This is a genomic window from Catenulispora sp. MAP12-49, assembly GCF_041262705.1.
Taxonomy (GTDB): domain Bacteria; phylum Actinomycetota; class Actinomycetes; order Streptomycetales; family Catenulisporaceae; genus Catenulispora.
Genome location: NZ_JBGCCP010000014.1, coordinates 56,439 through 112,326 on the forward strand (window position 1 = coordinate 56,439; position 55,888 = coordinate 112,326).

At 71.2% G+C, this 55,888-nt stretch carries 54 protein-coding genes (2 of these 54 only partly in view); 29 read left to right on the forward strand and 25 right to left on the reverse strand.

The window, feature by feature from the left end:
- Nucleotides 1-769, reverse strand: partial view of a non-homologous end-joining DNA ligase gene (gene ligD / locus ABIA35_RS24475; protein ID WP_370342875.1) — the 5' portion only. Its footprint begins 254 nt before the window's first position; the window shows 769 of its 1,023 coding nt (coding positions 1-769); its start codon is at nt 767-769; its stop codon lies beyond the left edge, outside the window.
- Nucleotides 766-1,911, reverse strand: coding sequence for an ATP-dependent DNA ligase (locus ABIA35_RS24480; RefSeq protein WP_370359456.1), 1,146 nt, complete (start codon nt 1,909-1,911; stop codon nt 766-768). Before ABIA35_RS24480 ends, ligD begins: the two co-directional genes overlap by 4 nt.
- Before the next feature lie 158 nt (nt 1,912-2,069).
- Here ABIA35_RS24480 and ABIA35_RS24485 point away from each other — a divergent pair, with 158 nt between their 5' ends.
- Nucleotides 2,070-2,543 carry a hypothetical protein gene (locus ABIA35_RS24485; protein WP_370359457.1) on the forward strand — a complete coding sequence of 158 codons (474 nt, stop codon included), beginning with the start codon at nt 2,070-2,072 and terminating at the stop codon, nt 2,541-2,543.
- 96 nt (nt 2,544-2,639) lie between these two features.
- Here ABIA35_RS24485 and ABIA35_RS24490 read toward each other — a convergent pair whose 3' ends face one another.
- Nucleotides 2,640-3,263, reverse strand: a complete 624-nt coding sequence (locus tag ABIA35_RS24490; protein WP_370359458.1) for an RraA family protein — start codon at nt 3,261-3,263, stop codon at nt 2,640-2,642.
- A 53-nt stretch (nt 3,264-3,316) separates the two neighbouring features.
- Entirely contained in the window at nt 3,317-3,490 is a 174-nt protein-coding gene (locus ABIA35_RS24495; protein WP_370359460.1) for a hypothetical protein, read from the reverse strand.
- A 208-nt stretch (nt 3,491-3,698) separates the two neighbouring features.
- Between ABIA35_RS24495 and ABIA35_RS24500 the strand changes: the two genes are divergently transcribed.
- The 4 genes from ABIA35_RS24500 to ABIA35_RS24515 all read left to right on the forward strand — a co-directional run bounded on the left by ABIA35_RS24500 (nt 3,699) and on the right by ABIA35_RS24515 (nt 9,234).
- Nucleotides 3,699-4,085, forward strand: coding sequence for an ArsR/SmtB family transcription factor (locus ABIA35_RS24500; protein WP_370342883.1), 387 nt, complete (start codon nt 3,699-3,701; stop codon nt 4,083-4,085).
- 52 nt (nt 4,086-4,137) lie between these two features.
- Nucleotides 4,138-7,050: a magnesium-translocating P-type ATPase gene (mgtA, locus tag ABIA35_RS24505; RefSeq protein WP_370359461.1), complete on the forward strand. Its 2,913-nt coding sequence runs from the start codon at nt 4,138-4,140 to the stop codon at nt 7,048-7,050.
- A 63-nt stretch (nt 7,051-7,113) separates the two neighbouring features.
- Nucleotides 7,114-7,746 carry a GPP34 family phosphoprotein gene (locus tag ABIA35_RS24510; RefSeq protein ID WP_370342887.1) on the forward strand — a complete coding sequence of 211 codons (633 nt, stop codon included), beginning with the start codon at nt 7,114-7,116 and terminating at the stop codon, nt 7,744-7,746.
- A gap of 63 nt (nt 7,747-7,809) precedes the next feature.
- Nucleotides 7,810-9,234: an FAD-dependent monooxygenase gene (locus ABIA35_RS24515; RefSeq protein WP_370359462.1), complete on the forward strand. Its 1,425-nt coding sequence runs from the start codon at nt 7,810-7,812 to the stop codon at nt 9,232-9,234.
- A 61-nt stretch (nt 9,235-9,295) separates the two neighbouring features.
- On the opposite strand, the gene ABIA35_RS24520 is transcribed toward ABIA35_RS24515, so the two are convergent.
- Nucleotides 9,296-9,910 (reverse strand): helix-turn-helix domain-containing protein, encoded by a 615-nt coding sequence (locus ABIA35_RS24520; RefSeq protein WP_370359463.1) that lies wholly within the window; start codon nt 9,908-9,910, stop codon nt 9,296-9,298.
- Nucleotides 9,911-9,957: 47 nt separating this feature from the next.
- Between ABIA35_RS24520 and ABIA35_RS24525 the strand changes: the two genes are divergently transcribed.
- Both ABIA35_RS24525 and ABIA35_RS24530 read left to right on the forward strand, forming a co-directional pair.
- On the forward strand, nt 9,958-10,863 hold the full coding sequence (locus tag ABIA35_RS24525; RefSeq protein WP_370359464.1) for a methyltransferase domain-containing protein: 906 nt from the start codon (nt 9,958-9,960) through the stop codon (nt 10,861-10,863).
- Nucleotides 10,864-10,903: 40 nt separating this feature from the next.
- Nucleotides 10,904-11,701 carry a thymidylate synthase gene (locus ABIA35_RS24530; protein WP_370342895.1) on the forward strand — a complete coding sequence of 266 codons (798 nt, stop codon included), beginning with the start codon at nt 10,904-10,906 and terminating at the stop codon, nt 11,699-11,701.
- Between the two features lie 75 nt (nt 11,702-11,776).
- Here the strand turns inward: ABIA35_RS24530 and ABIA35_RS24535 are convergent, their stop codons facing one another.
- A complete protein-coding gene (locus ABIA35_RS24535; RefSeq protein ID WP_370342897.1) occupies nt 11,777-12,382 on the reverse strand; it encodes a TetR/AcrR family transcriptional regulator in 606 nt (201 codons plus the stop codon).
- 93 nt (nt 12,383-12,475) lie between these two features.
- Between ABIA35_RS24535 and ABIA35_RS24540 the strand changes: the two genes are divergently transcribed.
- On the forward strand, nt 12,476-13,474 hold the full coding sequence (locus ABIA35_RS24540) for an NADP-dependent oxidoreductase (RefSeq protein ID WP_370359465.1): 999 nt from the start codon (nt 12,476-12,478) through the stop codon (nt 13,472-13,474).
- A 47-nt stretch (nt 13,475-13,521) separates the two neighbouring features.
- On the opposite strand, the gene ABIA35_RS24545 is transcribed toward ABIA35_RS24540, so the two are convergent.
- The 3 genes from ABIA35_RS24545 to ABIA35_RS24555 form a co-directional block, all read right to left on the reverse strand.
- Nucleotides 13,522-13,977 (reverse strand): hypothetical protein, encoded by a 456-nt coding sequence (locus ABIA35_RS24545; protein WP_370359466.1) that lies wholly within the window; start codon nt 13,975-13,977, stop codon nt 13,522-13,524.
- A 96-nt stretch (nt 13,978-14,073) separates the two neighbouring features.
- The gene (locus tag ABIA35_RS24550; protein WP_370359467.1) at nt 14,074-14,382 is read right to left on the reverse strand and encodes a hypothetical protein; all 309 of its coding nucleotides are present in this window, start codon (nt 14,380-14,382) and stop codon (nt 14,074-14,076) included.
- Between the two features lie 9 nt (nt 14,383-14,391).
- On the reverse strand, nt 14,392-15,237 hold the full coding sequence (locus ABIA35_RS24555; protein WP_370359468.1) for an alpha/beta fold hydrolase: 846 nt from the start codon (nt 15,235-15,237) through the stop codon (nt 14,392-14,394).
- Between the two features lie 61 nt (nt 15,238-15,298).
- Between ABIA35_RS24555 and ABIA35_RS24560 the strand changes: the two genes are divergently transcribed.
- From ABIA35_RS24560 to ABIA35_RS24575, 4 genes are all read left to right on the forward strand, one after another.
- Complete coding sequence (locus tag ABIA35_RS24560; RefSeq protein ID WP_370359469.1) at nt 15,299-16,045, forward strand: helix-turn-helix domain-containing protein; 747 nt, start codon at nt 15,299-15,301, stop codon at nt 16,043-16,045.
- 81 nt (nt 16,046-16,126) lie between these two features.
- On the forward strand, nt 16,127-16,432 hold the full coding sequence (locus ABIA35_RS24565) for a hypothetical protein (protein WP_370359470.1): 306 nt from the start codon (nt 16,127-16,129) through the stop codon (nt 16,430-16,432).
- A 194-nt stretch (nt 16,433-16,626) separates the two neighbouring features.
- On the forward strand, nt 16,627-19,617 hold the full coding sequence (locus tag ABIA35_RS24570; protein ID WP_370359471.1) for a cell wall-binding repeat-containing protein: 2,991 nt from the start codon (nt 16,627-16,629) through the stop codon (nt 19,615-19,617).
- A gap of 365 nt (nt 19,618-19,982) precedes the next feature.
- Nucleotides 19,983-21,800, forward strand: coding sequence for a chloride channel protein (locus tag ABIA35_RS24575; protein WP_370359540.1), 1,818 nt, complete (start codon nt 19,983-19,985; stop codon nt 21,798-21,800).
- Nucleotides 21,801-21,818: 18 nt separating this feature from the next.
- Here the strand turns inward: ABIA35_RS24575 and ABIA35_RS24580 are convergent, their stop codons facing one another.
- Complete coding sequence (locus ABIA35_RS24580) at nt 21,819-22,730, reverse strand: tellurite resistance/C4-dicarboxylate transporter family protein (protein ID WP_370359472.1); 912 nt, start codon at nt 22,728-22,730, stop codon at nt 21,819-21,821.
- Between ABIA35_RS24580 and ABIA35_RS24585 the strand changes: the two genes are divergently transcribed.
- A complete protein-coding gene (locus ABIA35_RS24585; protein WP_370359473.1) occupies nt 22,729-23,046 on the forward strand; it encodes a hypothetical protein in 318 nt (105 codons plus the stop codon). The genes ABIA35_RS24580 and ABIA35_RS24585 overlap by 2 nt on opposite strands.
- Before the next feature lie 44 nt (nt 23,047-23,090).
- Here ABIA35_RS24585 and ABIA35_RS24590 read toward each other — a convergent pair whose 3' ends face one another.
- On the reverse strand, nt 23,091-23,492 hold the full coding sequence (locus ABIA35_RS24590; RefSeq protein ID WP_370342919.1) for a nuclear transport factor 2 family protein: 402 nt from the start codon (nt 23,490-23,492) through the stop codon (nt 23,091-23,093).
- A 52-nt stretch (nt 23,493-23,544) separates the two neighbouring features.
- Between ABIA35_RS24590 and ABIA35_RS24595 the strand changes: the two genes are divergently transcribed.
- Nucleotides 23,545-24,093, forward strand: a complete 549-nt coding sequence (locus ABIA35_RS24595) for a TetR/AcrR family transcriptional regulator (RefSeq protein ID WP_370342921.1) — start codon at nt 23,545-23,547, stop codon at nt 24,091-24,093.
- A 134-nt stretch (nt 24,094-24,227) separates the two neighbouring features.
- Here the strand turns inward: ABIA35_RS24595 and ABIA35_RS24600 are convergent, their stop codons facing one another.
- The 4 genes from ABIA35_RS24600 to ABIA35_RS24615 form a co-directional block, all read right to left on the reverse strand.
- Nucleotides 24,228-25,445 carry a thioester domain-containing protein gene (locus tag ABIA35_RS24600; protein ID WP_370359474.1) on the reverse strand — a complete coding sequence of 406 codons (1,218 nt, stop codon included), beginning with the start codon at nt 25,443-25,445 and terminating at the stop codon, nt 24,228-24,230.
- 98 nt (nt 25,446-25,543) lie between these two features.
- A complete protein-coding gene (locus ABIA35_RS24605; protein WP_370359475.1) occupies nt 25,544-26,983 on the reverse strand; it encodes a S41 family peptidase in 1,440 nt (479 codons plus the stop codon).
- A gap of 56 nt (nt 26,984-27,039) precedes the next feature.
- Nucleotides 27,040-27,813, reverse strand: a complete 774-nt coding sequence (locus ABIA35_RS24610; RefSeq protein WP_370359476.1) for a class I SAM-dependent methyltransferase — start codon at nt 27,811-27,813, stop codon at nt 27,040-27,042.
- A gap of 20 nt (nt 27,814-27,833) precedes the next feature.
- On the reverse strand, nt 27,834-28,613 hold the full coding sequence (locus ABIA35_RS24615) for an IclR family transcriptional regulator (protein WP_370359477.1): 780 nt from the start codon (nt 28,611-28,613) through the stop codon (nt 27,834-27,836).
- A gap of 68 nt (nt 28,614-28,681) precedes the next feature.
- Between ABIA35_RS24615 and ABIA35_RS24620 the strand changes: the two genes are divergently transcribed.
- The 6 genes from ABIA35_RS24620 (at nt 28,682) to ABIA35_RS24645 (ending at nt 34,754) form a co-directional block, all read left to right on the forward strand.
- A complete protein-coding gene (locus tag ABIA35_RS24620) occupies nt 28,682-30,109 on the forward strand; it encodes an MmgE/PrpD family protein (protein ID WP_370359478.1) in 1,428 nt (475 codons plus the stop codon).
- Nucleotides 30,110-30,158: 49 nt separating this feature from the next.
- A complete protein-coding gene (locus ABIA35_RS24625; RefSeq protein WP_370342933.1) occupies nt 30,159-31,055 on the forward strand; it encodes an oxaloacetate decarboxylase in 897 nt (298 codons plus the stop codon).
- A gap of 1 nt (nt 31,056) precedes the next feature.
- On the forward strand, nt 31,057-32,340 hold the full coding sequence (locus ABIA35_RS24630) for an aconitase/3-isopropylmalate dehydratase large subunit family protein (RefSeq protein WP_370359480.1): 1,284 nt from the start codon (nt 31,057-31,059) through the stop codon (nt 32,338-32,340).
- Nucleotides 32,337-32,903, forward strand: a complete 567-nt coding sequence (locus ABIA35_RS24635; RefSeq protein ID WP_370359481.1) for a 3-isopropylmalate dehydratase — start codon at nt 32,337-32,339, stop codon at nt 32,901-32,903. The genes ABIA35_RS24630 and ABIA35_RS24635 overlap by 4 nt, the downstream gene beginning before the upstream one ends.
- A complete protein-coding gene (locus ABIA35_RS24640; protein WP_370342939.1) occupies nt 32,900-33,577 on the forward strand; it encodes an MBL fold metallo-hydrolase in 678 nt (225 codons plus the stop codon). Before ABIA35_RS24635 ends, ABIA35_RS24640 begins: the two co-directional genes overlap by 4 nt.
- Nucleotides 33,578-33,647: 70 nt before the next feature.
- A complete protein-coding gene (locus ABIA35_RS24645; protein ID WP_370359482.1) occupies nt 33,648-34,754 on the forward strand; it encodes a lipid II:glycine glycyltransferase FemX in 1,107 nt (368 codons plus the stop codon).
- Nucleotides 34,755-34,769: 15 nt separating this feature from the next.
- Here ABIA35_RS24645 and murF read toward each other — a convergent pair whose 3' ends face one another.
- On the reverse strand, nt 34,770-36,113 hold the full coding sequence (murF, locus tag ABIA35_RS24650; RefSeq protein ID WP_370359483.1) for a UDP-N-acetylmuramoyl-tripeptide--D-alanyl-D-alanine ligase: 1,344 nt from the start codon (nt 36,111-36,113) through the stop codon (nt 34,770-34,772).
- A gap of 111 nt (nt 36,114-36,224) precedes the next feature.
- Here murF and ABIA35_RS24655 point away from each other — a divergent pair, with 111 nt between their 5' ends.
- Genes ABIA35_RS24655 through vanX form a run of 3 tightly spaced genes read left to right on the forward strand, consistent with a single transcriptional unit; the run spans nt 36,225 to nt 38,819 of the window.
- Nucleotides 36,225-37,184, forward strand: coding sequence for a D-isomer specific 2-hydroxyacid dehydrogenase family protein (locus ABIA35_RS24655; protein ID WP_370342946.1), 960 nt, complete (start codon nt 36,225-36,227; stop codon nt 37,182-37,184).
- The gene (gene vanA, locus ABIA35_RS24660) at nt 37,177-38,214 is read left to right on the forward strand and encodes a D-alanine--(R)-lactate ligase (protein ID WP_370342948.1); all 1,038 of its coding nucleotides are present in this window, start codon (nt 37,177-37,179) and stop codon (nt 38,212-38,214) included. The genes ABIA35_RS24655 and vanA overlap by 8 nt, the downstream gene beginning before the upstream one ends.
- A complete protein-coding gene (gene vanX / locus ABIA35_RS24665) occupies nt 38,211-38,819 on the forward strand; it encodes a D-Ala-D-Ala dipeptidase VanX (RefSeq protein ID WP_370342950.1) in 609 nt (202 codons plus the stop codon). The genes vanA and vanX overlap by 4 nt, the downstream gene beginning before the upstream one ends.
- On the opposite strand, the gene ABIA35_RS24670 is transcribed toward vanX, so the two are convergent.
- Genes ABIA35_RS24670 through ABIA35_RS24680 form a run of 3 tightly spaced genes read right to left on the reverse strand, consistent with a single transcriptional unit; the run spans nt 38,812 to nt 41,719 of the window.
- Nucleotides 38,812-40,014 carry a sensor histidine kinase gene (locus ABIA35_RS24670; protein WP_370342951.1) on the reverse strand — a complete coding sequence of 401 codons (1,203 nt, stop codon included), beginning with the start codon at nt 40,012-40,014 and terminating at the stop codon, nt 38,812-38,814. The genes vanX and ABIA35_RS24670 overlap by 8 nt on opposite strands.
- Nucleotides 40,011-40,697, reverse strand: coding sequence for a response regulator transcription factor (locus ABIA35_RS24675; protein WP_370342952.1), 687 nt, complete (start codon nt 40,695-40,697; stop codon nt 40,011-40,013). The genes ABIA35_RS24670 and ABIA35_RS24675 overlap by 4 nt, the downstream gene beginning before the upstream one ends.
- 53 nt (nt 40,698-40,750) lie before the next feature.
- Entirely contained in the window at nt 40,751-41,719 is a 969-nt protein-coding gene (locus tag ABIA35_RS24680) for a D-alanyl-D-alanine carboxypeptidase family protein (RefSeq protein ID WP_370342953.1), read from the reverse strand.
- Nucleotides 41,720-41,898: 179 nt separating this feature from the next.
- Here ABIA35_RS24680 and ABIA35_RS24685 point away from each other — a divergent pair, with 179 nt between their 5' ends.
- The 5 genes from ABIA35_RS24685 (at nt 41,899) to ABIA35_RS24705 (ending at nt 48,321) form a co-directional block, all read left to right on the forward strand.
- Nucleotides 41,899-43,827 carry an alkaline phosphatase family protein gene (locus ABIA35_RS24685; RefSeq protein ID WP_370342954.1) on the forward strand — a complete coding sequence of 643 codons (1,929 nt, stop codon included), beginning with the start codon at nt 41,899-41,901 and terminating at the stop codon, nt 43,825-43,827.
- Between the two features lie 49 nt (nt 43,828-43,876).
- Entirely contained in the window at nt 43,877-46,735 is a 2,859-nt protein-coding gene (locus ABIA35_RS24690) for a hypothetical protein (protein ID WP_370359484.1), read from the forward strand.
- A 30-nt stretch (nt 46,736-46,765) separates the two neighbouring features.
- Nucleotides 46,766-47,422 carry a muconolactone Delta-isomerase family protein gene (locus tag ABIA35_RS24695; RefSeq protein WP_370342956.1) on the forward strand — a complete coding sequence of 219 codons (657 nt, stop codon included), beginning with the start codon at nt 46,766-46,768 and terminating at the stop codon, nt 47,420-47,422.
- 11 nt (nt 47,423-47,433) lie between these two features.
- Nucleotides 47,434-47,886: a hypothetical protein gene (locus ABIA35_RS24700; RefSeq protein WP_370342957.1), complete on the forward strand. Its 453-nt coding sequence runs from the start codon at nt 47,434-47,436 to the stop codon at nt 47,884-47,886.
- 213 nt (nt 47,887-48,099) lie between these two features.
- Nucleotides 48,100-48,321 carry an EF-hand domain-containing protein gene (locus ABIA35_RS24705; protein ID WP_370342959.1) on the forward strand — a complete coding sequence of 74 codons (222 nt, stop codon included), beginning with the start codon at nt 48,100-48,102 and terminating at the stop codon, nt 48,319-48,321.
- 97 nt (nt 48,322-48,418) lie between these two features.
- Here ABIA35_RS24705 and ABIA35_RS24710 read toward each other — a convergent pair whose 3' ends face one another.
- Nucleotides 48,419-49,879 carry a DUF4082 domain-containing protein gene (locus ABIA35_RS24710; RefSeq protein WP_370342960.1) on the reverse strand — a complete coding sequence of 487 codons (1,461 nt, stop codon included), beginning with the start codon at nt 49,877-49,879 and terminating at the stop codon, nt 48,419-48,421.
- A 307-nt stretch (nt 49,880-50,186) separates the two neighbouring features.
- On the opposite strand from ABIA35_RS24710, the gene ABIA35_RS24715 reads away from it, so the two are divergent.
- Entirely contained in the window at nt 50,187-50,768 is a 582-nt protein-coding gene (locus ABIA35_RS24715; protein ID WP_370342961.1) for a YsnF/AvaK domain-containing protein, read from the forward strand.
- 69 nt (nt 50,769-50,837) lie between these two features.
- On the opposite strand, the gene ABIA35_RS24720 is transcribed toward ABIA35_RS24715, so the two are convergent.
- The 5 genes from ABIA35_RS24720 to ABIA35_RS24740 form a co-directional block, all read right to left on the reverse strand.
- On the reverse strand, nt 50,838-51,896 hold the full coding sequence (locus ABIA35_RS24720; RefSeq protein ID WP_370342962.1) for a hemolysin family protein: 1,059 nt from the start codon (nt 51,894-51,896) through the stop codon (nt 50,838-50,840).
- Entirely contained in the window at nt 51,893-53,344 is a 1,452-nt protein-coding gene (locus ABIA35_RS24725; RefSeq protein ID WP_370342963.1) for a hemolysin family protein, read from the reverse strand. The genes ABIA35_RS24720 and ABIA35_RS24725 overlap by 4 nt, the downstream gene beginning before the upstream one ends.
- 149 nt (nt 53,345-53,493) lie before the next feature.
- Entirely contained in the window at nt 53,494-54,585 is a 1,092-nt protein-coding gene (locus ABIA35_RS24730) for a hypothetical protein (RefSeq protein ID WP_370342964.1), read from the reverse strand.
- Between the two features lie 90 nt (nt 54,586-54,675).
- Nucleotides 54,676-55,638 (reverse strand): purine nucleoside permease, encoded by a 963-nt coding sequence (locus ABIA35_RS24735; protein ID WP_370342966.1) that lies wholly within the window; start codon nt 55,636-55,638, stop codon nt 54,676-54,678.
- 43 nt (nt 55,639-55,681) lie between these two features.
- A protein-coding gene (locus ABIA35_RS24740; RefSeq protein WP_370342967.1) for a DUF4349 domain-containing protein crosses the window boundary here: on the reverse strand, nt 55,682-55,888 show its 3' end. The gene runs 741 nt beyond the window's last position; only the last 207 of its 948 coding nucleotides appear in the window; the start codon falls outside the window, past its right edge — the gene reads right to left on this strand; it ends in the stop codon at nt 55,682-55,684.

Below are 55,888 nucleotides of genomic sequence, written 5' to 3' on the forward strand. Positions count from 1 at the left end.
CGTCCCAGAAGATCGGTGTCGACACCTGCGCGCCCACCCGCGGCCGGACGCACCACGCGCCGAACACCGTCTTGTGCGGCGCGTTCTGGTTGAAGTCCACGAACACCCGAGCACCCCGTTCCTCCTTCCACCACTGCGCGGTGATCTGCTCCGGATACCGGCGTTCCATTTCCCGGGCCAGCGCGACGGCGGCCGCGCGGACCTCGTAGCCGTCCCAGCGGTGCTGGAGGCTGACGTAGATGTGCAGCCCGCGCGATCCCGAGGTCTTCACGTACGCCTCGATGCCCAGCTCGGCCAGCAGTTGCCGGGTGAGCACGGCGGCGTGCCGGACCTCGGGGTAGCCGACCCCGGGGGAGGGGTCCAGGTCGATGCGCAGCTCGTCGGTGATCTCCGGCTCCGAGGCGCGGATCGGCCAGACGTGGAAGCCCAGGCAGCCCAGGTTCACGCCCCAGATGATGTGCGCCATGTCGGCCGCGACCAGCGCGTCGCTGGTGGTGCCGTTGGGCGTGGAGACCTCCATGGTGGTCAGCCACGGCGGCGCGGTCTTCGGGACCCGCTTCTGGAACCACGACTTGCCGCCGGCGCCGTCCGGATAGCGCTCCAGCAGCAGCGGCCGGTCCTTCAGGGTGTTCATGATGGGCCCGGAGACCGCGAGGTAGTACCGGACGAGGTCCATCTTGGTCTCGCCGCGCTTGCTGAAGTAGACCTTCTCCGGGTGGGACACCGCGACCTCGGTGTCGTCGATGTCGAGGATGGTCTCCTTGCTCATGCGCCACCGCCCTTCGCGCCGTCCGTCGCGCCGTCCGTCGCGCTGTCCGTCGCGCCGCCCTGCGCCGCCGGGCCGAACACCTTGGCCAGCTCGGCCGGCGCCACCTGCTCCAGCTGCGCGTACGTGCACGACTCCGGCGTCCGGTCCGGCCGGAAGCGGACCAGGCGGCCGCCGTGCCGGAAACGGCCGGACAGCAGGTGCTCGTACCGGACCTCCGCGACCAGCTCCGGCCGCAGCGGCTCCCAGGCCAGGTCCTTGTCGGCGGACCAGCGGCTGCGGGCGCCGGGCATGCGGTGGCCGTCGGCGCGCTCCTGGGCCTCGGCCTCGGCCCAGCCGCGCCAGGGATGGCCGTCCAGGGCGTTCTCGCGCAACGGTTCCAGCTCCCCGACCAGCTCCCGGCGCCGTGCGGCGGTGAAGCTGCTGGCCACGCCGACGTGGTGCAGGACGCCCTCGTCGTCGAACAGGCCGAGCAGCAGCGAGCCGACGCCTTCGCCGTCCTTGTGCCAGCGGAAGCCCGCCACGACGCAGTCGGCGGTGCGCTCGTGCTTCACCTTGAGCATGACCCGCTTGTTCTGCTCGTACGGCAGGTCCAGGGGCTTGGCCATGACCCCGTCGAAGCCCGCGCCCTCGAAGCGGGTGAACCAGTCCTGCGCGACGTCCGCGTCCTGGGTCAGCGGCGTCAGGATCACCCGGCCGTTCCCCGCCGGCAGCGCTTCGGCCAGCGCCCGGCGGCGCTCGTGGAACGGCTCGCCGCTCAGGTCCCGGTCCCCGAGCGCCAGCAGGTCGAAGGCGACGAAGCTGGCCGGCGTCTCGGCCGCGAGCTTGCGGACCCGGGAGGCGGCCGGGTGCAGGCGGTTCTGGAGCGTGTCGAAGTCCAGGCCGTCGCCGGTGACCACGACGATCTCCCCGTCCACCACGCAGCGCTCCGGCAGCGCGTCCGCCAGCAGCTCGACGAGCTCGGGGAAGTACCGGGTCAACGGCCGGTCGTTGCGCGAACCCAGCTCCACCTCGGCCCCGTCCCGGAACACGACGCACCGGAACCCGTCCCACTTCGGCTCGTAGGCCAGCCCCGGCGAGCGGGGCACCTCGCGCACGGCGGTGGCCAGCATCGGCCGCACCGGCGGCATGACCGGGAGATCCACTTCTCGACCGTAAGACGGCGGCCCGCCCTCGGCACTCTGGCAGCGGCGAACGGGCGTCGGCGATCAGGAAGTGGCGAACAGGAAGTGGCGATCAGGAAGTGGCGAACAGGAAGTGGCGACAAGGTGGTGGCCAACAGGCGGCGGCATACCATCGGGCCATGGACGCCGAACAGCTGCGCGACTTCTACGCCCGGAGCGTACGCGGCCGGGAGACCGCCGACCGCGAGTTCGCCGAGCGCACGCACGGCTGGCACTTCGAGCTGCTCCCGGAAGCGGCGCAGTGGGCTGACGAGCACGCCGCGGGGGAGCGCTGGTCCTCGGGCGGGACCGCGGTGGTCGAACTCGCGGACGCGGCGGGCGTGATCGGCAAGCCGGAACCGGGCCGCATCGGCAGCGCCTACTCGCACCGCGACCCGATGACCGAGCAGACCACGGCGACCGGCTTCGGCTTCTGGCCGCGGGCCGCCGATGCGCTCGTCGTGCACGCGGGGCGTGCGGTCCCTGTGGAGGCCCTGGAAGCGCCGGCGGAGCGGGGCGACGGGGCCGCGGTGCTGGCGATGCTGCGGCTGGTGGTCGAGTCGTTCGCGACGGTGCGCGCCTTCAGCGATCCGCCGGGGACGCCGCGATCGTGACGACGGATCGGTGCGGGCGGAGCTGATCGGGGTTCAGGCGGAGCTGATCGGTTCGGGCGGAGCTGATCGACTCGGCCGGATCCCCGAAGACCGGTCTCAGCCCTCGAATCCGCCGTCGGCGAGCAGCTTGTCGATCCGCGTCCGGTGCGCCGCCTCCCACTCGTCCAGCGTCTCGGCCTCGTCCTTGGCCAGCTTCGCGCGCGCCGCCGCGAACACCTCGTCGCGGCGGGCCACGGGCACCACCACGATGCCCTCCTCGTCGGCGACCACGATGTCGCCGGCGTGCACGTTCACGCCGCCGCAGTGCACTGTCACGTTGTGCGGCTTGATGACGGCCTTCGCTCCCGGGATCGGGATCACGCCGCGGGCGAACACCGGGAAGCCGGCTTCGCGGGCCTCGGCCAGGTCGCGGATCACGCCGTCGATCACGAAGCCGGCGATGCCCCGGCGCTGCGCCACCGCCATCACGTTGCCGCCGGCCACCGCGTAGTCCAGGTCGCCGCCGGTGTCCACGACGATGACCGAGCCCGGTTCGGCGCGGTAGATCGCCGCGTGGACCATGAGGTTGTCCCCGGGCGGGCAGCGGACGGTGAACGCCGGGCCGGCCAGGCGCGCGGCCGCGCTCGTCACGGTCAGCGCGCGGATGCCGGTGTCCATGACGTTCTCGCGGGTGAGGACGTCGGCCAGGGTGGTGGTGGGTACGTCGGCGAAGGTGTCCATGGTGTTGTGATCGTAGGCGACACGGCCGGTCGGCGAGTGGTTCAGCGGGTGGTTCAGCGGCGTGGCGGGCGGCGCCGGTTCCGGCCCCGGTTCTGGTCCCCGCCCCGGCTGGAGCCGCGGTGAGCGGCGACCACCGAGAAGCCGACGAGCGCCATGATGATCACGAGGTATATTACGGCGCCGAGGGCCGGATGCCCGGCAGCCGTCGGGGGCAAAGCGGCGGGCATCAGCGTCCTCTTCGTCGGTGGCCTGATATGCCGATAGCCGGTCGGGATCGGAGTACGCGCCGATCCGGGTCTCGGTTTTCGGAACCCTGCGTGATCGACCGGTTGCGCAAACGTTTGAGTGGACCTTCCACAGTCGGGCACAATGGATCGAGAAACCCAGGCAGGCAGGAACCCGGGCCGCGGCCCGGACGAGATGCGAGGAGGTGACATGCGCCGCAGACAAGAGTCCCGCAGCGGGGACGACGCCGTTTCCGACGACGGGGCCCCCAGCCCACGCCTCCTCCAGGACGCGGCCGCCACCTTCGGCATGCTGGCGGCCACCACGCGGCTGCACATCGTGTGGCTGCTGGCCCGGGCGGAGCAGGACGTGACCGCGCTGGCCGAGGCCACCGGAAGCAACGTCGCCGCGGTGAGCCAGCACCTGGCCAAGCTGAAGCTGGCCGGCCTGGTCAGTGCGCGCCGCGAGGGCCGCCGCCAGGTCTACGTGGTCGACGACCCGCACGTGGTCGCCATCGTCCGGCAGATGCTGGACCACCACGCCGAGATGGCCGACGGCAAGGCCTCCGCGACCGGAAGGCCCGCCCAGACGGCCTAGCCATCGAGCGGCTCGCCGCCGTATGACGCTGCACGACGGGGAACGAACCGCCATGACCCTGCTGACGGACCGCACCGCCGAGCTGGCCGCGCGCGGCGAGCAGCCCGTGCTGCAGGTCCTGCGCGGCCTGGACAGCGGACTGCGCGGCCTCACCGAGGCCGAGGCCGCCGCGCGCCTGGAGCGCGACGGCGAGAACCAGATCGCCCGGCTCCGCGACGGACCGCCCGGGCGCGGCCTGGCCACCGCCTTCCGGGCCCCGTTCCTGCTGGTCCTGATGGTCCTGGACGTGGTCCTGGCGATCAGCGCGGACATCGGCGGCGTCCTGGCCATCACCGGCATGATCGCGATCGCGACGGTGATGCGCTTCTGGCAGGAACGGCGCTCGCACCGCACGGTCGAGGCACTGCGCGCGCTGGTCCTGACCACCGCCACGGTGGTGCGGCGCGCCGACGAGGACAGCGGGCCGCTGGCGCGCGAGCTGCCCGTGGACCAGCTGGTGGTCGGCGACGTGGTCCGGCTGGCGGCCGGGGACTTGATACCGGCGGATCTGCGCCTGCTGCGCGCCAAGGACCTGTTCCTGGACCAGAGCCTGCTGTCCGGGGAGTCGATGCCGGTCGGGAAGCACGCCGAGCTGTCCGGGACGGCCGGTGTTGGTGGCGGCGCGCGCGTTCTCGGGTTCCCGCCACGGCAGCGGCAGCCGGAGACGGACTGGGCTGCCGCCAGACCGGCGGCCGACCAGCCGGCGACGCGCTCGGCCAGCACGCAGGCGCTCGGTCAGCCGCCGCCATCCGCCGCCGCGGCCTCGATCGCAAACCAGCCGCAGCGATCCGGTGTGGCCGCCTCGATCGCCGGCCGGCCGCCGCCGCGCTCGGCAGCCCCACCCGCCTTCGGCTCGCCCCCGCACCCCTGCGACCACCCCGCGCTCTGCCTGGCCGGCACCCACGTCCTGTCCGGCACCGCCACCGCCGTCGTCATCGCCACCGGTCCCCGCACCTACCTGGCGGGCCTGGGCCGCGAGCTCGACGGTGGACGCCGGCCGGCCACCGCCTTCGACCGGGGCGTCTCCGCGGTCAGTTGGATGCTGCTGCGTTTCATGCTCGTGCTGGCGCCGCTGGTGTTCGCGGTCAGCGGGCTGGCCACCGGCAGCTGGCACCGGGCCTTCCTGTTCTCCGTCGCGGTCGCCGTCGGCATCACGCCGGAGATGCTGCCGGTCGTCGTCACCACGACGCTGGCGCGCGGGGCCGTGACGATGGCGCGGCGCCGGGTGATCGTCAAGCGGCTGCCGGCGATCCAGGATCTCGGTGCGATGGACGTGCTCTGCGTCGACAAGACCGGCACCCTCACCGAGGGCATGCCCGTCCTGGCCCGCCACATCGATGCCCGGGGGCGTCCCGACGAGACCGTCCTGGACTACGCCGCCGTCAACAGCCTCCTGCAGGCCGGCTGGCGCAATTCGCTGGACGAGGCCGTCGTCGCGCACGCCGAGGCGCTCGGGCCGGCCGGTCCGGCCTGGGAGAAGGTCGACGAGGTCCCCTTCGACTTCAGCCGCCGCCGGATGAGCGTGATCGTCGCGGCGCCGGACGGCGCTCTGGCACCCGACCACGTCATCGTCACCAAGGGCTCCGTCGAGGAAGTCGTCCAGTGCTGCACCTCGGTGCTCGACGACGGCCTCGCCGTCCCGCTGGATCCCGGCCTTCGCGCCCGCATCGACGACGTCGCCGCCGCCGAGCGCGCCGAAGGCCTGCGGCTGCTGGCCGTGGCGATCCGCACCGTCCCCGGCGCCGCGCGCCCCGGCCGCCCCCACTCCTACAGTCTCGCCGACGAATCCGACCTCACCCTCGTCGGCTTCCTCGGCTTCACCGACCCCGCCAAGGACTCCGCCGTCGCGGCGCTCGCCGAACTCGCCGCGCGGGGCGTGGCGGTCAAGGTGATCACCGGCGACGAGCCCGCGGCGGCGGCCCGCGTCTGCCGCGACGTCGGCATCGACCCCGGCGCGGTGGTCGACGGCCGAACTCTGTCAGCCCTCGACGACACCGCCCTGGCCGCCCTGGCCGACCGCACCACCGTCTTCGCCAAGACCGACCCGCTGGCCAAGGCCCGCATCGTCCACGCCCTGCGCCGGGCCGGCCGCACCGTCGGCTACCTCGGCGACGGCGTCAACGACGCCCCGGCCCTGCACGCCGCCGACGTCGGCCTCACCGTCCCGGAGGCCACCGACCTGGCCCGCGAGACCGCCGACGTGATCCTGCTGGACAAGGACCTCACCGTCCTGGTCGCCGGCGTCGAGGAGGGCCGGCGCACCTTCGCCAACTCCCAGAAGTACATCCGCGCCGCGACCAGCTCGAACTTCGGCAACGTGCTGTCGGTGACGGCCGCCGCGGCGTTCCTGCCCTTCCTGCCGATGGCCCCGATCCAGTTGCTGGTCCAGAACCTGCTCTACGACCTGTCCCAGCTCGCGCTGCCCTGGGACGCCGTCGACGAGGACCAGATCGCCGGGCCGCGCCGCTGGGACAGCAGGGGCCTGCGACGCTTCGTGCTGCTCGCCGGCCCGCTCAGCTCGCTGTTCGACCTGGCGACCTGGAGCGTGCTCCGGTGGGTGCTGGGGGCCGGCGGCTCCCATGTGTCGCTGTTCCAGACCGGGTGGTTCGTCGAGGGCTTACTCTCCCAGCTGCTCGCCGTCCACATCATCAGGACCCGCGGGCTCCCGTTCTTCTCCTCGCGCGCGGCCCTTCCGGTGCTGCTGGCCACGGGCCTGGCGATGGCCGTGGGGCTGGCGCTGCCGTTCAGCATGGCGGTGCGCGGCATGGGGATGACCGCGTTGCCGGTCCTGTACTTCGGACTTCTGGCGCTGATCCTACTCGCCTACTGTGCGCTGTTGCAGACGGTGAAGCTCAGGTTCAGCCCTCGCGATGACGGGGTAGGGGCCTCGGTGCGGGGTGCGGACCAGGCTTCCTTCGAACTCTGATGTAAGGGTTCACGGTTGAGGGTGTCTTCCACGCTCAGAGTAAGCACCCTTATCCTCGAGCCTGTGACAATCGGGGACGATCTACTCCTACTCGCGATCAACCCGCGCGACGGACGCGTGCAAGCCGCCGAGTTCATGGGAACGGCGCTGCGCGGCGCCGAGGCGCTGGACCTGAGTCTGGCCCGCCGCGTCGCGGTGGCCGACGGCCGGATCGCGGTCGCCGACCCGCGGCCGATCGGCCATCCGCTGGTGGACCGCGCACTGGCCACGCTTCATGCCGAGGGCTCCGCGCCCCGGCTGCAGGCGTGGTTCGCCGAGCGCCCCACGGAGCCGGCGGTGCTGCACCAGTACGTGGGGCTGCTGGCCGACCGGGGGGTGATCCGGGTCGAGCGTCGGGGGGACGGCGGCCGGACCCGCACCCGGCTGGTCCTGGTGGACATGGAGCGCAGCGCCTACGTGCACACCCGGATCGAGAACGTCGCCTCGAACGGCGACCGCGCGCTGGGCAGCATCGTGCACGCCTGCGGCCTGGACGAGTACCTCTATCCAGGCCTGCGCGGCCGCTCGGCCCGGCGCCGGCTGGCCCGCATCACCGAGGAGGACGGCCTGGCCCCCGGGGTGCGCGACGCGATCGACGCGGTGGCCGGGGCGGTGTCGCAGATGGTGAACCGTGACCAGTCCGGCGGCGCGTATTGAGGCGCGCCGGCCGGCTGATCGCGATATACATCGAGCGCTGAAGACTCCAACGATGGGTGGCTCATGCTCGATGTGATCATCGCCGGATGCGGGCCGGCCGGCGCGGTGCTGGCCGCCGAACTGCGGCTGCACGGCGTGGACGTCCTCGTCCTGGAGCGTGAAGCCGAGCCCACGACCCAGTTCCGAGTGCTCAGCCTGCACGTCCGCACTCTCGAACTGCTGGCGATGCGCGGGCTGCTGGAGCGCTTCCGGGAACGAGGACGGCGTCGCCTGGTCGGCGACGTCTTCGCCGGTGTCCCCTCGTCCCCGCCGGAGAACCTGGATTCCCTGTACGCCTACATCCTCGGCCTGCGGCGGCAGGACATCGAGCACCTGCTTGAGGAGCACGCGAGCCGACTCGGCGCGCGGGTTAGGCGTGGCTGCGAGGTGACCGGCTTCGACCAGGACGAGCAGGGAGTCAGCGTCGAGCTGGCCGGCGGGGAACGGCTGCGGGCGCGCTACCTCGTGGGCTGCGATGGCGCGCACAGCACGGTGCGCAGGCTGCTCGGCGTCGGCTTCCCCGGCGAGCCCGCGCGGACCGAGACGCTGACCGGCGAGATGGAGATCGGCGTGCCGCCGGAGGAGGTCTACGACAAGGTTCCCAAGATCCGGGAAACCACGCCGCGGTTCGGCTTCCGCCCCCTGGCCGAGGGAATCCACACCATCTCGATCCCCACAGCGGGAGTCACCGATCGCGCCGAGCCGCCCACCCTCGAGGAGTTCCGGCAGCGGCTGACCGAGGTCGCCGGAACCGACTTCGGCGTGCACTCCCCGCGCTGGCTGTCCCGCTTCGGCGACGCCACGAGGCTGGCCGAGCACTACCGCGTGGGCCGGGTGCTGCTGGCCGGCGACGCGGCGCACATCCATCCGCCGACCGGCGGCCAAGGGCTCAACGTCGGTGTCCAGGACGCTTTCAACCTCGGCTGGAAACTGGCCGCGCAGATCCGCGGCTGGGCGCCCGAGGGACTGCTGGACACCTACGAGGCCGAACGCCGCCCGGTCGCCGAGGACGTGCTGAGCAACACCCGCGCCCAGATGGAGCTGACGTCCCCCGGAGCCGGCCCGCAGGCCTTGCGCCGGCTGCTTGCCCAGCTGATGGAGTTCGACGAGGTGAACCGGTTCCTCACGGAGAAGATCACGGCCCTGTCGGTCCGCTACGACTTCGGCGACCGCCACGACGCGGTCGGCCGGCGCGTGCCGGACATCGAGCTGGACGGCGATCTTCTCTACGACCGGATGCACCAGGGCCGTGGACTGCTTCTGGACCGCACCGGCCAGCTCACCGTCGACGGCTGGTCCGACCGGGTCGAGCTCGTCGCCGATTCCCGGGCCGCTGTCGAGGTTCCGGCCGTGCTGGTCCGTCCGGACGGACACATCGCCTGGATCGGCCAGGACCAGCAGGGCCTGAACGAGCACCTGTCGCGCTGGTTCGGAAGGGCGGCCGGCTGACTTCGGCGGCGGGCCGATTTCGACGGCCGGCTGACTTCGGACGCCGGCTGACTTCGAACGCTTACCGTCCCTCCGTGTCGTGCCGGTGGGCGCGCTCGCCGTCGTGGTCCAGGATCGTCAGGATCTCCACGGCCGGGCCGTGCGCGGCGATCAGGTGCGGGGTCATGGTGCTGAACTCCGCGGCGTGCCCCTCGTGGACCAGGATGACGCGCTCGCCCAGGTGGAGTTCGGCGGTGCCGGACAGGACGGTGAACCAGTCCCGGCCGGGATGGACCCGCAGCTGATCCGGGCCGGTGCGGCGCTCGGAGGTGATGCGCAGCTTGGCGACGGTGGCGCCGTTGGGGGGGCGCTCGTTGGACAGCAGCCAGCTGGTCATGCCCGGGGTGTGGACCGGCTCGGGGCGGATCACCACCCCGGCCTCGTCGCCGGGCTCGACCAGCTGGTCCAGCGTCGTGCCCAGGGCGCGCGCGATCGGTACCAGCTGGTCCAGGGCGATGCGGCGCCGGCCGGTCTCGATGCGGCTGAGGTTCGACGGGCTCAGATCGCAGCGGGCGGCCAGCGAGTCCAGGGTCCAGCCCCGGGCCAGGCGCAGGCTGCGGATGCGCCGACGGACCAGGGCGTCGGTGTCGGTGTCGGTGCTATCGGTGTCGGTGTGGGAGCCCGGTTCTTGCGCCATAGGCAAGATGATATGCCTCAGACGCAGATGGCGCCTACGCTGGCGGTATGGATCACCAGCGCGCGCACCACTACTCCGACCACGCCTCTCATCACTCGGGCCATGCCTCCGACCACGCTTCTCACCACTCGGGCCATCACTCCGGCAATGCCTCCGACCATGCCTCCGACACCTCTGTCGCCGACATCCTCGACCTCGACGCCGAAGTGCTCGGCCCCTACCTGGAGGAGCTGACCGGCTGGGCCCGCAGCCACACCAAGGCCGCGCCCCACACCATCGTCGACGTCGGCGCGGGCACCGGAACCGGCACCCTGGCCCTGGCCCGCCGCTTCGAGGCGGCCGAGGTGATCGCGATCGACCAGTCGCCGACCATGCTCGAACGCCTCCGGGCCGCGGCCGCCGCGCACGGCATCGCCGGCCGTCTGCGCGCCGTCCAGGCCGACCTCGACGCCGGCTGGCCGCCGGTCGGCACCGCCGACCTGGCCTGGGCCTCCTCCTCGCTGCACCACGTCGCCGACCCCGACCGGGTCCTGGCCGACGTCCGCGCCGCGCTGAACCCCGGCGGCCTGCTGGTGGTCGTCGAGATGGACGCCATGCCGCGCTTCCTGCCCGAGGACGTCCATCCCGGCCTGGAAGAACGCTGCCGCGCCGCCGGAGCCCGCAACGGCTGGAACGCCTGGCCGGACTGGACCGGCCATCTGGAACGCGCCGGATTCACCGTCGCCGAGCAGCGCGTCTTCGACATCGATGTCCGTCCGGCGCCGCCGGCCGCCAATCGCTACGCGCACCGCGTCATGAGCGGCATGCGCAATCGCTTGGCCGAGCAGTTGTCGGCCGACGACGTGGCCGCACTGGACCGGCTGCTCGATCCCGACGACACGGAGTTCGTGCTGCGGCGCCGTGACCTGGTGGTCCGCGGCGCGCGCACGGCCTGGGCGGCGCATCGCGCGTAGCGTGCGCGGCCCGGGCCTTCTGAGGCGATACCGTGCCATCATGCCCGACACCCAGTACGAAGACCTGCTGCACCGCGTCCTGACCTCGGGGACGGCGAAATCCGACCGGACCGGTGTCGGGACGCGGTCGCTGTTCGGACATCAGCTCCGCTACCCCCTGCAGGACGGCTTCCCGCTCATCACGACGAAGAAGGTCCACTTCAAGTCGGTCGCCTACGAGCTGCTGTGGTTCCTGCGCGGCGAGGGCAACGTGCGCTGGCTGCAGGAGCACGGGGTCTCGATCTGGGACGAGTGGGCCGCCGAGGACGGCGACCTGGGACCGGTGTACGGCGTGCAGTGGCGGTCCTGGCCCACGCCCGACGGCCGGCACATCGACCAGATCGCCGAGGTGCTGCGGCTGCTGCGCGCGAACCCGGACTCGCGGCGCATCATCGTGTCCGCCTGGAACGTCGCGGAACTGGAGAACATGGCGCTGCCGCCGTGCCACGCCTTCTTCCAGTTCTACGTGGCCGACGGCCGCCTGTCCTGCCAGCTCTACCAGCGCAGCGCGGACATGTTCCTGGGCGTGCCGTTCAACATCGCCTCCTACGCGCTGCTCACCCACATGATCGCGGCGCAGACCGGCCTCGAGGTCGGCGACCTGGTGTGGACCGGCGGCGACATCCACATCTACGACAACCACGTCGAGCAGGCGGAGCTGCTGCTCACCCGCGAGGCGCGGCCGTTCCCGACGCTGGAGCTCAAGCCCGCGGACTCGCTGTTCGACTACACCTACGCGGACATCGCAGTGCTCGGATACGACCCGCATCCGGCGATCAAGGCGCCGGTGGCGGTGTGAACGGTGTACGCGGTGTGAGCGGTGTGAGGGCCGTGAGCACTGTGAATGGTTCGAGGCCGGCCGCAGGCTTCTGATTCAGAGCTGTGGAGCGGGCTGCGGCAGGGCGTGCGCGCCCTCCGGCCGCAGCCCGTCGAAGATGATCGCCAGGTAGCGCCGCCACAGATCCGGCGACGCGTCCGGCACGTAGCCGCTGACGTAGTTCGGCGCGCACATCAGCAGGAAGACGTCGGTGCCGGTGACGTCGGCCCGGACCGCGCCGTGTTCCCGGGCCCGGGCGACCAGGTCCTCTATTGCTTGGAACAGCGCCGATTGGGCTTGCTGCACCTCGGGTTTCAGCTCCCCGGCGGCCATCAGGAACGACAGGTCGCGCTGCTGTCGCTGGTGGCCGGCCGCGATGAGGAACTCCAGCAGCGCCGCGCCCGGATCCTCGGCGTCCAGTAGGCGCTCGCAAGTCGCGCGCAGGTCCTCCACCCGGTCCAGGACGATGGCGGCGATCAGGTCGTCCTTGGTCGGGAAGTGCCGGAACACCGTCCCCTTGCCGACGCCGGCGCGGCGCGCGATGTCCGCGACCGAGGCCTCCAGGCCGTGCTCGGCGAACTCGTCGGCGGCCGCGGCGAGCAGCAGCGCGCGGTTGCGGGCCGCGTCGGCGCGCAGGGGGCGGCTGGTCGCTGGGGTGTCCACGGCCGCAGCCTAACAAGTTGACCGCCCGGTCCGCTTATCGCTAGCCTCCTGCCGGGCGGAAGATGACCGCCCGGTCCGTTTTCTGGAGGGGCAGTGGACGCAGTAGTGGACAGCCAGCAGGAATCGATGAAAGCCGTCGTCGCCACTGACTACGGCCCGCCGGAGCAGTACGCGGTCGCCGAGGTGTCGGTGCCGCGACCCGGTCCAGGACAGATGCAGGTACGGATCGCCGCGGCCTCGGTCAACCCGGCCGACGTGCGGCTGCCCGGCGGGGAGTTCCGCTACGTGGTCGACGCCGAGTTCCCTTACATCCCCGGCGTCGACTTCGCCGGGACGGTGACCGAGATCGGCGACGGCGTCAGCGCCTACGCGGTCGGGGACGAGGTGTTCGGTACGGCGGTCCCCAGGGTGCTGCGCGCCATGGCCGGGACGCGGCCGTCGGTGGGGACCGGTGCGATGGCCGAGTACGCCGTCGTCGAGGCGGACACGCCGCTGATCGCGCACCGTCCCGACGGCCTGGCCGCCCCGGCCGCCGCGGCGCTGGCCACCGCCGGCCAGGCCGCGCTGGCCATTTCGAAGGCCGCGGACGTCCAGCCGGGGGAGCGGGTGCTCGTCGTCGGAGCGACCGGCGGCGTGGGGACCGCGCTGCTGCCGCTGCTCGCCGCCGCGAAGGCGCAGGTGATCGCGACGGCGACGGAGACCGACACCGACGTGGTGGTCGGGCTCGGCGCGACGGCGGTCATCGGCTATCAGGAGGCCGGCTACCCGGCCGATGTGGACGTCGCGATCAACGTGGTGCTGCCGGGCGACGGCCTGGCCGGGCTGGCCGCGGCGCTGCGTCCCGGTGGCAGGCTCGTGACGATCACGTTCCCGATCACCACGCCGGAGCTGATCCGGCGCGACGACGTCGAGCTGCGGTTCATCCTCGACATGGACGGCGAACTGGCCTCGATGCGCGACGTCGGGGAAGCCGGCGCGCGCGGGGAACTGCGCGCCACGATCGCGCGCCGGTACAGCCTGGACGAGGGACCGCAGGCGTGTGCCGACTTCCTGCGGGAGCACACGCTGGGCAAGCGGGTCGTGGTTCTCTAGCCAAATGTCGCCCTAGCCGGGTATCGCTCCCAGCACTACTCCCCGAGCTACACATCGTCGAGATAAGCCCGTGCCTGCAACGAATACAGCTGCGCGTACTGCCCGCCGGCGGCCATGAGCTGTGCGATGCCCGCCGGCGCGCTGACCGCCACCACCAATCGGCGCTGCAACGTGACCACCATGCGCGCCCTGACGACGGCGGACAGCGCGTCCTGCGCCGGACCGCGCAGCAGCGACACGCCGTAACAGACTCCTGCGAAAGCCAGCGCCACGAGCAGCGAGTGGCCCGCGCGCGAGCCCAGGCCGTCCCGGGCGGCGGCCGGGATGCGGCCGGTGGCCCGGCCCATCGCGACCAGCGTCAGGTTCGGCAGGACGGCCTCGGCCACGACGAACACCGCGACCGCCGCCATCAGCGCCGGGCTGACAGATACCAACAGACGCAGCGCGCGAACGCGGCGCGAGGACTTCAGGGCGGCGACAGGGTGCGCCAAGCGGGACAGCACGGGCCGCAACGGTGACGGTGGCTTCGGCACGGGATCCACCGTGGCCGAGGCCCGTTCGGCGTCGCAACCGTGTTTTCCGTCAGCGAACAGGCCGCTTCATTCCAGCGACAGGTACTCCTGCGGCGGCTCGGTGAGCCCCGGATCGCCGGCCCAGTAGTGGTCGCCCTTGATGGCCGTCATCGCCCAGTGCCATGCCTCGTCGTGGAAGACCAGGCCCCGGTACGGCTTGTCGGGCGGTTCGTAGTCGTACCACTGCTCGGCCGCCTCGTCGGCCTCGGCCCCCGTCATGCCGCCGTACGTGCGCATCACCCATGCGTACCGTCTGCGCTCGGCTTCCAGGTACCGCGCGTACTCCTCCTCCGGCCACGGCGGCCAGTCCTCGTTCTCGCCGACGTCGTTGCCCATTCGGCGATGCTAACCGCCCAGCCGCACCGCCGCCCCCGCGAACTCCAGCAGCAGATCGCACGTCATCTGCGGGTCCTCGTACATCGGCGTGTGGCCGATGTCCGGCAGCACCACCACCCGCGCCCCGGGCACCGCGCGGTAGTCCTCGGCCGACGACGCGTGCCAGCGGGCGTCCTGGGCGCCGAAGAACACCAGCAGCGGCTTGCCGAGTTCGGCGAGCCGGTCCGGGAGTGTGCGTTCCCTGATGTGGGCCAGCGACCCGCGCGCGGTCCCGGCCAGGGCCCGGTGCGTCATCCGGCGCGTGTCCTCGACCAGCGCGTCCGGCAGCGGCGCCGCCGGCCGGGCGAACGCGGTGCTCAGGCTCTTGCGCACGATGGCCTCGGTGAACGCCCGCCACAGCAGCGCGCCGGGCACGCGGGCGAACAGCAGCCGGCTCAGCGCGCCGCCGGAGGTGTCGGCCTCGGGGCTGGGCCCGGTGCTGATCAGGGCCAGTGCCGAGACTGTCTCAGGACGCTGCCGCGCCAGATCGGAGACCACGTAGCCGCCGGTGGAGTGCCCGACGGCGACCGCCACGCGCTGCACCCCGAGCCGATCCAGAACGGTGCCGACGCGCTCGGCGTGCCCCGGGATGCCGTACGCGCCCGGCGTATCCAAGCCCTGAGACCGCCCATGCCCCGCCAGGTCGACGCGGACGACCCGGTAGGCGTCCGCCAGGCACGGCACCACCGGGTTCCACCACGCCGTGGACGCGCCGAGGCCGTGCACCAGCAGCAGCACCGGCGCGTCCGCCGCGCCGTCGGTCCTCACGTGCAGCGTCGCGTCGCCGACGTCCACCTGCTGCGTGTGTTGTCCCATGGGAGGTCCCCGCTCTCGCTCAGACTTCGTGGATGTCCTGCTCCTCGGTTAGCGTGGCGGTATGGCGATCGGCGCGCTTCCACAAACATGCGGTGGCCCGCAGGCCCCGGTGGCGTGGATCCGGCCCGGGCAGGCCGGGTACGTCGGGCCGGATCTGGGCGTCGATCTGCACTCCGCGTCGGTAGGCGTCCTCACAGTGGGTCTGGACGCGCCGTTCGTCGTGGAGACCCCCGAGCACGGCGCCATCCGCACCCGCAGCGTGTACGCCCCGGCCCGCGCGCAGCACCGGGTGATCGCGCCGGAAGGCCGGATCCTGTTGCTGTTCACCGAAAACGGCATGGGCTCGGCGATGCGGCAGCGGATCGGTCCCTACGGCCTCGGACACCGGCTGGAACGCGAACTGATCGCCGCCTGCCGGCACGATGCGGATCCCAGCGTCCTGCGATACCTGGGCGGTATCGGTCCCGGCGCCACCGACCGCCGCATCAGCCGCGTCGTCGACGAGATCCGCGACGACCCGGCCCGCGTCCTGCGCGCCGAGCACAGCGCTCAGGACCTGGGGATGTCGACTCCTTACTTCCTGCGGATGTTCGCCCGGCACACCGGCACCACCTTCCGCCGCTACCAGCAGTGGAACCGCCTGCTGGAAGCCGCGCGGGGCATCGCCGCCGGCCACGCCCTGACCCGCTGTGCCGCCGACGCGGGCTTCGCCTCCCCGTCGCATCTGAGCGACACCTTCCACGAGACGCTCGGAACCACCGCCACGGCGGTTCTTGGTTCCCGCGTCCGGTTCGAACTGGACGCCTGAACCGCGACGAGTTTCCAGCGCGCCGAGTGTCTCCATTAGTAGCGGGCGTGAACCGATCCGCAAAATAGGGAAAGGGAGACTATGAGCACGCACATCATCCGGTATGAGACAAAGCCGGACCGGGCCGACGAGAACCAGCTGCTGGTCGAGGCGGTCTTCGAGCAACTCAAGGCCGAGCGACCCGAAGGCCTGCATTACGCGACATTCCGGATGGAAGACGGAGTGAGCTTCGTGCACATCGTCGGCTACGACGACGATGACGCCGACCTCCTGCGTCCCCTGACAGCCTTCAAGGCCTTCCAACAGGACGCCGCCGACCGCATGATCGCCCCGGTGCAACGGGGGAGCGCCACGGTCGTGGGCTCGTACGGCTTCTTCGGGGAGTGACAAACCCCACAGCCAAGCGTGACTTCGCGGTCCGCAGGACACGAACCGGTCACGGTCTCGTACCGGAACTTGTCCTGCGGGTTCCCCAGTGGATAAACATCACTTCGCCGTCTTCTGAAGATTTCGTGAAGCCGCGCGTTGGCGGCCGCTTCAACGACGACGGTTGCCACCACAGGGGAAAGGGAAAACCATCCATGCCGAACGCCGCTAGCCGGCGGCGTGCGCAGGCCGTGATGGCGGGGGTCTTCCCCGTCGCCGTCGCGCTTGTCGCCGCGTCCGCGTCCGCCTCGCCCGCCCAGGCCGACACGCAGCACCACAACACCACGAACAAGATCCTGACTGACGTGCACCCGACCTGGGCGACGGCGGACAAGGACCGCGGGGCCGTGCCGGCCGCGCAGCAGATCAGCACCCGGGTGTACCTCTCCGGTCAGGACTCGGCCGGGCTGGCCGCGCTGGCGCGCGCCGCCTCCGACCCGAACAGCCCGGACTACCAGCACTACCTGACCCCGGCCCAGATCCAGGCGCGCTTCGGCGCCACGCCGGCCCAGGTCGCGGCGGTGCAGAAGTGGCTGACCGGCTCGGGCCTGAAGGTCACCTCGGTGACCAGCGACTGGATCGACGCCTCGGGCGACACCGCGGCCGTGCAGCGCGCCTTCGGCACCCAGATCAAGGACTACCAGGGCACCGACGGCGCCGTGAAGTACGCCGCCTCGTCCTCGGCGGTCATCCCGGCCGAGGTCGCCGACTACGTCGAGGGCGTCTCGGGCCTGTCGCAGGCCTCGGTGCGGGTGCACGCGGACTCGGCGAAGGCCAACGCGGCCAACGCCGCGGACCAGAACTGCTCGCCGTACTGGGGCGCGAGCACCACCACCGCGTGGCCGGCCGGTGCGAACCCCGGCCCGACGCCGCTGCTGCCGTGCTCGTACACGCCCAAGCAGCTGCGCGACGCCTACGGCGTGACCAAGTCCGGCATGACCGGCAAGGGCGCGACCATCGCCGTCGTCGACTGGTACGGCTCCTCGACGATGGAAGCCGACGCGAACCGGTACGCCACGGACAACAAGGACCAGCCCTTCGCGCCGGGTCAGTACCGCGAGGTCGTCGACCAGTCGCAGTGGAACAACCAGGACGCCTGCGGCGGCACCTCCGGCATCGCCGGCGAGGAGGCCCTCGACGTCGAGATGACGCACGGCCTGGCGCCGGACGCGAACATCGTCTACGTCGGCGCGAACTCCTGCACCGACGCGGACCTGATGGCCGCCGAGGAGAAGATCGTCGACCAGCACCTGGCGGACGTGGTCTCCAACTCCTGGGGCGAGATCATGCACACCACCGACGGCCAGGACATGGACCCGTCGGAGATAGCCGCCTACGACCGCATATTCCAGAAGGGCGCGGCCGAGGGCATCGGCTTCGACTTCTCCTCCGGCGACTGCGGCGACGACGACCCGGCCAACGCCGCCAACGGCGGCGCGAACTGCGCCGCGGACTCGGCCCGCAAGCAGACCGAGTGGCCGACCTCCGACGCGTGGGTCACCTCGGTCGGCGGCACCACGCTGGCCACCGACTCCTCGGGCAACTACGCCTGGGAAGCGGCGATGGGCGACCACGTCGGCGCCGCCAAGCAGGGCGACCCGGCCTGGCGCCCGGTCACCGGCCAGAAGGTCCCGTTCTCGTTCTACTTCGGGGGCGGCGGCGGCACCTCCGAGGACGTCCCGCAGCCGTTCTACCAGGCCGGCGTCGTGCCGTCCTCGCTGGCGAACAACCTGCCCAGCGGCCAGGGCACCACGCGTCCGATGCGGACCGTGCCGGACGTGGCGATGAACGGCGCGCTGGCCTCCTCGGTGCTGGTCGGCATGACCGGCATGAGCACCCCCGGCGTGTACGGCACCGGCGGCATGGGCGGCACCTCGGTGGCGGCTCCGGAGTTCTCCGCGCTGCAGGCCGACGCCAAGCAGGCCGCGGGCCACGCCCTGGGCTTCGCCAACCCGTCGCTGTACGCCCTCGGTGGTACCTCGGCGTTCCACGACGTCACCGCGCACCCGGCGGGCCAGCCGCAGGTGCTGGAGGGCATCCACGTCTCGTCCAAGGACGCGACCATCGGCACGCTGTACCGGGCCGGCGAGGACTCCTCGCTGGTCGCGGCGGCCGGTTACGACAACGCCACGGGCCTGGGCTCGCCGGCCGACGACTACCTGTCGAAGGTCGGCGCCGTCGCGCCGCTGCAGCCGACCGCGCCGAACGCGCCGGTCGTCAAGCGCATCGCCGGTGCCGACCGCTACGGCACCGCGATCAACGTCTCGCAGGCCTCGTTCCCGAAGGCCGGCTCGGCCTCCGCGGTGGTCCTGGCCACCGGCGAGACCTTCCCCGACGCGCTGGCCGGCGCCCCGCTGGCCAACGAGAAGGGCGGCCCGCTGCTGCTGACCCCGTCCAAGACCGCCGACCCGGCCGTCATCGCCGAGATCCACCGGGTCCTGGCGCCCGGCGGCAAGGTGTACGTCCTGGGCGGCGTGAACGCGGTCTCGGACAAGGTGGTCTCCGCGCTGGGCCTGTCGGCCTCGCAGATCACCCGGGTCTCCGGCCAGGACCGCTTCTCCACCTCGGTGGCGATCGCCGAGCAGATCGGCAACCCGACCGGCAACGTGATCCTGGCGACCGGCGACAACTTCGCCGACGCCCTGACCGCGGCGCCGTACTCGGCGATCTACGGCGGCGGCACGGGCACCCCGGCCGCGATCCTGCTGACCGACGACCGCAAGCTGCCCGCGCAGGTGGCCGGCTACGTCGCCGGTGCGCACTCGGTGGCGGCGGTCGGCGGCCAGGCCGTGGCCGCGGCCGCGCACCTGGACAACCGGGACGCCGGCGCGCAGTTCGTCGGCTGGGACCGCTACGGCACCGCCTCGCTGGTGGCCGGGAAGTTCCAGGCGCCGAAGACCGTCGGCGTGGCCACCGGCGTGCAGTTCGCCGACGCCCTGACCGGCGCGGCGATGCTGGGCGCGGCGCACAGCCCGCTGCTGCTCACCAACCCGGTGAAGCTGCCCGACGGCACGGCCGCGACGCTGCACGGCTTCAGCGCCGCGCTGGCCGGCGGCGCGGTCGAGCTGTTCGGCGGCCCGGTCGCGGTCTCCGACGGGGTCGAGGCGCAGGTCGCCAAGGCGGTCGGCGGGCGCGTCCTGCGGTAGTCGGCGTGTCGTGGTCGCCTGGTCGCGGTGCTGAGCCGCGACGCGGTATGTAAGAGCAGGTAGTGACAAGGCTCAGGGGCCGTCCGGTTTCGGACGGCCCCTGAGTCGTTTGCGTGGCGCTCCCGTGGCGTCCCGCGGCGAGCGGCGCACGTCACATTGCCGCCCCTCTTGAAACTATTGCATAATGCAATCGTTGCTATGGGGTCGAATCCCTCACCCTGCCGACCACGGAGCCTGCCCGCGTGCCGACAAACCCCGCTCGTTCTGTCCCGCCCCAAGCCGCCCCCTCTGCGAACACTGGGAACTCTGCGACCTCTGCGAACACTGGGAACTCTGCGAATCCGGCCAAACATCCGGGCCATGCGATCGCGCACCTCGGGGACTTCCACGTCCCGCCGCGCGTCGTCGTGATCACCGCGGTGGCCGTGCCGATCGGCGTCCTGGGCGCCCTGGCCGCCTACGCGCTGCTCAAGCTGATCACACTGGTGACGAACATCTGCTTCTACGCGCAGTTCACCTTCCACGCGACCAGCCCGGCCGGCACCCCGCACCGCTGGCTGATCCCGATCCTGCCGGTCGTCGGCGGCCTGGTGGTGGGCCTGATGGCGCGCTACGGCAGCGAGAAGATCCGCGGCCACGGCATGCCGGAGGCCATCGAGGCGATCCTGGTCGGCGGCAGCAAGGTCCAGCCGCGCGTGGCGGTGCTCAAGCCGCTGTCCGCGGCGGTGTCGATCGGCACCGGCGGCCCGTTCGGCGCCGAGGGCCCGATCATCATGACCGGCGGCGCGCTGGGCTCGCTGCTGGCGCAGGTCCTGCACGTGACCACCGACGAGCGCAAGACGCTGCTGGTCGCCGGCTCCGCGGCCGGCATGGCGGCGACGTTCAACACCCCGCTGGCCGCGGTGGTTCTCGCGGTGGAGCTGCTGCTGTTCGAATGGCGTCCGCGCTCCCTGATACCGGTGGCGGCCGCCGCGGTGACCGCGACCGTCGTGCGCGGGCCGATGCTGGGCTACGGGCCGCTGTTCGGGGGCGCGCACGTTCCGTCGCACCTGGCGTTCTACGACTACCCGCTCTGTCTGGTCGCGGGGGGCGTGGCCGGGCTGCTGGCGATCGGCGCCACGGCGCTGGTGTACTTCTCCGAGGACTCCTTCGCCAAGCTGCCGATCCACTGGATGTGGTGGCCGGCCATCGGCGGGGCGGTCGTCGGGATCGGCGGCCTGATCGAGCCGCACGCCCTTGGCGTCGGGTACGACGTCATCGACGAGCTGCTCACCGGGCGCGCCACCACCGGCCTGATCGTCGGCATCCTGGTGGTCAAGACCCTGATCTGGGGGCTGTCGCTGGGCTCGGGCACCTCCGGCGGCGTGCTCGCGCCGATGTTCATGGTCGGCGGCGCGCTCGGTGCGGCCGAGGCGATGGTCTTCCCGAGCGTCAGCCCCGGTTTCTGGGCCCTGGTCTCGCTGGCCGGGGTGCTCGGCGGCGTGATGCGCTCGCCGCTGACCGGCATCGTGTTCTGCCTGGAGCTGACCCATGAGGTCAACGCGATCCTGCCGATGATCATCACGGCCGGCACCGCGTACCTGGTCTCGGTGGTCTTCCTGAAGCGCTCGGTGCTCACCGAGAAGCTGGCCCGGCGCGGCCTGCACCTGACCCGCGAGTACTCGGTCGACCCGCTGGAGGTCCACCTGGTCGGCGGACTGACGGCCGAGCCGGCCACGTCGTTCCCGGCCGCGCAGAGCACCGGCCAGGCCAGCGCGGCGATCCGGGCCTCGCTGCCCGACGGCGACCTGGCCGTCCAGCGGCTGTACCCGGTGTTGCACTCGGACGGCGAACTCGCCGGAGTGGTGACACGGACGCAGCTGCTGGCCGCCGACATCGAGGACCCGACGCCGTTGGCCCAGACGGCGCGGTCGGCGATCGCCGCGCAGCCGGCGGAGACGCTGCGGACCGTCGCGAACCGGATGGCGCACCATTCGGTGACGCGGGTGGTGGTCAGGGCCGAACCGCATGAGCCGCCTTATGTGCTGAGCCTGCGGCAGCTGCTGCACGCGCGGCGGATCGACCACCACGAGGAGTCGCAGCGCGAGCGGATGCTGGGACGGCGGCGTGAGCGGGCCGAGGTCGTGGACTTGGTGGACGTCGACGCGCATGTCGGCGGATCGGCTGAAACCGAGCGGGTGTAAGCGATTCGTTGTTCGGTTCTACTTCGGCTCGCCGTGGAACACCCGCTTGGCGGCCTGCCTGTTGAAGCCCACAAACGTCAGCAGCCAGGCCGCGGCGCCGATCCAGACCAGCACGTGGCCCGGATCGGTGAGCCACTTCCAGCCGGTGGCCTTGGCGACCTCGATGGTGGCCACGGCCGTCATTCCCATGGGGAAGACCGTGGCCCAGCGCCGGACGTCGTACCGGGGCCGAGGCCACCGGATCTCGGCGACGACGAGGACGGCATACCAGCACCAGGCCAGGGCGAGCAGGATCAGGGCGATCACGCGCAGCGTGTCGTGGACCGAGGCGGCCCAGGTCCAACCTCCGGACGCGCTCCCGCCCGCGAGGAGCTTCGCGCAGGCCAGCGCGGAAATGGCCAGCGCGCCCCCGGCGACCCAGTGATCCCCGGCACCGTTGCGCACGGCGGTGAAGTCGAAATGGCGCATCGCGTCGACGTAGAGCACCAGCCCGAGGACGAACAGGACCAACGCGGGCACCAGTAGCCAGTGCGCCGGGAGTGCCGCGGCGAGCGTGGCGGCCAGCGTCACCAAACCCTGGGTCGCGACGCAGACCAGGAACACCGCGCCCTGCATGTTCGGCCGCAGATGGCGCACGACGATCCACAGCAGCGGCGGCCACAGCACCGCCGCGACGATGAGCAGTACCACCGCCGGCGGCTGCCAGCCCTGCAGGCTCACACGGACGCCCAGCACCGTGGTCGAGGCGACGGCGGTGAGGGCGGCCGGGGTGTGCGACTCGGCGGTCCAGCGGTGTCGCTCCCGGGCCAGCCGCCGGGCGAAGTCGTCGCCGAGAGCGAGCCAGCCGATCGCGGCCAGCGCGAAGAGCACCGCCGACAAGACCTGCGCGCCGACCGCCCGCAGACCGGTCGAGACGATGGAGGTGGCCATGACCGCCGAGCCCGCGGCCGGCGGGAGGTCGCCGAACCAGGACGCCAGGCGGCTGTGGAAGGCGGGGGAGGGGTCGGTCGGGCTGCTCGTGGAAGCTGCGCTGCCTGCGGGGCCGGGCGTCGGGCTGCTTGCGGAAGGCGCGCCAGTCGGGCTGCTGGTTCTGGTGCTGGTATCGGGGCGGGTTGTCGGGCTGCTCGCACCGGCCGCACTGGTAGTGCCGGTAGTGCCGGTCGTGCCAGCCGCACCGGTTGCGGTGCGCGGCTGCTTCGGCTCGGGCGAACCCTCCATGATCACCGCCTTCCCCTGCGGACGCTAGCGCCGCCGGGTCCGGTGAGCCCGGCGGCGTGTCCGTTCGGGGGATCAGGCGCCCAATGGGACCCGCCGCGCGCGTACGATCCGTTCGCTGATACGCCATCCCGCTTCCAGCCGTAGCACGGTGTCGTCGTAGGTCACGCTGCCGCATGTGCCGTCGGCCATGACGCCGATGCCCTTGGAGCGTGCCAGGATCCGGTCGGAGTCTTGCTCGGTCAGGATGACGTTCGTGACGTGGTGTCCGACCGGGTTCCGGTCGCCGAGGGCGAGGGCCGCGTCGCGGTTGGCGGCCAGGCCGCGTAGGACGCCGAAGCCGAAGTCGGTGATGTCGTAGGCGACGTCGTCGGTGAAGACCTCGCCGAGGCGGTCGAGCTCGCCGCGGTCGCAGAGGTGGCCGTGTAGCGCTATCAGTTCATTGATGGCGATGTGGTCGTCCCAGGAGAGGGTCATGTGCGCTAGGCTAAGTGGGGACTTCCCCACTTAGCAACCGAGGACCCGACCGATGCGTGCCGACGCCGCCAAGAACGTCCGAGCCCTGACTGCCGCAGCGAAGGAGCTGTTCGACGAGCAGGGCCCCGACGTGCCCCTGGACGAGGTGGCCCGCCGTGCCGGCGTCGGCAACGCCACCCTCTACCGCTACTTCCCGACCCGCGCCGACCTGATGGTGGGGGTCTACGCCGACGAGGTCGCCGACCTGTGCATGGACGGCGCCGCACTGCTGATGGCGGCGGCCCCGGGACAAGCGCTGTTCGCCTGGCTGAACAGGTTCGTCGTCCACGTCGCCACCAAGCGCGCCCTGGCCCTGGCCGGCACGGAGCACAACGGCGAGCGCCGCACCAAACTGTTCGACACCTGGCACGAGGCGATGCGCACCGTCGCCACGGACCTGTACGACGAGGCCCGCCGCGCCGGCACGGTGAGCCCGCAGGTGAGCGCCGAAGAATTGCTCGCGATGGCCTCCGCGGCCGCCCTGGCCGGCAACGGGCCCCAAGAGGCGCGGCGGCTGTTGACGATGATGTGGTACGGGGTCGCGGGGGACGCTGCCGTCTGATCAACCGGTGCGCCCAACAGGTGCGCCCAACACTACGCCCCGAGCTACCACCGAAGCGGAAAACCCTGCGACAGCCCGGGATCCCGGGTGCCGCAGGGCTGGACGTATTGCGTGGCGCGGGATGGCCTACCGCATCAGGAGTGCGACCCCTGCTTCCGCGTGCGCCGGGTGTACAGCATCATCCCGCCGCCCGCGGCGACCAGCGCCACCGCGCCGCCGGCCAGCGGGACGGTGTTGCCGGCGCCGGTGTGCGCCAGGCCGCCGGTGGGGCTGGAGGGGGTGGTGCTCGGGGTGGTCGAGGCGGGGGTGCTCGGGGTGGAGCTGGAGGGGTGCGAGCTCGGCGCTGTCGACGGCGAGCTGCTGGGCGTGGTGACCGGGGCGGTGGCCGGGGTCCACGCGAGTTCGGCGGACGCGGACACCGGGGTGCTCTGCGCCTGCGCGAGGATCAGGTTCTGCGACTTGCGGCCGTCGTGGCTCAGGAACACCCGGCCGGCCTCGATGCCGCTGACGGTGCTGGTCGCGCTGAGGCTGACCTGGCCGGTGGCCGGCGTGGTCGGCAGCTGGACGTAGACCACGTCGCCGTTCTTGAACGTGGTGTGCGCCGTGACGGCCTTGCCGCCGGCGTCCACGAGCTTGGCACCGGTCTTCTCGGCGTCCAGGCTCACCGAGATCGACGCCCCGGGCGTGCTGGTCAGCGTGAACCCGACCTTGGCGCCGGCCTGCGGCTTCGCGCTGGAGGTCTGGGTGATGCCGAGCGCGGCCTTGGGCTGGGCGGTGTCGTTCATGTGCCCGGTGGCCTGGGATATCAGCCAGTTGTAGAGCGAGACCACCTTGGTGTCGGGCTCGTTGTCGGTGTCGAGCCGGCTCTTGTGCTGCGGGTCGGCGAAGGTCCAGATCGCGGCCTGGGTGCCCTCGACGGCTTCCTCAGCGCTCAGCGAACCGTTGACCCCGGCTTCGGTCCCCAGCTGGTCGAGGTTCTTCTGCTGCGGGAAGGAGTTGTTCAGGATCCACTTGATGCCCTCGAGGTGCTGGGTGTCGATGCCGGTCCGCTCCGCCTCCTCGGACCAGGCGTGCTCGTCGTAGGTCTCGTGCGGGTTCAGCGCGACGGTCTGCTGGATGCAGTAGGTCCACAGTGTGCTGTCGCTGCCCGGCACGTCCAGGCCGATCAGCGCGGTGGGCGCCTGCGGGTCGTCGTTCATGACGACGGTGCCCTCGTGCTGGTAGTGCGGGTCGACCGTCGCCCCGGTGACCCCGTCGGCGTGCGCCGTGCCCGCCACCATCGCGGTGGACGCCGCGCCGAGGAACATGGCGGCGGCTATTCTCCGTCCGTTCGAGGACGTCGGTTTCAGCATGGATCCCCATCCCTATACGTGATTGCGGCACCGTGTGTGGCTTCCACGGGTGCTCAGAACACGCATACGCTAGTGGATGATCGGACCTTGACGCTGCCCTACTTCGCAATGGATCCGCTGCGCTGCTGCAACCACCTCAGCCCGATTTGAGCCACGCGGAAAGCCGGATCCGTCCCGTCGGCGAACTGCGCGGCCGTCAGCGTCGGCACCCTGACATCCGGCGGGATTCCGGCGATGTCATAGGTCCGGCCCGACGGCGTCAGGTACTCCTCGTCCGGCAGCCCGAACGTCCAGCCGTTGGGCAGTTGCCGGTCCAGGATGTCCGAGAACACCCCCTGCGTGTCCTCTCCGACCACGAGCGGGCGCGGCGAGCGGTTGAGCAGCGCCTGGATGGTCGACTCGCCGGCGCTGAACGTGGAGCCGCCGGCCAGGATCGACAGCGGCCCGTCGTAGTGCGGAGCCGCCGAAGGGTGCACCAGGAACGGCTGCGGAGGCGTGAAGTGGTCCGGCAGGCTCGGATCGTCGCGCGTCTGCTTGGCGTACGCGAAGAAGCTCTGCCCGGTCAGGCGCGAGGCCAGCATCAGGCCGAGCGGGTCGTCCCCGCCGCCGTTGATCCGCAGGTCCAGGATCAGGCCGTGCAGCCGGTCCGGGTTGTCGCCGCTGGTGCGGTCGGCGGTGAAGATCTGGTCGAGCGCGCCGGCGAAGGCGGCCGCGTTGGCCGCGGACGTGTCCTGCGATGTGAAGCCGGTGAACCCCGAAACGCGCAGGTACCCGACGCCGCCGGGCAGCGTGGCGAACGCGACGCGGCCCTGGCACCACGTCTGCAACGCGGTGGCGGCGTCGGCCAGGTCGGCGTGTTGGATCAGCGCCATCGCCCGGGTGTCGAGGTCGTCGCCGGGGACCTGCGTGCCGGGCTTGACCGAGTAGATCCGCGTCCCGTCGGCGACCAGGCCGACGTGCGCGTCGTGCAACGGAGTGATCATGGCGGCGAAGATGCTTCGCAGCTGCGCGTCGGTGGTGGTCGCGGTGACCTGCGGCCGGTAGGTGTCATAGACGCGCTGCCAGTCGATGCCGCGCTGGGCGAAGAACGGATAGTTCTCCGCGAACGTCCGCCAGAACACGTCGAAGGTCTCGATCGGCGTGGCCGAGGCCGGCCGGGTGCAGGCGGCGGGTAGCGCGGGCAAGCGAATCAGGGTGCGTGCGTTGACGTTCGCGTCGATGTGCCACAGCGCGCGGTTCGGTCCCGGTCCCGGCGTGAAGGTCGAGACGCTGCCGTCGTCCTGGTACGACGTGTCGCGGATGCAGCTGATCGCGGTGGTGTCGTAGTACTCGTATGTGGTGCCGGTGATCCGCACGATGGTGCTGTAGCCGTCGGTGCGCCAGACGCCGTCGAGCCGGCTGCCGGAGCTGCCGGAGCTGCCGGAGGCGCTCGAGGTGCTGGAGGTGCCGGCCGAGGCCGGGACGGCAAACGTGGCCACAACCGTCGCCACGGACCCGGCCAGCACCGCCGCCGTTGTCAGAGTCTTGTTTTTCCTCACGCGTCAATGCTTGTCCCGGCCTCGGCCGGGCGACACCTTGCTGTCCCCCGTCTTGCCTACCGTGCTAGCACCAGGACCAGCGACCCGTTCAGGAACGGCTGCTCCCGCAGGTGCCCGTACCGCTCGTCCCAGGCCCCCGACTCCAGATCGGCCCGCAGGCGCTCGGTGTACTGCTCGGCGACCGCCGGTTCGACGAAGCTCCACGCCGAGCACGACTGCCGTGCCGCCGGATCCAGCAGCATCTCCGGCCGGCCGTAGTACGCCTCGTTGAACCCGTCGGTGCAGTCCACCGGGATCGGCACCGGGATGACCTCGGTCTGACCGCCGAGGGTCTCGGTGATGTCGGCGATGGCCGGGTAGCGCCGGGCCTCGGTGTCCAGGACCAGCGGCGCGTAGTCGTACAGCCAGAAGTCGCGCACCAGGTCCGGGTCGCAGGTCAGGACCGCGACCGGCCCGCCGGCCACGCGGCGCATCTCGCGCAGCCCGGCCTTCAGGTCGCTCCACTGGTGCACGCTGAACGTGGTCATGGCGCCGTCGAACGCGTCGTCGTCGAACGGCAGGCTCTCGGCGGTCGCGTCGATCGCCGCCGGCAGGTGCGCCGGCCGCTGCGCACGCATCGAGGCCGAGGGCTCGACCGCCGTCACCTCGAACGCCGCCGACTCGTACGACCCCGCCCCGGCGCCGACGTTCACCACCGTGCGCGCGCCGGCCAGTACCTGCTCGATCAGGGCCGCGATACGCGGCTCGGGCTGCCGGTAGGCGGAGTAACTGGTGCCTATCGCGCCGTAGTCCGCGTCCCCCGCACTGCCGTCGGTCGTTCGCTGTGTCATGCGAAAGACCCTATAGCCCCTTACAAGTCCAGTGCCCGCACCGTCTCGCCGAGGTCCGGACCGAGCAGGGAAGCCAGGCGGGGCCCCAGATCGCGGCACGCGGCCAGCAACATCGGCAGCACTCGCGGGAAGTCGGCTTCCGAAAGCCGTTCGGCGGGACCTGCGATGGTGATCGACCCGAGGGCCTCGCCTTCCTGCCCCGCGTCCTCCCGGTTGTCCTCCCGGTACGCCAGCAGCGGTGCCGACACGCCGTTGATGCCGGGGTGGTTCTCGCCGAAGGAGGTCTCGTAACCGCGCTCGCGGATCGCCGACAATTGGTTGCTGGTAAGGCCTGCGAGGTCTATGTCCACCAACGCGCTGGACGGCAGATACGCCAGGATGATGCGCCCGCTGGACCCCACCGCCAGCGGCGACCGCTCGCCGAGCACGCCGGCCGGATCCAGGATCGGCCCGGACGGCGCCGGCACGCCGAGGACCAGTACGCGGGCCGCCCCGGAGCGCAGGTGCAGCACCACAGCCTCGCCGGTGAGGTGTGCCAGGCGCGCGATGACCGGCTGGATCGCGCGCAGCATCGCCGGACGCGGGCCGATCAGGGTGGCCAGCGCGACCGAACGCCCGGCCAGGCGGTAGCCGCTGCGTCCCAGGTGGTCGAGGTAGCCCTCGCGCTCCAACTCCCGCAGGACGCGGAAGGCCTGGGACTCCGACAGCCCGATGCGCTCGGCCACCGCGCGCAGGGATGCGGGCTGGCGCATGCCGGCCAGCGCCTCCAGCACCTGGAGTCCGCGCAGCGCAGTGCTCACGCGGCCAATACTTGCATATTGTGCAAGTTGAGTAGTGGCCGTAGCGGCGCGCGTGCGCCAATGACCCCATGAGCGCACCGTCCAACCCCGAAGGCGTCACCGGCCGCCTGGTCACCTGGATCCACGATCTCACCTGGGACGACGTCCCCGCCGCCGTCCGGGCGCGCGCCGCCCACCTGCTGCTCGACGGCCTCGGCTGCGCCCTGGTCGGCGCCCAGCTGCCCTGGTCCCGCCTGGCGACCGAGGCGGTGCTCGGCGTCGAGGGCGGCGGCGACGCGGTCGTCATCGGCACCGGACGTACCACGACGCCCTCCGGCGCCGCGCTGCTCAACAGCACCTACATCCAGGGCTTCGAGCTCGACGACTTCCATCCGCTGGCCCCGCTGCACAGTGCCTCTCTGTTGGTGCCCTCACTGCTGGCCACGGCCAGTCACACCGGCCAGCCGGTGAGCGGCCGCGACCTGCTGCTGGCCGCGATCGTCGGATTCGAGGTGGGACCGAGGATCGGCACCTCGATCGGCGGGACCACGATGCTTTCGCGCGGCTGGCACTCCGGGCCGGTCTTCGGCGTCTCCTCGGCCGCCGCGGCCTGCGCGAAGCTGCGCGGCCTGGACCCGGCGCAGACCGAGGACGCGCTCGGCTTCGCCGCGACGCAGTCGGCGGGCCTGATGTCGGCGCAGTACGAGGCGATGGGCAAGCGGATGCAGCACGGCTTCGCCGCCCGCAACGGCTTCTATTCGGCGGCCCTGGCCGCCGTCGGCTACACCGGGATCGACCAGGTCTACGAGCGCGAATACGGCGGCTACGTCGCCGTGTACGGGGAAGGCCATCCGACCGACCCCGAGGCGATCGTCAGGGGCCTGGGGGAGCACTGGGAGACCACGATGGCCATGGTGAAGTCCTGGGCCGTCATGGGCGGCCTGCACGGCGCCGTCCAGGCCGCGCAGGCGCTGCGGGCCAGGCTCGGTGGGCGCCCGATCGAGCGCACGATCGAGCGCGTCGACATCCGGGTCGGCGACGTGGTCTACCACCACGGCTGGTGGCCGCCGCACCGGCCGCTGGAGGCGATCGGCGGCCAGATGAACATCGGCTACGCCACCGCCGTCACCCTGCTGGACGGCACCGCGCTGCCCGAGCAGTTCACCGCCGCGCGCCTGGACGCCGACGACGTCTGGCACCTGCTCGACCGCACGCACGTCACCCTCGACCGCTCGATCGACGAGCTGCCGCTGACCGAACGCTTCCAGACCCACCTGACCCTCACCTTCGCCGACGGATCGACCGACACCGAGACCGTCATCTCCCCGCACGGCAACCCCTTCGACCCGATCACCGACGACGAGGTGGTCGCGAAGTTCCGCAGCCTCGCCGATCGGGTCATGGAGCCGGAGCGGGCCGCCGCGATCGTGGATGCCGTGCACGGTCTGGAAGGGGCGGCCTCGATCGCCCCGCTCGTGGAACTGCTCGCCGGGCCGGTCGCCAGGGCGCTGGATTGATGCTTCAAAGCTTGTTCACCCTGCTCGCCTTGCCCGCTCCGGAGGAGTCATGACCACACCCGCTCGCGCCCGCCTGCGCGAACTGCTCGCCAGCAAGCAGCTCATCGTCGCCCCGGGCGTCTACGACGGCATCAGTGCCCAGCTGGCCCGGCGGACCGGCCACGCCGCCGCGTACCTCACCGGCGCCGGGGTCGCAGCGTCCGGATTCGGGCTGCCCGACATCGGGCTGGTCACCCAGACCGAGATGGCCGAACGCGCCCGGATGGCGGTGCGCGCGCTCGGCGACGTGCCGCTGCTCGCCGATGCCGACACCGGGTACGGCGCGCCGATCAATGTCGTGCGGACCGTGCGCGAATACGAGGACGCCGGCGTTGCCGCGATCCAGCTGGAGGACCAGGCCTTCCCCAAGAAGTGCGGCCACCTGCCCGACAAGGAGCTGGTCGGCGCCGAGGACTTCGCCCGCACGCTCGGTGCCGCGCTCGAGGCGCGCGCCGACGACGCGATGCTGGTCATCGCCCGCACCGACGCCCGCGGACCGCTGGGCATCGACGCGGCGATCGCGCGGGCCAACCGCTATGCCGCCGAGGGCGCCGACATCCTGTTCGTGGAGGCACCGCAGAGCACTGAGGAGATTGAACGGATCGCCGCCGAGGTGAAGGCTCCGCTGCTGCTCAACCTGGTCATCGGCGGTCTGACGCCGGAGCAGTCCGCCGAGCGTCTCCAGCAGCTCGGGTTCGCCGTCGCGATCCATCCCTCCGCCGTGCTCGCTCACAGCGCCCTCGGCGCGCTGACCGCGCTGTGCCAGCTGCGCGGGATCAAGCCGGACGAGTTCCTGCCGACCAAGCCCGAGGAGTTCTTCAACCTCGTCGGGATGGCCGAGTGGTCCGAGCTCGGTGAGAAGTACCGGCCGGTGGCGGCGAACGAACAGCGCGAACAAGGAGCCTGATATGAGCAAGCCAGGCATGACGATGATCGAGCGCATCCTCGCGCGCAAAGCCGGCCTCGCCTCGGTCGCGGTCGGCGACACCGTGACCGTGGACGTCGACATGACCGTCCTGATCGACCTGCAGTTCGCCACGATGTGGCTGCCGCCGCTGCGGATCGCCGACCCCGCCAAGGTCGCGATCGTGATGGACCACGCGGTCCCGGCGCCCACGATCAAGGACGCCGCCGGCGGCCCGAACGCCCGCAAGTTCGCCGCCGAATTCGGCATCGAGCGCTTCTACGACGTCGGCCGGCACGGCATCTGCCACCAGGTCATCGCCGAGAACGGGCTGGCCCGCCCCGGCGAGGTGCTGGCCTGCACCGACAGCCACACCTGCGCCGGCGGGGCGTACAACACCGCCGCGCGCGGGCTCGGGCCTGCGGAGGTGTACTCGATCCTGTGTACGGGACGCACCTGGTTCCAGGTCTCGCCGACGATCCGCTACGAGCTGACCGGGCAGCTGCCCGCCGGGGTCAGCGGCAAGGACGTGTTCCTGCACATCGCCAACCAGTTCGGCGACGCCACCAACCACAACCTGGAGTACGGCGGTCCCGGGCTGGCCTCCGTCCCGCTTCACGATCGTCGCACCATAGCTACACAGGGCGCCGAAATCTCTGCTGACTTCTCGACTTTCGCCCACGACGACGTCCTCGCCGACCACTTCGCAGCCCTCGGCGTCACCGGCTACGAACCCGCCGACGCCGACCCGGACGCGGTCTACGCCGACGTGCGCGAGATCGACCTGTCCGCCCTGGTGCCCTACGTCGCACGCCCCGGGACGGTCTCGCGCAACGGCGTGCCGGTCGCCGAGGTGGAGGCTCGCAAGATCGACCAGGCGTTCATCGGTTCCTGCGCCAACGGCCAGCTCGACGATCTGCGCATCGCCGCCGAGGTGCTGCGCGGCAAGCAGGTGGCGCCGGGCGTGCGGCTGATCGTGACGCCGGCCAGCCAGCAGGTCTACCGCGACGCGATGCGGCTGGGCTATCTGCAGGACATCGCCGATGCCGGCGCGGTGGTCACCAACGCCACGTGCGGGGCGTGCTTCGGCTACCACATGGGAGTCGTCGGGCCCGGCGAGGTCTGCCTGACCTCCTCGACCCGCAACTTCACCGGCCGGATGGGCTCGCCGGAAGCGGAGATCTACATGGCCTCGCCCGCGACGGTCGCCGCGTCCGCGATCGCCGGCCACATCACCGCCGCCGGCCACATCACCATCACCGACGCCCGACAGGAGAGCCGCCGATGACCGGCGAACTTCACGTCACCGGCCGGGTCTGGGTTTTCGGCCACGGTCTGACCACCGACGACATGTACCCGCCCGACGCCATGAAACTCGACCTGCCCGAGGCCGCCAGGCAGGTGTTCTACGCGGTGCGCCCCGGCTGGACCGGGCAGGTCCGGCCCGGCGACATCGTGGTCGCCGGACGCAACTTCGGGCTGGGCTCCTCACGGCCGGTCGCGGCGCTGTTCCGGCAGCTCGGCGTCGCCGCGCTGATCGCCGAGGAGTTCAACTCGCTGTTCTTCCGCAACGCGGTCAACGCCGGGCTGCCGGCCATGACGGTGCCCGACGCGACAGCGGTCTTCCACGACGGCGATACCGCCGCCGTCGACCTGGCCACGGGAAGCTGGGCGAATCAGAGCACGCAGACCTCCGGCACGGTGCCGGTGCTGCCCGCCCTGGTGTTGGAGATCATCGAAAGCGGCGGGGTCCTTCCCCGGCTCGCGCAACAGGGGTATCTGCCGGCCGAACTGGCCGAGATCCTCAGCTCGCCGTCGGTGGCGGCGGCCGGACAGGGGAGTGGTGCATGAGCCTGCTCGTTCCCGGGATCCTGCGCGTCCCCACGCGCGGTGACGGCGACAACTGCTTCCTCGTCACCGACGAGCACGGGCTGACGCTCGTCGACGTCGGATGGAAGAGCGCTCCGGACGTCATCCGGCAGGCCGTCGAGGCGAGCGGCCGCACTCTGGCGGACATCAAGCGGATCGTCATCACCCACGCGCATCCCGATCACGTGCGCGGCCTGGCCGAACTCGTCGCCCGCACCAAGGCCGAGGTGCTCGTCCACGAGCTCGACGCGGCGTGGCTCGCGGCCGGCCGTGTCCCGCGCACGGGCCGGTCGGGGGCGTTCGGACGGACGATCGACCGGCTGCCGCTGCTGCACTGGGATCCCGTGACGGCGACCAGGACCGTGGCCGACGGCGCGCACATCGGACCGTTGCGCGTGATCCACACGCCCGGCCACAGCCCCGGGCACATCGTGCTGCTGCACGAACCCAGCCGGGCGTTGCTGGTCGGGGACGCGGTGTTCAACCGGGGCGGGCTCAGCAGCGGGCATGATGCCTTGGCCGCCGACCCCGGGGTGCGCGACGCGTCCTACGCGCGGATGCCTCGCGATGTCGCAGCGGTGGGATTCGCGCACGGAGCGCCGCTCGTGGGACAGGAGGCGGCGGCCGGTCTGGGGGCCTGGCTGGACGACCGGTAGCGGCGGCCTATCGCCGGTGTATCGAAAAGCCCATACATGTCGGCAACGCGGCGCCGCCTTGACTGGGGCAATGACCTTGACCGTCGAGCCGATCAACGCTGCCGGGCATCTCGCGTTCGTGCGGGCCCAGCGGTCCGTCAGCTTCCTGCAGACTCCGGCCTGGGCCCAGGTGAAGACCGAGTGGCGCAGCGAGTCGCTCGGATGGTTCGACGGCCCGCGGCTGGTCGGCGCCGGGCTGGTCCTGCACCGTCCGGTGCCGCGCCTGAAGCGGCGCACGCTGGCCTACCTGCCCGAGGGGCCGGTCATCGACTGGACCGGCGATCTCGCGGCGTGGCTCGATCCGCTGGTGGCCCGGCTCAGGGCCGGTGGCGCGTTCGCGATCCGGCTCGGCCCGCCGGTACGCACCGACACCTGGAGTGCGTCGCAGGTCAAAGAAGGGCTCGCAGACCCAGGCGTCAGGCGGCTCACCGACATGCCCGGCCGGCCGGACCCCGTCGGCGTGCGGGTGACCAAAGCGCTTCGGGACGCCGGCTGGCTGCCGCAGAACCCTGAGGACGGCTTCGGGGCCGGGCATCCGCAGTTCAAATACGAGATCCCGCTGGCCGGCCGGACCGAGGACGACGTGCTCCAGGGCATGAACCAGCTGTGGCGCCGGAACATCAGGAAGGCTGCCGGAGCGGGTGTCGAGGTCACGGTCGGCGAGGATTTGGAAGCGTTCCACGAGCTCTACGTCCACACCGCCGAGCGCGACCACTTCACACCGCGGCCCCGGAGCTACTTCGAGACGATGGTGGCGGCGATGCGCGCTGAGGACCCCGAGCGCGTCAGGCTGTACTTCGCCCGACACGACGGGGACCTTGTGGCGGCAACGATTCTGGTGCGCGTAGGTACCCACGCCTGCTATGCCTACGGGGCCTCCTCGACCGACAAGCGCGAGGTGCGCGGCTCGAACGCATGTCAGTGGGCGATGATCCGCGACGCACTGGTGGCCGGCTGCCAGACGTACGACCTGCGCGGCATCACGCCGACCCTCGATGCCGCCGACCCCCACGCGGGCCTGATCCAGTTCAAAGCAGGGGCCGGCGGACAAGCTGTGCGGTACGTGGGGGAGTGGGATCTGGTGTTGCGGCCGGCGGTGTACCGGCCGTTCCAGCTGTACATGAAGCGGCGCGGGTGAGGGATCGCTTCACCTCTACGCCAGCCCTGCCGCCAACTCGTCCAACCGCCCGCCGCGCGAAGCCTTCACCAGCACCACATCCCCGGCGGCGACGTGCTCGCGCAACCAGGCGACCGCCGCGTCGTTGTCCGGCAGTGGCACCGCGCGCACCCCGGCTCCGGCGGCGATCGGACGGGCCGCGGCGCCGACGGCGACCACGATGTCGGCGCGATCGGCTGCGTAGCGTCCGACCGCGCGGTGCTCGGCCTCGCCGGTGGGGCCGAGTTCACGCATCTCGCCGAGGACGGCGATGCGGCGGCCGGCCTCGATCGCGGCCAGCGCGTCCAGGGCGGCGCGGGTGGAGTCGGGGTTGGCGTTGTAGGAGTCGTTGAGCAGGGTCGCGCCGCCGGCCAGGCCGCGCAGCTCCATGCGCCACTTCGACAGGGACGCGGCAGCCAGCGCCTTGGTCGCGGCCTCCAGGGGCACGCCGGCTGCCAGGCCGGCCGCCACGGCCGCCGCCGCGTTGAGCGCCTGGTGCGCGCCGATGTGCGGCAGCGACACCAGGGCCGGGCCCTCGGCGGTCCGCAGTGTGAACGACGGCCGGCCGAGCCGGTCCAGGACCAGGTAGAGCACCTGGACGTCGGCGTGCTCGGCGCGGCCGAAGGTCAGGACCGGGCCGTCGGTGAGGGCGCGCATCGCGGCCACGCGGGGGTCGTCGGCGTTCAGGATCGCGGTGCCGCCCGGTGTCAGGCCTCGTACCAACTCGCCCTTGGTGGTGGCGATGGCCCCGCGCGACCCGAACTCGCCGAGATGGGCCCGGCCGACGTTCAGCACCACCGCGATGTCCGGCGCGACCAGGCCGGTGAGCGCGGCGATGTCGCCGACGTGCCGCGCCCCCATCTCCAGCACCAGGAACCGGGTGTCGGCGCCGGCGCGCAGCATGGTCAGCGGCACGCCGAGTTCGTTGTTGAACGACCCGGCCGTGGCGACCGTCGGCGCGGCGCCGGACAGCACCGCCGCGATCAGGTCCTTCGTCCCGGTCTTGCCCTGCGAGCCGGTCACCCCGACCACCGTCAGCCCGGCCCGCAGCCGCCCCACGACGTGCGCGGCGAGCACCTGCAACGCGGCGCGCGCGTCCTCGACGACGACGGTCGGCAGCGCCGTGGGCCGCGAGCCGAGCACGGCCGCCGCCCCGGCGTGCGCGGCCTGCTCGACGTGGTCGTGGCCGTCGGCGTGCTCGCCGGCGAAGGCGACGAACAGGCCGCCGGGCTCGGCCTGGCGGCCGTCGATCACGGCCGGTGCGCTTACGGTCGCGGCGGCGTCGCCGGCGACCGTCCCGCCGACGACGGCGGCGATCTCGTCGAGACGGAGCGGGATCATGAGGCGGACTCGTCATAGGTCATGCCGACCAGTCAAAGCACACCGGCATATCGCCGGTGTATCGAAAAGCTCATACATGCCGACAACCTCGCATTGTCTTGACTGGACGCCATGGGAATCACCATCTACGGATGCGGCCAGGACGAGGCGGTCTTGTTCCGGGAGCTGGCAACGGGGTTCGGCGTTGTCCCTACCGTCATCGCGGAGCCGGTAACCGAAACGAACGCCGTACTGGCGTCGGGAAGTCGGTGTGTGAGCGTCGGACACAAGACTCGCATCACCAATTCCGCGCTTCAAGCGCTCAGCCGTGCCGGCGTCACATATATCTCCACTCGGAGCATCGGCTACAACCACCTCGACGTCGACTACGCACGCAGCGTCGGCATCCGCGTGGAGAACGTCAGCTACTCGCCCGACAGCGTCGCCGACTACACGGTGATGTTGATGCTGATGGTGGTACGCCACGCCAAATCCCTCGTCCGCCGCACCGATGTCCACGACTACCGACTGCATGACGTCCGTGGCAGAGAACTGCGAGATCTGACAGTCGGTGTGGTCGGGACCGGTCGGATCGGCGCCGCCGTTGTGGATCGACTGCAGGGCTTCGGATGCCGCGTGCTGGCGCACGACCGTAGCCCTAAATGTTCGGCCGAATATGTGCTGCTCGACGAGCTGCTGCATGGCAGCGACATCGTCACGCTGCACACGCCGCTGACCGCCGAGACTCACCACATCTTGAATGCCGAACGCATCGAGAACATGAAGCCCGGTGCTTTCGTCATCAACACCGGACGTGGCTCGCTCCTCGACACCGAGGCTCTTCTCCAAGGGCTGGAAAGCGGACGTTTGGGCGGCGCCGCGCTGGATGTCCTGGAGGGTGAAGAAGGAATCTTCTATACCGACTGCCGCGACCATCCCATAGAAAGCAAAACGCTGCTGCGGTTGCAGGAACTGTCGAACGTGCTCGTCAGTCCGCACACCGCCTACTACACCGACCACGCCCTGAGCGACACCGTCGAGAACTCCATCGTCAACTGTCTGAAGTTCGAGAGTGGGAATCACTATGGATAAGCTGAAGATCGGGATCATGTTCGGGGGCTGCTCCGAGGAACACCCCGTCTCCGTAAAGTCCGCGCGGGAGGTCGCGAAGCACCTCGACACCGGCAAGTACGAGCCCTTCTACATCGGGATCACGCGCAACGGCGCTTGGAGGCTGTGCGACGGCCCAGACGATGGCTGGGAGAACAACAGCCGTCCGGCCGTGCTGTCGCCGGACCGGAGTGTGCGCGGACTGCTCGTCCTGGATCAGGGACGGTACGAGACCATCAACCTCGACCTGGTCCTACCGGTCCTGCACGGCAAGCTCGGCGAGGACGGCGCGATGCAGGGCTTGCTGGAGCTGGCCGGCATCCCCTACGCGGGCTGCGATGTCCAGGCTTCCGTGCTGTGCATGGACAAGGCGCTCGCCTACCTCGTCGTCCGGAACGCCGGCATCGCCACGCCGAAGTTCTGGACCGTGACGCCGGAGGAGAAGATCGAGCCCGACGAGCTGTCGTATCCGGTCTTCGTGAAGCCGGCGCGCTCGGGGTCCTCGTTCGGGGTCAGCAAGGTGTCCGGCGAAGACGAGCTGGCCGGCGCGGTGGAGACGGCGCGGCTGTACGACTCGAAGGTGCTCATCGAGGAAGCCGTCATCGCCGACGAGATCGGCTGCGCGGTCCTGGGCACCGGCGACGACCTGCTGGTCGGGGAGGTGGACCGGATCGCGCTGACGCACGGGTTCTTCAAGATCCACCAGGAGAGCGCCCCGGAGACCGGTTCGGAGAACGCGACGTTCATCGTCCCGGCCGACATTCCGGCGCGGTCGCGATCGCTGATTCAGGAGACTGCGAAGGTCGTGTACCGCGCCCTCGGCTGCCGGGGGATCTCCCGCGTGGACTTCTTCTTCAAGGGCGACGGGACCGTCGTCTTCAACGAGGTCAACACACTGCCCGGCCTGACCTCCTACAGCCGCTACCCGCGGATGATGGCGGCCGCCGGGTTCCCGATGAACGAGGTCATCGACCGGCTGGTGTCGGTGACGCTCACGGGGGCCGTCCGGTGACCGATGACTTCGTCTTCGTGGACCAGCTGGTGTCCGGGCTCCGGTGGGACGCCAAGTACGCGACGTGGGACAACTTCACCGGCAAGCCGGTCGACGGCTACCTGGCGAACCGCATCGTCGGCACGACGGCGCTGTGCGCCGCGCTGGAGGAAGCCCAGAAGCACGCCGGCGAGCTCGGCTTCGGCCTGGTGCTGTGGGACGGCTACCGCCCGCAGCGCGCCGTCGACTGCTTCCTGCGCTGGTCGCGGCAGCCCGAGGACGGCCGCACCAAGCCCCGGCACTATCCGAACATCGACCGCGCGGGCATGTTCGAGCAGGGCTACGTCGCCGCCAAGTCCGGCCACAGCCGAGGCGGCACGGTCGATCTGACGCTGTATCACGTGGCCACCGGAGAGCTCGCCGCGATGGGCGGTGGCCACGACCTGATGGATCCCGTCTCGCACCACGACGCCGGCGGGATATCGCAGGCCGAGCAAGTGAACCGGTTGGCGTTGCGGTCGATCATGGAGGCCGGCGGCTTCCGTCCGTACGACTGCGAGTGGTGGCATTACACGTTGAAGGACGAGCCCTACCCGGACACGTACTTCGACTTCCCCATCACCTAGGGACCAGCAATGCGGTCGGCACGTAGCGGGCCTCGGCCGCGTCGGAGGCTGGGAAACGGCGCGCGCTCGGCAGCCGGACCGTCACGCGCAAGCCCCCGTCGGGCCGGGCCGTCAGGGTGAGGGTGCCGTCGTGGGCCGCCGTGATGCTCTTGACGATCGCCAGTCCGAGGCCGACCCCGCCGTGGTCGTTCTGGACGCGTTCGGTGCCGCGCTGGAACGGCTCGGTGAGCGTCGCGACCAGGGCCGGGGCGAGATGTCCACCGGTGTTCTCCACGGTCAGCTCCACACCGTCGGCGTCGACGTCGGTGGTGACCCAGATGGTGCCCCGGCCCGGCAGGTTGTGGACGATCGCGTTGTGGACGAGGTTCGTCGCCAGCTGTAGCAGCAGCGCGGGGGAGCCGATCGCGGGGGCCACGCCGCCGGCGGTCTCTATGGCCAGGCCGCGCTTCTCGGCCACCGGGAGCAGCGTCTCGGCGGCTTCCTCGGCCATCAGCGACAGGTCGACCTCCTGGCGGGCGAAGGACCGCTGGTTGGCCCGGGTGAGCAGCAGCAGTGCCTCGGTGAGGTCGATCGCGCGGGTGTTGACGGCGTGGAGCCGGTCGATGAGCCGGCCGGTGTCGCGGTGCGGGTCGTCGCGGGCGGCGTCCAGGAGCGACTGGGTGATCGCCAGCGGGGTGCGCAGCTCGTGGGAGGCGTTGGCGGCGAACCGCCGCTGTTCGGCGACGTGCGCCTCGAGCTGCGCGAGCATGGTGTCGAAGGCGTCGGCGAGCTCGCGGAATTCGTCGTTGCTGCCCTCCAGTTCGATGCGGTGGGACAGCGAGCCGGTCGCCGCCTGGCGGCTGGCCTCGGTGATGCGGGTCAGCGGGGCGAGCATGCGGCCGGCCAGGAACCAGCCGCCGACCAGGCCCAGCAGCAGCAGGAAGAGCACCGCGACGGCCGCGGCCGGGACGAAGCCGCGCATCAGGTCCGATTGGCTGGGGCCGACGAAGAACATGACGGGGGTGGTCTCGGGCGCGTTCTGGGCGATGGACTTGCCTTCGTTCAGGGCGGAGTCGTCCGGCAGCCAGCGCAGCGCGAACACCCAGGCCACGGCGATCAGCAGCGATCCGGCGAGCACGACCAGGCCGGCGTAGCTGAAGGTGAGCTTGAGGCGGGCGCTCAGCCCCGGCGCCCGGTCGGTGGTGCGCGCTATCATCGGCGTCCCCCTTCGCCGTCCGGTTCGGCATCGATGCGATAGCCGACGCCCGGCACGGTCGCGATGACCCAGGGCTCGCCGAGCCGTTTGCGCAGGGCCGAGACGGTGATCCGGACGGCGTTGGTGAAGGGGTCGGCGTTCTCGTCCCAGGCCCGCTCCAGCAGCTGCTCGGCGCTGACGACCCCGCCCTCGGCCCCGATGAGCACCTCCAGGACGGCGAACTGCTTGCGGGTGAGGGCGACGTAGCGGCCGTCGCGGAACACCTCGCGGCGGAACGGATCCAGGCGCAGCCCGGCGATCTCCCGGACCGGCGGCCGGCTGTGCGCTCGCCTGCGGTCCAGCGCGCGCAGCCGCAGCACCAGCTCCCGCAGGGCGAAGGGCTTGGTCAGGTAGTCGTCGGCACCGAGTTCGAAGCCGCTGGCCTTGTCGTCGATCCGGTCCGCGGCGGTGAGCATGAGGATCGGCATCCCGGTGCCGGAGGCGATGATGCGCTTGGCGATCTCGTCGCCCGAGGGGCCGGGGATGTCGCGGTCCAGCACGGCGATGTCGTAGCTGTTGACGCCGAGCAGCTCCAGCGCGGTGTCGCCGTCGCCGGCGATGTCGGCGGCGATCGCGTCCAGCCGCAGGCCGTCACGGATGGCCTCGGCCATATAGAGCTCGTCCTCGACGACCAACACACGCATGCCCACGATGGTACGAGGCGGTGTATATCGTCTCCGTATCCAGAAACGGCGGCCTATCGGCCGGCGATGCGGTCGACCAGCTCTTTCGCCCCCAGCAGCCCCGCCGCGATCTGGTCCGCGCCCGGCTGCCCCAGCACGACGCCGGTGATCGTCGTCTGTCGGCCGCCGACCGTCCGGACGGCCTGGAACGCGAAGCAGCCGCCGGCGGCGTTGTCCGAGCCGGTCTTGACCCCGACGAACCCGTCGTGGCCCAGCAGCGTGTCGGTGTTGGCCACGGTGCCGGCGACCGGCAGCGTCGCGGCCGGCATGGCGACGATCGCCGCGAACGCCGGCTCGCTCATCGCCCGGTCGACGATCTGCACCTGGTCGGCGGCCGTGGAGACGGTCGCCTGGTCGAAGCCGCTCGGGTCGGTGTAGTGCGTGGCGGTCATGCCCAGCGAGCGGGCGGTGTCGTTCATCTTCGCGACGAAGGCGTCCGTCGAACCGGCGTCCCAGCGGGCCAGCACCGCCGCGATGTTGTTCGCCGAAGGGAGCAGCAGCGCCTCCAGCGCTTGCCGTTCCGTCAACTGCTCGCCGGCGGCCACGGACACGATCGACTGTTGCAGCGCGCGCCGCCGAGCCGTATCGGCGACGTCGGCGGCGGTGAGGGTGAGCGTCGGGCCGTCCTGGCCGGCCTTCAGCGGGTGGTCGCGGAGCACGAGGTAGGCCGTCATCACCTTGGTGACGCTCGCGATCGGCGCCGGGTGTTGGTTCGGGCCGGCCTGGATGTGCGACTGCCCGCTCTCGACGAACGCCGCCTGGCCGTGCGCCGGCCAGACTGTCGTGGCGGGGACCCGGTTGTCCGGCCGGTCCGCGTCGGACGAGCTGGACGGCGGCGGCAAAGGGAACTGCGGGGCCGCCGCCGAGTCCCCATGCCGGTTGATCACAGCCAGCGCCGTGTAGGAAAGAACGCCGGTCAGCGCCGCGCCGACGACGACAAGAGCCACGACGGCGGCGGGACGCCTCGGTTCACTGGAAGCCACGCTCCCAGTCAAGGCAGCGAGCTGTTGCCGCCCCGTATCCGGTTTTCGGTATGTCCACGATATGCACCACCGGACAGGCCCTGGCTTACAAGTTGTCTATACAACTATTCACTGCCATGTCACACATGCTCTCCCGTGCTGAGGGCCGGCCGTAACAGCCGCCGGACACTGTCCCAGCCATGTCTTCCAAGCCCCAGGGCACCTTCCGCAGAACCCTCCGCTCCGGCGCGGTCATCACCGCCGCCGTCGCGGTGCTCGGCGCCGGAGCCGACGCCGCCTTCTCGATCGCGGCCCCGGCCGCCACCGCCGCCGCCACCGCCGCCGACGCCTCGACGCTGACCCAGACCACCTCCGGCGCCGTCCAGCAGGGCGCCCCGGTCACCTTCGCCTACAGCGTCCCGGCCGGGAGCGTGAACGCGAAGAACTGGATCGGCATCTACAAGCCGACCGACACGCCGGGCACTCAGGGCTCGACGAGCTGGCAGTACGTCACGGCCGCCGCCGGCACGGCCACCTTCGACACCCACGCGCTGGCCGCCGGGGACTGGAAGGTCTACCTGTTCTACAACGACGGCTACACCGTCCTGGCCGGCCCGATCACCCTCACCGTGACGCCCGCCGCGCCCCCGGTGGTGGTCCCGCCGCAGCCGGACACCGGCACCGGCCCGAACCTGATCGTCAACGGCGGCGCCGAGCAGGGCGAGGGCACGCTGGACGGCGTCGACACCAACACCGTCCCCGGCTGGAAGGTCGACGGCCTTCTGAACTCCGTCGCCTACGGCGCCACCGGCGGCGAGGGCGTCGCCGACTTCGCGAAGCTGACCACGCCCGGGCCGGTGGACCGCGGGCAGAACTTCTTCGCCGGCGGGGGCGGCGGCGTCAGCACCGGGACCCAGACCGCGGACGTCAAGGCCGCGGCGAAGCAGATCGACACGGGCAAGGTCACCTACAACCTGACCGCGTGGCTCGGCGGCTCCGGCACTGTCGCCGACACCGCCGGCGTGGTCAGCACCTTCCTGGACGCGCACGGCAAGACCCTGGGCACCGCCACGCTCGCCCCGGTCACCCCGGCGATGCGGAACAACACCACGAGCCTGATCCCCGAGCAGTCCCTCGGCAAGATCCCGGCAGGGACCCGCTCGGTCCGCACCGTGCTGACCGTCACCGGCAACCAGCCCACCGACCGCACCGGCCACGGCCTGGGCTTCGCCGACGACCTCTCGCTGCGCATCTCGGCCCCGATCGCGGCCCCGGCCGCGCCCAAGCCGCCGACCGTGAAGGTCCCCGGCTACGACCACGTGTTCGTGGTGATGATGGAGAACCAGGACTACAAGGGCATCGTCGGCAACACCGCGCAGGCTCCCTACCTCAACAGCCTGCTTCCCAAGGGTGCGAACCTCACCGACGCCCTCGGCGAGACCCACCCCTCGGACCCGAACTACGTCGCCCTGGCCGGCGGCAGCCTGTTCGGCGTCACCGACAACACGCCGTTCACCAGCACCGTCAACGCCCAGCACGTCGGCGACCTCGTCGACAACGCCGGCGGCAGCTGGCGCGGCTACATGGAGAACGCCGCGCAGCCCTGCGACACCACGGCCCACGGCGCTTACACCATCGACGACCTGCCGTTCTACTTCTTCAACGACATCAAGAACAACCCGGTCAACTGCGCGGCCCACCTGCTGCCGCTCACCCAGATGACCACCGACCTGAAGTCGACCGCGACCACCCCGACCTTCGCCTGGCTCAGCGCCGACGACTGCGACGACATGGAAGGCTGCGGCGTGAAGGCCGGCGACACCTGGCTCGCCAACACTCTGCCGACCCTCTTCAACTCGCCCGCGTGGAAGACCCAGCGCTCCCTGCTGATCATCACCTGGGACGAGGACGCCGCCGACGGCCAGAAGAACCTGCAGAACATCCCCACGCTGGTGCTGGGATCGCAGGGCACGGTGAAGGCCGGCTCGACCGACGCCGGCCGGTACACGCACTACAGCGTCCTGCGCACCATCGAGGCGGCGCTCGACCTGCCCAGCCTGACGAAGAACGACCTGTACGCCCCGGCCATCGAGGGCATCTGGAACCGCCAGGACCACGACGACCAGTAGTCCCTTCAGAGCTCTGATCCGTGTCAGGCACCGGCGATAGTCTTCGCCGGTGCCTGACGAACTCACCGAAGACGAGCGCCTCGAAGCCTTCATAGCCGAGCTCACCGCCGACCCCCGCCGGGCCAAGGCAGTCGCGGCGCGGTGGGCGAAACCGATGCCGGCGAACGAGGCCGTCGCCTTCCTGGAGCAGGCGTGCCGGACCCTGGCCGCCGGCAACGATACCGAGGCGGCCGCGGTCTGCTTCAGCCACATCGGCGTCCTGGATCCCGCGGCCGACGAGGCCGGACTCGGCCGGCTGCACGCGCGCTTCCTGGACTTCGCGCCGCTGGCCGCGATCGCGCCGAAGGACTACCGCGCGTATGCCAAAACCCTGACAGCCAAGACGGACCCCGCCACGGCCCACACTCGCTTCCGCGAAGTGGTCTGCGCGGCGTTCGACGCCGGCCTGGTCCCGTACGCCGCGGTCTTCCCCGACCTGCGCTCACTCGCGCGCGGCGCGGGGATCAAGAAGGCGATCGAGGAGGTGTTCCTCGCAGAGCGCATGCTCCGCACCGGCGCCATGGCCGCCGCTTCGTTGAAGGTCTGGCAGGGGGCGGTTCCAGCGCTGGAGCGCCTGGTGGCCGGCGATGAGGACCTCCTGAGGCTGTTGGTCCAGAACGAGCCCCGGGACGGATCAGACACCCCGGAGGTCGCCGCGCAGATCCGCCACCTGTGGTTCGGGCTCCTGGCCGAGGCCGGGGCCGGCCGGATGCTGGACGCCGCGTGGTTCGCCGGCCCCGGGGCGATGTGCCAGATGGGATACCTGTTCCAATTGGTGGACCAGTCCGACGTGCCGGGATGGGAGCCGGCGGACGGCTCGGTCCCGGACGACGGCCCGCAGTTCTCCTTGGCCCGCGAGTTCGCGCCCGGCGATCCGGGAGAGGAGCGCTACAACTGGCCGCACTGGGCCGGTTCGAGCTCGGCGATGCAGACGTTCGCCGAACAACTCCGAGGTGTCGACCCCGAGACGTGGGCCTGGCACGCCGAGCAGATGAGCGGCTTCGTTGCCAGGTTCGGCTACTTCATGAACGTCGACTACGAGAAGTATCTGGCGGACGTCTGGGGCGCCGGCAAGGCGATGCGCGCCCTGCTGTGCGAGCAGGTGGACAAGTGGGTCGCCGACGCAGCCTCGACCGGGCTGCACGCCCTGGACGCGGCGTTGCTGCGGCTGTCGCGGCTCGCCGACGGCGGCTATCAGGGCCTTGATCCCAGTCTCGCCGCGAGGATCTCGGTCACCGATCCCTCCATCGCGCTCATGACGACACTGCGCAACGGACTGCCGGCCGAACTGGCCCTGCCCGGGCCGTTGGGCGACCCGAAGAACCAGCTGTTCTCCACGATGCGCGTGGCCCTGGACGGCACGCGGCTGACCCTGACCAGCGGCTGGGGAGCCCACGTCTTCGAGCCCTGGCAGCAGCAGGTCAACATCCCGGCGACCATCCTGCCGAACGAGGCCTCGGTCACGCTGTGGCACGACGGGACCGGGCTGCGCGTGGCCCGGCGCGTGGGCAAGCGGCGGCACAGCTTCGTCCTCAGCGGCCGTGACCGCGATTCGCGTCTCACCCTGGACCAGAATCCGGTATGGCCGCAGGCTCCGACCGAGGCGCAGGTCTTCTTCCCTGGAGCGCGCGAGGCGACGCGGGTGTCCAGCGGCGACGGTTTCGCGTACGTCCACGCGCCCGAGGGCACGGCCGCGATCCGAATCCCGTTCGGCGGACTGCAGAACCCCAGGGGCAAATCCCGGCTCGTCGCCCCGCCGGCATGGTGGCAGTACCTGGAGGCCGTGGACGTGATCGGCTCCAAGGCGCTGCGCGCGGTCGATGAGACCCAGGCGCGCAGGCTGCTCGCCGCGGGCCACCACGGCCCGGCGACCGCTGCCCAAGCGGTGTCCGAGGTCCTGCCCGACGTGACCGACCCGCACTTGCGCGACGCGGTGGCCGACGCGGCCGTCACCGCCGCGAACTGCGTGGTCAACGCCACGCATCTGCGCCGGCGGCTGGGACTGCCGCAGCCGGAGTCACTGCCGGAGTTCCTGGACTGCCGCCCCGATCTTCCCTTCTACGCCAGCAGCCGGACGGTTGCGGGCAGCCGGCTGCTGGACGCCGTAGTGCGCGCGGCGGCCGAGGCGGAGCCCGCACCGGATGGAGCGCTGCGTCTGGTGCGGACCATCGAGGTACCGACAGGCGGGGTCGGCTTTTGGTACGAGGGCAACCTGGTCGGCGGGGCCGCTCTGCGTCTGGCCTGTCCGTGGTCGCCGGCCGTCGAGCGGGCCCGACGGCTGGAAACGTTGCAGGCCATGGCGAACACGTCGCAGGCCGACGGGACGCGGCGGTGGCGGTACCGAGACCTCGACCTCGAACGCGGCTTCGACGGCAAGCTCGCCGGACAGCTCTGGAGGACGCCGACAAGTGTCCTGGCCGTGGTGAACAACGGGCAGAGCAAGAAGGTCCTGATGCTGGAGTACGCGCCGGACGGCGTCTTCGATCCCCGTTACCCGGACACCTGGACCGCTGCCAAGGAGTACATCCGCAGGCCCGGCTGGGGCAGTCCCGACCAGATCGCGGCGTTCCTCCGGCTGCTGGACCAGGCGGGTAAGAACCCTGTCTCCTTCAGCGCCGCGCAAGCGACCGAGCTGGCGGAGAAGGCCGACATCAGCGTGGGGGACGCGGCGCGCGCCTGCTTCGGCGAGACCACCGACAACCAGCCGAAGGACCTGCGCGCGCTGTACGGCACCCGCGATCTGAGCTACCGCCAGATCGACGGGCTCAGGGAGCAGCTCATGCCCGAGGACCCGGCCGACCTGTGGCGCACCGGGCTCACCGTCGAGAAGGCGGCCGCTTGGTGGAACGCCACGCGGCCCGACTGGTGACCGGGCCCGTCCCGGGGTGATCATCGAGTCATGGAATACCTCGTCACGATGACCACCCGTGTGCCGGACGGGACGCCGCCGCAGGAGGTGGACGCGGTGCGGGCCCGCGAGGCCGAGCACACGCGCGACCTCGCGGCCCGGGGACGCGTACTGAGGCTGTGGCGCCCGCCGCTGGCACCGGGGGAGTGGCGCACGATCGGGCTGTTCACCGCCGACGACGCGGAGGATCTGGAGCGGACGCTGGCCTCGATGCCGCTGCGGGTCTGGCGCACCGACGAGCCGGTGGCGCTCGGCGTGCACGGCAACGATCCGGGACCCGGCGCCGTGGCTCCGGCGACCGGCGATGACGAGTACCTGGTGACGTTCACCGTGCGCGTGCCCGACGGCGCCGACGCGCAGGCCGTCGAACAGATGAACGCGGACGAGGCCAGGCGCGCGCGGGAGCTGGCGCAGCAGGGGAACCTCATCCGCTTGTGGACGCTACCGGTTCCGGGACAGAACCTCGGGCTGTGGCAGGCCCCTGACGCCGCCTCGATGGAGGATGTGCTGCGGTCGCTACCGATGACGGCGGGCGGCTGGCTCGGTGTCGAGACCGTGCCGCTTACGCGGCATCCGAGCGATCCGGGCGGTCCGGGAGGTCCGGGAGGTCCGGGAGGTCCCGGCGATCGATCCGGTTCTGCCACCTGATCGTGAAGAACGTGAGCGCCACCAACAGCCACGGGAGCTCGCCCAGCGCCCCGAACTGGCTGTCGGTGAAGGTGAAGATCTCGGTCACCAGCAGGTCGAGCAGGACCGCCGTGCGCGCCGGCGTCGGTGCCGTGCGGCTCGCCGGTCGCCGCCTGGACGGTGAACACGATCGCCACGACGAGGTGCGAGAGCACCAGCAGGGCGAAGACCGCCTGTTCGGCGAACGGCAGGTACGCGCCGCGTTCGGCAAGCCGGCGCACGAGCTCGCCCAGGCGGACCAGACGCCCCGGGGCGCGTTCCGGGGCCAGGGCCAGCAGATGGCGGACGGCGTCGCGGTCGGCATCGGGACAACCGTCGAGCAGCCACCCGGTCGGCCGGCTGCCCGACCGCCGCCGTCGCCGTCGCGGTGTCGCGGCCCAGGAAGGAGGCCGTCACCAGCAACGCGGCGAAGACCAAGTAGATGATCGAGGCGGCCGGACGGTAGAAGTAGTCGTTGGTGGTGGTCAGGTACTCGCCGACCTCGTTGTGATGGCCATCATCCGGTCATGGTCACCGCTCGAGGGTAGCGGACACCCCCGCGCCACCGTCCCGCAAGCGACCTGTTCACCGAAGCCACCGACCTGTCGCGATATCGTGTCCGGACATCGACCCTGGTAAACGATCATGGAGGCGGGGCAATGGGACAGCACGGCAAGGCGCCCGAAGACGTGGAAAAGCTCTTCCAGACCTTCGACCTGGACGGCGACGGCCGGATCACCGCCGAGGAGCTGAAGGCGGCCCTGGCCGAACTCGGCGAGGACGTCACCGTCGAGGACGCCGCCGAGCGCATCGGCACCGGCGACACCGACCACGACGGCACGATCAGCCTGGACGAGTTCCGGGCCTTGATGGCGGGCTGAGGCACCACCTCGAACGGCTCGCTTTAGTACGTAAACCGGCGGCGTGCCCGCGCGGCGCTTCAGGCGTCGCGCGGGCACGCCGCCGGAGTTTCGGGCATCACGATGCGGTGAAAACCACATCCACCCAATAGTTGGTCCCGTCGCCCGAATCGCCCGGGAACGTCGGCGAACTCCCGTACCCGTACGTCCCGTTCCCCTGGCTGCTCGTACTGGCCAGCGCGGTCAGCGGGTAGCTCTGGCGCGGGTAGCTGAAGTACCCGGTCGTGTAGGCGTACTTCCCAGCCGGCGCGTGATACGACGCCACGTACACGACCCCGGCGGTTACAGCCACCGGCGTGCTGAACGTCATGGTCTGCCACCCGTCGGCGGTCTCGTTGCTGAACGTGCCGGTCGCCAAGCTGGTCTCGGTGCTGCTGTTCCACAGCGTTCCGGTGTGGACCCCGGTGTTCGTAGCGCCCTTGTAGAACCGGATCCCGGTCACCGTTCCGTTGACCGCCGGTGTGAAGCGCATCCCCAGCTCCACGGAGTTGGGATCGTTCGAGTCCGGGACCTCCGGTGTCGTACCGGAGCCGGAGCCAGAGCCGCTATCGAACAGCGAACAAGGGCACGTATAAGCCGGCGCCGTACTGTCGGTGGTGAACTTCCACGTAGCCGGATCGTCCATAGCGTTGCCCCACGCATCCGACGCTTGAACCGAAGCGGTGAACACTGTGCGCGACGGCAACTGCGTTCCCGGCGTGAACGTCGCCGCCGTGCCATCCGCGTTATAGCTCACAGCGCCAGGCACCTGGGCGCCGGAAGCATCGGTGAGGCTGAACCGCATAGTGCTCGGATCCACCGGCGCCGAGAACGTCGCGTTGACCGACGCCGTGGCGGTGACGCCGCTCGCGCCGCCGGCAGGCGTCGTGCTCTTTACCGTCGGCGCCGAGGTGGGCACGCCGGCGTTGTCGTAGACCACGTCCACCCAGTAGTTGGCGTCGTTGTGGCTCAGGTTGGGGAAAGCCGAGGCGCCGTCATACGTGTAGACGCCGTTCCCGCCACTCGCCCCGTCCGCCGGAGCCGTGATCGGCGCCTGCCCCGCAGGCCCGTTGAGGAAGTAGCCGACGTCATAGGAGTAATGACCGCCGGGCGCGTAGTACGACGCAACATACGTGGCGCCCTCCCTGACCGGCACCGGATCGGCGAACATCAGCGTCTGCCACCCACTGGCGGTCTCATTCACGAAGGTGCCGGTGGCCAGCAGCTTCCCATCAGAAGTCCACAGCGACCCGGTATGCACCCCGCCGTTGGTGCTCGCCTTGTAGAACCGCACCCCGTCGATCCGCCCGTTGTCCGACGGAGTCACCTTCACTCCGACCACCACGCTGTACGGATCACCCGAATCAGCGGTTCCAGGCGTGGAGGACGAAGGGAAAACCGAACAAGGACACTGGTCCGCCCGCGCCGGTGCGCCGGCGCCGACCTGCCCGCCGACGGCCAGCGCGGCCGCGAGGGCGGCGACGCCGGCGCGGGCGCGCAAGCGCGAGCCCAAGCCCCGGCGCGATGTGGATGCAGCCATCACAGACCCCCTGGAGGACGCGCCCGGAACCGGCGCCTTGCGGGGCCGGACATGCGAGCACAGTAGGGGATGGCGGGGCGGTATGTAAGAGTTCTGATGTTGTCTGCTGCGAGGGCGGTCTGAGGCGGTCTGGGGTATTCCTCGGCGAGCCGGCGCCGGCCGCGGTCGGCGCGGTCCGCATCTGGTTGATTTCGCAACCTTCGGATATACCGGATGCCGGAGAGGAGCAGCACATGATCACCTCCGAACAAGTACGTACCGTGATCGACCGCGCGGTCTGGGACAGCCAGGGCCGGAATGGGACAGCGTGAAGACCGGCCTGTTCGGCACCAGCGAGTCCTTCGTGTCGATCCGCGAGGCCTCGATGGTCGACGACCGCCTCGAGGTGCCCTACGCCAAGGACATGGTGAAGAACGCGCCCAACGTCGACGTCGACGCGGGCGGCCACGGCATCGACTGGGATGCCGCCTGGCAGCAGGCGCAGGTCGGCAGGGACGGGAAGATGGGGCGCGCCGACGGCGACGGTGCCGCTGGGGCTGCCGGTATGGCCGGTGGCGCTGCCATGGGTGCCGCGGCCGGCAAGACCTCCGGCACCACCACAGGCACAGGTACCGCGCCCAACACCAGCAAGGCAGCGGCCGACGCCCGAGCCCGAACTGACGGCGAAGCCATGATCCGCTCCGAGGAGCGGATGCACGTCACCACCGAACGCCAGCAGGCAGGCCACGCGCGCCTGCGCAAGTACGTGGTCACCGAGCAGCAGGAACAGACCGTCCCGGTCCGGCATGAGGAGGTCCGTGTCGAGCGCGAACCGATCACCGACGCCGACCGACAAGGAGGCAAAGCGCTAAGTAAAGGAGCTGAGGAACGGCGCAGCAGGGTTCGCTGATGCGAGCCCTGCGCGCGGATCTGTGGTCCGGGCGAGCTCAAGGCTGGGCTAGGTCAAGGCTGGACTAGCTCAAGACTGGTCCGTCTCATCCTGGAACTCCCCGATGAGCTCCTCCAGCAAGTCCTCCAACGCGACGATCCCCACGATCCCGCCGCCCTCGCCACCGCCCTCGCCATCCCCATCGGCCACCAGCGCCAGCTGGGAGCGGTTGCGGCGCATCTCCGTGACCGCGTCGGCTCCGGTCTGGTCCGCGCGCAGCGTCAGTGCGTCGCCGGCGAGTTCGCCGACGTCCGGGTCGCGGCCGTCGGTGGTCGCGCGGACGGCTTCGCGGACGTGGACCAGGCCGATGGGGTGGTCGTCGGGGCCGGTGACGGGGAAGCGGGAGTGGCCGGTGGCGCGGCTGCGGTCCTCCACGGTGCTCGCGGTGGCGTCGTGGGCGACGGTGACGGTGTCCGCCCAGGGGATCATCACCTCGGACAGCAGGGTGTTCTGCAGGTGCAGTACTCGCGCCAGCAGCCTTTGCTGCACCGGGGGGATCAGGCCGTGTTCAGCGGATTGCCGGACCAGCATGCGCAGATCCTCGGGGGTGTGGGCCTCGGCCAGTTCGCTCTGCGGTTCCACCTTCAGCAGGCGCAGCAGGCCGTTCGTCATCGCGTTCAGGGCGACCAGGGGCCAGCGGACCAGTTGGGTGAAGGCGCGGAAGGGCAGTGCGACCAGGGCTGCGGAGCGTTCCGGGTGGGTGATCGACCAGGACTTCGGGGCCATCTCGCCGACGACCATGTGCAGGAACACCACCAGCATCAGGCTGCCGGCGAACGCGATGCCGTACGCCACGTCCTCGGGCAGGCCGGTCGCCTTGAACACCGGGTCCAGCAGGTGCGCGACCGCGGGTTCGGCCAGGGCGCCCAGGCCGAGGGTGCACAACGTGATGCCCAGCTGGGTGCCGGCCAGCATCAGCGACAGCTCGCGGGTGCCGGCCACCGCGACGCGGGCCGCGCGGCTGCCCTCGGCGGCCGCCGCCTCCAGCCGGTGCCGCTTGCTGGTGACCAGGGCGAACTCGGCGGCGACGAAGAAGGCGTTGCCGGCGAGCAGGAAGGCGGAGATGACCAGGGCCCAGGCACTGTTCACGGGGCCTCCTCGCCTTCGGGACCCTGAGAGCCCTGAGAGCCCTGCGAGTCCTGAGGGTCCTGAGGGTCCTGGGCGCCCTTAGAGCCCTGCGAGTCCTGAGCACCCTGAGAACCTTCCACCGCCCGCGCCGTGATCAGCACGGTCGCCGGCACCTGCCGCGCGACCGCGGCGATGTGGATCAGCACCGACAGCATGCTCGGCCCGTCCTCGGTGTACGGCGCCCGCACCGTCAGCTCCACCTCGTCGCCGATCCGTGCGGTCCGGCCGAGGCGGTGCAGGACCAGTCCCGACATCGTCGTGTAGTGCTCGCCGGCCGGCAGGGGGATCCCGGTGGTGTCGGCGACCTCGTCGATGCGCATCCGGGCCGGGACCATCCAGACGCCGTCGGGGCGCTGCTGGATCACGGCGTCGTTGATGTCGTCCTCGTCCCAGATCTCGCCGACCAGTTCCTCGGTGACGTCCTCCAGGGTCACCACCCCGGCGAAGCCGCCGAACTCGTCGATGACGCAGGCCAGCTGCCGGTGCTCGGAGCGCAGGCGTTCCAGCAGTTCGGGCAGCGGGAGGTGTTCGGGCACCATCGGTACCGGCGAGCAGACCCGCCGGACCGCCGTGGTGGCCCGCTCCGCGGCCGGGACCGCCAGGACCTCGGTCAGTCCGACCACGCCGAGCAGGTCGTCCAGGCTCTGGCCGGTCACCGGGAACCGGGAGTTGCCGGTGACCAGCAGCTCCACGGCCCGGGACACCGGCGCGTCGGCGGACAGGGTGTGCACGTCCACCCGCGGCGTCATGGCCTGCCCGGCGGTCAGCCCTCGGAAGTCCAGCGCGCGGTCCAGCAGCCGCGACAGCTCGGTGTCCAGCAGGCCCTGGGTGTGGGACTCGTCGATGATGTGCTGCAGGTCCTCCTCGCTGGCCCCCTGCGGCAGTTCCTCGACCGGCTCGATGCCGGCCGCGCGGACGAGCCGGGCGGCGGCGCCGTCGAACAGCCGCACGACGGGACCTGCGACCTTCAGGTAGAGCAGGGTGGAGCCGGCGAGTCCCTTGGCGGTGTCCAGCGGCCTGGCGATGGCCAGGTTCTTGGGCAGGAGCTCGCCGATCACCATCTGCACCACGGTGGCCACCGCCAGCGCCACCACGACCGCCAGCGACAGCCGCGCGCCGTGCGACCACCCGGTGAACCCCAGCAGGTCGGCCAGCCCGGAGCCGAGCAGCGGCTCGGCGACGTAGCCGACCAGCAGCGCGGTCACCGTGATCCCGAGCTGGGCCCCGGAGAGCATGAACGACACCTGCCCGGTGACCTCGTAGGCCCGCTCGGCCGCGGCGTCGCCCTTCTCGGCGAGCTGCCGCAGCCGTCCCCGGTCCGCCGCGATGAAGGCGAACTCCTGCGCCACGAAGTAGCCGGTGGCCGCGGTGAGCACCGCGATCGCCAGCAGGCCGAGGAGAGTCAGCATACTGAGCCGGGCGCCGCGCGGCGGCGGCGGATCGCGGTGCGGGGATGGTCGCCGGCGTCGGCATCGTCGTCGAGGCGCATGATCAGGACCATATCGCGCACCCCGGCCCGGCGCGTGGCACGTCGCGGGCGGCGCCCCTCGGCCCGCCCTCAGCCGGCCGGGGTGAGTTCGTAGCCGAATGACTGCCCGGAGGCGTTGGTCGCGGCCCCCACGATCACGCCGCCGTCGTTGATCCCGTCGGCGGTGTCCAGGGTGAAGCCGGAGCCGGCGGGGATCAGGGTGTTCAGATCGGCGGCCTGGCCGTTCTGGTAGACGAAGGCGTGGCCGTCGCCGTCCTGGCCGACGATGACGCCGCCGTCGTTGATCGCGTCGGCCGCGGCGTCGCCGCCCCCGGTGCCGGGGACGTGCAGATCGGTCACGGTGCCGTTGGCGAACAGCACGGCGTGCGCGTCGGTGTCGGCCGCCAGGACGTCGGCCCCGACGGCCTGGCCGCCCGCGTTGACCGCCAGCGCCTCGGAGGTGAGGCTCCCGGGCAGCTGGCCGAGCGTCCGGACGGTGCCGTTCTGCCACGCGGCGGCCTGGAAGACGGACGTCCTGGTGTCGGCCTGCCCGACGATCAGGCCCGCGTCGTTGACGGCGATCGGCTCGACGTCCACGCCGCCGTTCGGCAGCGCCGGGAGCCGGGTGACCGTGCTGCCGCTGATGGTGAAGCCGACGTCGCCGTGGAAGGAGCCGAACCCGGTGATCAGCCCGTTGTCGTTGATCGAGGTCAGCGCGGGGGTGGCGACCAGGTTCTGGAGCCCGACGGCCGCGCCGACATCGATCGGGGCGGAGCTGCCGGCCCACTCGACCGCCGCCTTGACCCCGCTGGAGAACGACGTGGCCGAGCCGACGATCGCGTCGTGGTCGTTGATCGCCTCGGGGTTGGCTGCGGAGTCGGTGTTCGCCGCGTCTCCCGGCGAGCCGAGGAACACCATCTTCGTGGCGCCGGCGGGCAGCAGGAAGCCCTCCTGGGTGATCGCGCCCTTCTCGATGGAGATGCCGAAGACGTCTCCGGTCTTGGTGATCCCGAACAGTTCCGTTCCCGCGCCGCCGACGATCGTCAGCTTGTACCGGGGAGCCGTCGCGGCGTGCGCCGGCGCCACGGACGCCGGGCCGACAGCCAGGAGCGCGGCCGTGGCGGCGGCGTTCAGCGCCCGGGCGCGGGTGGTGCGGATCGGCCACAGATGTGCACGAGTCATCGAATACACCCTTTCGTGGAAAGGCTGAGGCGTGTCAGTCGGTCTGACACGGTTTCGACCTCGTGGAGGTAATACGGGCCTGGGTTACGCTCAGAAGGCGGGCACGCCGTGCTCCCAGGACTCCCAATCCCCGGTGATCTCATTGGCGAGCCGCGATCCCACCCGCCAGACGTTCTCGGCGGCCAGCGACCAGCCGACGTCCTGCGTGAACGCCGACTCGGCGGCCTGGCCGGGCGCCGGCCGGTCGAAGTTCGCCCCGGCGCGCAGCACCGCCACACGCGCGAAGTCGGCCAGCCCGGCCTGCGCCGCCCGGTCGAGCGCCAGCAGGATCGCGTTGTCCTCCATCTGCGTCACCGCGTACCGGCCCCGGCGGTCGGTGTAGTCGCGCACCCAGCTCCGGGCCCGCGCGCCGAGCAGGTCGCCGGACCAGAACACGCTCTGTGTCAGCGACGACCCGCACAGCACCTCAGGGCCCTGACCTCCGGCGCCGGGATAGCCGGCGCGCAGCGCGGCGACCGCCGGGTCGTCGGCCAGCGCCACGCCCGCGCCGAGGGCGGCGGCGGCCTGCCGCAGGGGGGCGTCCAGCTCGTACACCTCGCCGGGCACCCGCAGCTCCGGGGGCTTGCCCGGCGCGCTCGCCCCCAGCGCCACGAACCCGTGCGGCCAGCTCGCGGGCATCTCCCTGGCGTCCAGCTCATGGGCGTAGCCGCCGTGCACCGCGAAGTCGGCGCAGACCACCGACCCGACCGTGCCCACCGCCGGGTCGATCCCGGCGATGCCCGCGACGAGCACGTACGCCTGTGAGAGGTCGAACAGCCCGGACAGCGCCAGCGCCGCGACCGAGGCCGCGGCGTTGGCCTCGCCCATCCCGGTGGTCAGCAGCCACAGCCCGTCGGCGCGGCCGTGCACCAGCGGGAACTCCGGGCCGAGCCCGGGGACGGCCACGGCGGTGTCCAGGCCCTCGCGCTCCCGCCACCGGAACGCCTCGCCGTGCCCGTCCTCCGGCTCGGTGTCGAACATCGTCACCACCAGCACCCGCACCTGCCGGACCATCGCACGTCTCGCTTCCGTCTCGCCTGACTGGTCAGGGAAGCGATTATCGAGGCTGAGCCAGCCGCGCACGCACCCGAGCGGCCAGCCGTGCCAACCGCTTCACCGGCCACCACAGCACGATCACCAGCACCGCGAACGGCAGCAGCGTGCCGACGACCACGAGCAGGACCTTGAGGGTCGCGGTGAACGCCTGCCATCCGTCGTGCAGGCCGCGCTGCAGCGCGTTCCGGTGCTTGACCGCCGGCGTCGG

Coding starts and splice junctions, on each gene's coding strand:
- ABIA35_RS24555 (WP_370359468.1), bottom strand. CDS start 15,237: ATGGGACAACACACGCAGCAGGTGGACGTCGGCGACGCGACGCTGCAC.
- vanA (WP_370342948.1), top strand. CDS start 37,177: ATGGATAAGCTGAAGATCGGGATCATGTTCGGGGGCTGCTCCGAGGAA.
- ABIA35_RS24625 (WP_370342933.1), top strand. CDS start 30,159: ATGACCACACCCGCTCGCGCCCGCCTGCGCGAACTGCTCGCCAGCAAG.
- ABIA35_RS24705 (WP_370342959.1), top strand. CDS start 48,100: ATGGGACAGCACGGCAAGGCGCCCGAAGACGTGGAAAAGCTCTTCCAG.
- ABIA35_RS24635 (WP_370359481.1), top strand. CDS start 32,337: ATGACCGGCGAACTTCACGTCACCGGCCGGGTCTGGGTTTTCGGCCAC.
- ABIA35_RS24620 (WP_370359478.1), top strand. CDS start 28,682: ATGAGCGCACCGTCCAACCCCGAAGGCGTCACCGGCCGCCTGGTCACC.
- ABIA35_RS24570 (WP_370359471.1), top strand. CDS start 16,627: ATGCCGAACGCCGCTAGCCGGCGGCGTGCGCAGGCCGTGATGGCGGGG.
- ABIA35_RS24730 (WP_370342964.1), bottom strand. CDS start 54,585: ATGACTCGTGCACATCTGTGGCCGATCCGCACCACCCGCGCCCGGGCG.
- ABIA35_RS24515 (WP_370359462.1), top strand. CDS start 7,810: ATGCTCGATGTGATCATCGCCGGATGCGGGCCGGCCGGCGCGGTGCTG.
- ABIA35_RS24500 (WP_370342883.1), top strand. CDS start 3,699: ATGCGCCGCAGACAAGAGTCCCGCAGCGGGGACGACGCCGTTTCCGAC.
- ABIA35_RS24735 (WP_370342966.1), bottom strand. CDS start 55,638: ATGGTCCGGCAGGTGCGGGTGCTGGTGGTGACGATGTTCGACACCGAG.
- ABIA35_RS24565 (WP_370359470.1), top strand. CDS start 16,127: ATGAGCACGCACATCATCCGGTATGAGACAAAGCCGGACCGGGCCGAC.
- ABIA35_RS24485 (WP_370359457.1), top strand. CDS start 2,070: ATGGACGCCGAACAGCTGCGCGACTTCTACGCCCGGAGCGTACGCGGC.
- ABIA35_RS24560 (WP_370359469.1), top strand. CDS start 15,299: ATGGCGATCGGCGCGCTTCCACAAACATGCGGTGGCCCGCAGGCCCCG.
- ABIA35_RS24585 (WP_370359473.1), top strand. CDS start 22,729: ATGACCGCCGAGCCCGCGGCCGGCGGGAGGTCGCCGAACCAGGACGCC.
- ABIA35_RS24520 (WP_370359463.1), bottom strand. CDS start 9,910: ATGGCGCAAGAACCGGGCTCCCACACCGACACCGATAGCACCGACACC.
- ABIA35_RS24675 (WP_370342952.1), bottom strand. CDS start 40,697: ATGCGTGTGTTGGTCGTCGAGGACGAGCTCTATATGGCCGAGGCCATC.
- ABIA35_RS24710 (WP_370342960.1), bottom strand. CDS start 49,879: ATGGCTGCATCCACATCGCGCCGGGGCTTGGGCTCGCGCTTGCGCGCC.
- ABIA35_RS24590 (WP_370342919.1), bottom strand. CDS start 23,492: ATGACCCTCTCCTGGGACGACCACATCGCCATCAATGAACTGATAGCG.
- mgtA (WP_370359461.1), top strand. CDS start 4,138: ATGACCCTGCTGACGGACCGCACCGCCGAGCTGGCCGCGCGCGGCGAG.
- ABIA35_RS24595 (WP_370342921.1), top strand. CDS start 23,545: ATGCGTGCCGACGCCGCCAAGAACGTCCGAGCCCTGACTGCCGCAGCG.
- ABIA35_RS24600 (WP_370359474.1), bottom strand. CDS start 25,445: ATGCTGAAACCGACGTCCTCGAACGGACGGAGAATAGCCGCCGCCATG.
- ABIA35_RS24530 (WP_370342895.1), top strand. CDS start 10,904: ATGCCCGACACCCAGTACGAAGACCTGCTGCACCGCGTCCTGACCTCG.
- ABIA35_RS24725 (WP_370342963.1), bottom strand. CDS start 53,344: ATGCTGACTCTCCTCGGCCTGCTGGCGATCGCGGTGCTCACCGCGGCC.
- ABIA35_RS24490 (WP_370359458.1), bottom strand. CDS start 3,263: ATGGACACCTTCGCCGACGTACCCACCACCACCCTGGCCGACGTCCTC.
- ABIA35_RS24580 (WP_370359472.1), bottom strand. CDS start 22,730: ATGGCCACCTCCATCGTCTCGACCGGTCTGCGGGCGGTCGGCGCGCAG.
- ABIA35_RS24655 (WP_370342946.1), top strand. CDS start 36,225: ATGGGAATCACCATCTACGGATGCGGCCAGGACGAGGCGGTCTTGTTC.
- ABIA35_RS24630 (WP_370359480.1), top strand. CDS start 31,057: ATGAGCAAGCCAGGCATGACGATGATCGAGCGCATCCTCGCGCGCAAA.
- ABIA35_RS24495 (WP_370359460.1), bottom strand. CDS start 3,490: ATGCCCGCCGCTTTGCCCCCGACGGCTGCCGGGCATCCGGCCCTCGGC.
- ABIA35_RS24640 (WP_370342939.1), top strand. CDS start 32,900: ATGAGCCTGCTCGTTCCCGGGATCCTGCGCGTCCCCACGCGCGGTGAC.
- ABIA35_RS24525 (WP_370359464.1), top strand. CDS start 9,958: ATGGATCACCAGCGCGCGCACCACTACTCCGACCACGCCTCTCATCAC.
- murF (WP_370359483.1), bottom strand. CDS start 36,113: ATGATCCCGCTCCGTCTCGACGAGATCGCCGCCGTCGTCGGCGGGACG.
- ABIA35_RS24610 (WP_370359476.1), bottom strand. CDS start 27,813: ATGACACAGCGAACGACCGACGGCAGTGCGGGGGACGCGGACTACGGC.
- ABIA35_RS24670 (WP_370342951.1), bottom strand. CDS start 40,014: ATGATAGCGCGCACCACCGACCGGGCGCCGGGGCTGAGCGCCCGCCTC.
- ABIA35_RS24685 (WP_370342954.1), top strand. CDS start 41,899: ATGTCTTCCAAGCCCCAGGGCACCTTCCGCAGAACCCTCCGCTCCGGC.
- ABIA35_RS24695 (WP_370342956.1), top strand. CDS start 46,766: ATGGAATACCTCGTCACGATGACCACCCGTGTGCCGGACGGGACGCCG.
- ABIA35_RS24645 (WP_370359482.1), top strand. CDS start 33,648: ATGACCTTGACCGTCGAGCCGATCAACGCTGCCGGGCATCTCGCGTTC.
- ABIA35_RS24550 (WP_370359467.1), bottom strand. CDS start 14,382: ATGGGCAACGACGTCGGCGAGAACGAGGACTGGCCGCCGTGGCCGGAG.